General features: G+C 71.6%; 52 protein-coding genes, 3 tRNA genes, 2 pseudogenes and 1 riboswitch. Of the genes and pseudogenes, 18 read left to right on the top strand and 39 right to left on the bottom strand.

The window, feature by feature from the left end; genetic code table 11:
* The first annotated feature begins 79 nt into the window (after nt 1-79).
* The 3 genes and pseudogenes from ACFWB8_RS01175 (at nt 80) to ACFWB8_RS01165 (ending at nt 1,202) form a co-directional block, all read left to right on the top strand.
* Entirely contained in the window at nt 80-427 is a 348-nt protein-coding gene (locus tag ACFWB8_RS01175; RefSeq protein WP_385220621.1) for a hypothetical protein, read from the top strand.
* A 119-nt stretch (nt 428-546) separates the two neighbouring features.
* A pseudogene (locus ACFWB8_RS01170) lies at nt 547-1,138 on the top strand (bifunctional DNA primase/polymerase).
* Nucleotides 1,129-1,202, top strand: a tRNA-Lys gene (locus tag ACFWB8_RS01165). Before ACFWB8_RS01170 ends, ACFWB8_RS01165 begins: the two are co-directional and overlap by 10 nt.
* Nucleotides 1,203-1,245: 43 nt before the next feature.
* Here the strand turns inward: ACFWB8_RS01165 and ACFWB8_RS01160 are convergent.
* Complete coding sequence (locus tag ACFWB8_RS01160; protein ID WP_385220618.1) at nt 1,246-2,481, bottom strand: M6 family metalloprotease domain-containing protein; 1,236 nt, start codon at nt 2,479-2,481, stop codon at nt 1,246-1,248.
* A 353-nt stretch (nt 2,482-2,834) separates the two neighbouring features.
* Between ACFWB8_RS01160 and ACFWB8_RS01155 the strand changes: the two genes are divergently transcribed.
* On the top strand, nt 2,835-4,667 hold the full coding sequence (locus ACFWB8_RS01155) for a putative bifunctional diguanylate cyclase/phosphodiesterase (protein ID WP_385220615.1): 1,833 nt from the start codon (nt 2,835-2,837) through the stop codon (nt 4,665-4,667).
* Between the two features lie 112 nt (nt 4,668-4,779).
* On the opposite strand, the gene ACFWB8_RS01150 is transcribed toward ACFWB8_RS01155, so the two are convergent.
* Both ACFWB8_RS01150 and ACFWB8_RS01145 read right to left on the bottom strand, forming a co-directional pair.
* A complete protein-coding gene (locus ACFWB8_RS01150; protein WP_385220612.1) occupies nt 4,780-6,474 on the bottom strand; it encodes a glycosyl hydrolase family 18 protein in 1,695 nt (564 codons plus the stop codon).
* 254 nt (nt 6,475-6,728) lie between these two features.
* Nucleotides 6,729-7,865 carry an LLM class flavin-dependent oxidoreductase gene (locus ACFWB8_RS01145; protein ID WP_385220609.1) on the bottom strand — a complete coding sequence of 379 codons (1,137 nt, stop codon included), beginning with the start codon at nt 7,863-7,865 and terminating at the stop codon, nt 6,729-6,731.
* A gap of 250 nt (nt 7,866-8,115) precedes the next feature.
* Between ACFWB8_RS01145 and ACFWB8_RS01140 the strand changes: the two genes are divergently transcribed.
* Nucleotides 8,116-8,874 carry an IclR family transcriptional regulator gene (locus tag ACFWB8_RS01140; protein WP_385220606.1) on the top strand — a complete coding sequence of 253 codons (759 nt, stop codon included), beginning with the start codon at nt 8,116-8,118 and terminating at the stop codon, nt 8,872-8,874.
* Between the two features lie 101 nt (nt 8,875-8,975).
* On the opposite strand, the gene ACFWB8_RS01135 is transcribed toward ACFWB8_RS01140, so the two are convergent.
* The 5 genes from ACFWB8_RS01135 to ACFWB8_RS01115 all read right to left on the bottom strand — a co-directional run bounded on the left by ACFWB8_RS01135 (nt 8,976) and on the right by ACFWB8_RS01115 (nt 14,890).
* Nucleotides 8,976-9,049: transfer RNA gene (locus ACFWB8_RS01135), tRNA-Lys, on the bottom strand.
* A 45-nt stretch (nt 9,050-9,094) separates the two neighbouring features.
* Entirely contained in the window at nt 9,095-10,771 is a 1,677-nt protein-coding gene (locus ACFWB8_RS01130; RefSeq protein WP_385220603.1) for an AMP-binding protein, read from the bottom strand.
* Between the two features lie 26 nt (nt 10,772-10,797).
* Nucleotides 10,798-11,439: a lytic polysaccharide monooxygenase gene (locus ACFWB8_RS01125; protein WP_385220600.1), complete on the bottom strand. Its 642-nt coding sequence runs from the start codon at nt 11,437-11,439 to the stop codon at nt 10,798-10,800.
* Between the two features lie 194 nt (nt 11,440-11,633).
* Entirely contained in the window at nt 11,634-13,493 is a 1,860-nt protein-coding gene (locus tag ACFWB8_RS01120) for an SPFH domain-containing protein (protein WP_385220597.1), read from the bottom strand.
* A gap of 11 nt (nt 13,494-13,504) precedes the next feature.
* Nucleotides 13,505-14,890 carry a peptidoglycan-binding protein gene (locus tag ACFWB8_RS01115; RefSeq protein WP_385220883.1) on the bottom strand — a complete coding sequence of 462 codons (1,386 nt, stop codon included), beginning with the start codon at nt 14,888-14,890 and terminating at the stop codon, nt 13,505-13,507.
* Nucleotides 14,891-15,152: 262 nt separating this feature from the next.
* On the opposite strand from ACFWB8_RS01115, the gene ACFWB8_RS01110 reads away from it, so the two are divergent.
* Nucleotides 15,153-15,226 (top strand) — tRNA-Lys (locus ACFWB8_RS01110).
* An 81-nt stretch (nt 15,227-15,307) separates the two neighbouring features.
* On the opposite strand, the gene ACFWB8_RS01105 is transcribed toward ACFWB8_RS01110, so the two are convergent.
* The 13 genes from ACFWB8_RS01105 to ACFWB8_RS01045 all read right to left on the bottom strand — a co-directional run bounded on the left by ACFWB8_RS01105 (nt 15,308) and on the right by ACFWB8_RS01045 (nt 28,000).
* Nucleotides 15,308-15,967 (bottom strand): class F sortase, encoded by a 660-nt coding sequence (locus ACFWB8_RS01105; protein WP_385220594.1) that lies wholly within the window; start codon nt 15,965-15,967, stop codon nt 15,308-15,310.
* On the bottom strand, nt 15,964-16,620 hold the full coding sequence (locus tag ACFWB8_RS01100; protein ID WP_385220592.1) for a hypothetical protein: 657 nt from the start codon (nt 16,618-16,620) through the stop codon (nt 15,964-15,966). Before ACFWB8_RS01100 ends, ACFWB8_RS01105 begins: the two co-directional genes overlap by 4 nt.
* Nucleotides 16,621-16,712: 92 nt before the next feature.
* On the bottom strand, nt 16,713-17,492 hold the full coding sequence (locus tag ACFWB8_RS01095; protein WP_385220591.1) for an HAD-IIA family hydrolase: 780 nt from the start codon (nt 17,490-17,492) through the stop codon (nt 16,713-16,715).
* 107 nt (nt 17,493-17,599) lie between these two features.
* Nucleotides 17,600-19,147 (bottom strand): alkaline phosphatase family protein, encoded by a 1,548-nt coding sequence (locus ACFWB8_RS01090; RefSeq protein ID WP_385220587.1) that lies wholly within the window; start codon nt 19,145-19,147, stop codon nt 17,600-17,602.
* A gap of 55 nt (nt 19,148-19,202) precedes the next feature.
* Nucleotides 19,203-20,279: a 2-aminoethylphosphonate ABC transporter substrate-binding protein gene (locus ACFWB8_RS01085; RefSeq protein WP_385220584.1), complete on the bottom strand. Its 1,077-nt coding sequence runs from the start codon at nt 20,277-20,279 to the stop codon at nt 19,203-19,205.
* Between the two features lie 65 nt (nt 20,280-20,344).
* Entirely contained in the window at nt 20,345-21,142 is a 798-nt protein-coding gene (locus ACFWB8_RS01080) for an ABC transporter permease (protein WP_385220581.1), read from the bottom strand.
* Nucleotides 21,129-22,118 carry a 2-aminoethylphosphonate ABC transporter permease subunit gene (locus ACFWB8_RS01075; RefSeq protein WP_385220578.1) on the bottom strand — a complete coding sequence of 330 codons (990 nt, stop codon included), beginning with the start codon at nt 22,116-22,118 and terminating at the stop codon, nt 21,129-21,131. Before ACFWB8_RS01075 ends, ACFWB8_RS01080 begins: the two co-directional genes overlap by 14 nt.
* The gene (locus ACFWB8_RS01070) at nt 22,111-23,160 is read right to left on the bottom strand and encodes an ABC transporter ATP-binding protein (protein ID WP_385220575.1); all 1,050 of its coding nucleotides are present in this window, start codon (nt 23,158-23,160) and stop codon (nt 22,111-22,113) included. The genes ACFWB8_RS01075 and ACFWB8_RS01070 overlap by 8 nt, the downstream gene beginning before the upstream one ends.
* Nucleotides 23,157-23,864, bottom strand: coding sequence for a phosphonatase-like hydrolase (locus ACFWB8_RS01065; protein WP_385220572.1), 708 nt, complete (start codon nt 23,862-23,864; stop codon nt 23,157-23,159). Before ACFWB8_RS01065 ends, ACFWB8_RS01070 begins: the two co-directional genes overlap by 4 nt.
* 5 nt (nt 23,865-23,869) lie before the next feature.
* A complete protein-coding gene (locus tag ACFWB8_RS01060; RefSeq protein ID WP_385220569.1) occupies nt 23,870-24,991 on the bottom strand; it encodes a TIGR03364 family FAD-dependent oxidoreductase in 1,122 nt (373 codons plus the stop codon).
* Between the two features lie 159 nt (nt 24,992-25,150).
* The gene (locus ACFWB8_RS01055) at nt 25,151-25,921 is read right to left on the bottom strand and encodes a GntR family transcriptional regulator (protein ID WP_385220566.1); all 771 of its coding nucleotides are present in this window, start codon (nt 25,919-25,921) and stop codon (nt 25,151-25,153) included.
* Between the two features lie 72 nt (nt 25,922-25,993).
* Nucleotides 25,994-26,734 (bottom strand): hypothetical protein, encoded by a 741-nt coding sequence (locus ACFWB8_RS01050; RefSeq protein ID WP_385220563.1) that lies wholly within the window; start codon nt 26,732-26,734, stop codon nt 25,994-25,996.
* Between the two features lie 183 nt (nt 26,735-26,917).
* Nucleotides 26,918-28,000 carry an ROK family protein gene (locus ACFWB8_RS01045; RefSeq protein WP_385220561.1) on the bottom strand — a complete coding sequence of 361 codons (1,083 nt, stop codon included), beginning with the start codon at nt 27,998-28,000 and terminating at the stop codon, nt 26,918-26,920.
* Nucleotides 28,001-28,055: 55 nt separating this feature from the next.
* Between ACFWB8_RS01045 and ACFWB8_RS01040 the strand changes: the two genes are divergently transcribed.
* Together ACFWB8_RS01040 and ACFWB8_RS01035 are read left to right on the top strand one after the other, a co-directional pair.
* The gene (locus ACFWB8_RS01040; RefSeq protein ID WP_385220558.1) at nt 28,056-29,141 is read left to right on the top strand and encodes a Gfo/Idh/MocA family oxidoreductase; all 1,086 of its coding nucleotides are present in this window, start codon (nt 28,056-28,058) and stop codon (nt 29,139-29,141) included.
* A gap of 111 nt (nt 29,142-29,252) precedes the next feature.
* Nucleotides 29,253-30,482 carry an LPXTG cell wall anchor domain-containing protein gene (locus ACFWB8_RS01035; RefSeq protein ID WP_385220555.1) on the top strand — a complete coding sequence of 410 codons (1,230 nt, stop codon included), beginning with the start codon at nt 29,253-29,255 and terminating at the stop codon, nt 30,480-30,482.
* A gap of 72 nt (nt 30,483-30,554) precedes the next feature.
* Here the strand turns inward: ACFWB8_RS01035 and ACFWB8_RS01030 are convergent, their stop codons facing one another.
* The 6 genes from ACFWB8_RS01030 to ACFWB8_RS01005 all read right to left on the bottom strand — a co-directional run bounded on the left by ACFWB8_RS01030 (nt 30,555) and on the right by ACFWB8_RS01005 (nt 35,388).
* Nucleotides 30,555-31,412, bottom strand: a complete 858-nt coding sequence (locus tag ACFWB8_RS01030; RefSeq protein ID WP_385220552.1) for a fumarylacetoacetate hydrolase family protein — start codon at nt 31,410-31,412, stop codon at nt 30,555-30,557.
* A gap of 121 nt (nt 31,413-31,533) precedes the next feature.
* A complete protein-coding gene (locus ACFWB8_RS01025; protein WP_385220549.1) occupies nt 31,534-32,286 on the bottom strand; it encodes a YidC/Oxa1 family membrane protein insertase in 753 nt (250 codons plus the stop codon).
* Nucleotides 32,287-32,401: 115 nt separating this feature from the next.
* Nucleotides 32,402-32,719 carry a DUF6412 domain-containing protein gene (locus ACFWB8_RS01020; protein WP_385220547.1) on the bottom strand — a complete coding sequence of 106 codons (318 nt, stop codon included), beginning with the start codon at nt 32,717-32,719 and terminating at the stop codon, nt 32,402-32,404.
* A 64-nt stretch (nt 32,720-32,783) separates the two neighbouring features.
* The gene (locus tag ACFWB8_RS01015; RefSeq protein ID WP_385220880.1) at nt 32,784-34,295 is read right to left on the bottom strand and encodes a sodium:solute symporter; all 1,512 of its coding nucleotides are present in this window, start codon (nt 34,293-34,295) and stop codon (nt 32,784-32,786) included.
* 38 nt (nt 34,296-34,333) lie between these two features.
* Nucleotides 34,334-34,519, bottom strand: coding sequence for a DUF3311 domain-containing protein (locus ACFWB8_RS01010; RefSeq protein WP_385220544.1), 186 nt, complete (start codon nt 34,517-34,519; stop codon nt 34,334-34,336).
* Nucleotides 34,520-34,578: 59 nt separating this feature from the next.
* Entirely contained in the window at nt 34,579-35,388 is an 810-nt protein-coding gene (locus ACFWB8_RS01005) for a class E sortase (protein WP_385220541.1), read from the bottom strand.
* 56 nt (nt 35,389-35,444) lie between these two features.
* On the opposite strand from ACFWB8_RS01005, the gene ACFWB8_RS01000 reads away from it, so the two are divergent.
* Nucleotides 35,445-36,449, top strand: coding sequence for a tetratricopeptide repeat protein (locus tag ACFWB8_RS01000; RefSeq protein ID WP_385220539.1), 1,005 nt, complete (start codon nt 35,445-35,447; stop codon nt 36,447-36,449).
* Nucleotides 36,450-36,634: 185 nt separating this feature from the next.
* Here the strand turns inward: ACFWB8_RS01000 and ACFWB8_RS00995 are convergent, their stop codons facing one another.
* A complete protein-coding gene (locus ACFWB8_RS00995) occupies nt 36,635-36,940 on the bottom strand; it encodes a hypothetical protein (RefSeq protein ID WP_385220536.1) in 306 nt (101 codons plus the stop codon).
* Nucleotides 36,941-37,762: 822 nt separating this feature from the next.
* Here ACFWB8_RS00995 and ACFWB8_RS00990 point away from each other — a divergent pair.
* From ACFWB8_RS00990 to ACFWB8_RS00975, 4 genes and pseudogenes are all read left to right on the top strand, one after another.
* Entirely contained in the window at nt 37,763-38,452 is a 690-nt protein-coding gene (locus ACFWB8_RS00990; protein ID WP_385220534.1) for a hypothetical protein, read from the top strand.
* Nucleotides 38,453-38,482: 30 nt separating this feature from the next.
* Nucleotides 38,483-39,907 carry a hypothetical protein gene (locus ACFWB8_RS00985; protein ID WP_385220532.1) on the top strand — a complete coding sequence of 475 codons (1,425 nt, stop codon included), beginning with the start codon at nt 38,483-38,485 and terminating at the stop codon, nt 39,905-39,907.
* Nucleotides 39,904-41,496: pseudogene (locus ACFWB8_RS00980) on the top strand (DEAD/DEAH box helicase); the annotation flags it as partial. The gene ACFWB8_RS00985 and the pseudogene ACFWB8_RS00980, both read left to right, overlap by 4 nt.
* Before the next feature lie 364 nt (nt 41,497-41,860).
* Complete coding sequence (locus tag ACFWB8_RS00975; protein WP_385220530.1) at nt 41,861-43,150, top strand: DNA cytosine methyltransferase; 1,290 nt, start codon at nt 41,861-41,863, stop codon at nt 43,148-43,150.
* Between the two features lie 39 nt (nt 43,151-43,189).
* Here ACFWB8_RS00975 and ACFWB8_RS00970 read toward each other — a convergent pair whose 3' ends face one another.
* Complete coding sequence (locus tag ACFWB8_RS00970) at nt 43,190-43,657, bottom strand: very short patch repair endonuclease (RefSeq protein WP_385220528.1); 468 nt, start codon at nt 43,655-43,657, stop codon at nt 43,190-43,192.
* Nucleotides 43,658-43,694: 37 nt separating this feature from the next.
* Entirely contained in the window at nt 43,695-44,288 is a 594-nt protein-coding gene (locus ACFWB8_RS00965) for a hypothetical protein (protein ID WP_385220525.1), read from the bottom strand.
* On the opposite strand from ACFWB8_RS00965, the gene ACFWB8_RS00960 reads away from it, so the two are divergent.
* Complete coding sequence (locus ACFWB8_RS00960) at nt 44,278-44,556, top strand: hypothetical protein (protein ID WP_385220522.1); 279 nt, start codon at nt 44,278-44,280, stop codon at nt 44,554-44,556. The two genes, ACFWB8_RS00965 and ACFWB8_RS00960, sit on opposite strands and share 11 nt — an antisense overlap.
* 265 nt (nt 44,557-44,821) lie before the next feature.
* On the opposite strand, the gene ACFWB8_RS00955 is transcribed toward ACFWB8_RS00960, so the two are convergent.
* Nucleotides 44,822-45,358, bottom strand: a complete 537-nt coding sequence (locus ACFWB8_RS00955) for a GNAT family N-acetyltransferase (protein ID WP_385220520.1) — start codon at nt 45,356-45,358, stop codon at nt 44,822-44,824.
* Between the two features lie 176 nt (nt 45,359-45,534).
* Here ACFWB8_RS00955 and ACFWB8_RS00950 point away from each other — a divergent pair, with 176 nt between their 5' ends.
* Nucleotides 45,535-45,711 (top strand): hypothetical protein, encoded by a 177-nt coding sequence (locus ACFWB8_RS00950; protein ID WP_385220517.1) that lies wholly within the window; start codon nt 45,535-45,537, stop codon nt 45,709-45,711.
* Between the two features lie 34 nt (nt 45,712-45,745).
* The gene (locus tag ACFWB8_RS00945; protein ID WP_385220514.1) at nt 45,746-46,045 is read left to right on the top strand and encodes a hypothetical protein; all 300 of its coding nucleotides are present in this window, start codon (nt 45,746-45,748) and stop codon (nt 46,043-46,045) included.
* A gap of 80 nt (nt 46,046-46,125) precedes the next feature.
* On the opposite strand, the gene ACFWB8_RS00940 is transcribed toward ACFWB8_RS00945, so the two are convergent.
* The 5 genes from ACFWB8_RS00940 to ACFWB8_RS00920 form a co-directional block, all read right to left on the bottom strand.
* On the bottom strand, nt 46,126-47,340 hold the full coding sequence (locus ACFWB8_RS00940) for a DUF445 domain-containing protein (protein WP_385220877.1): 1,215 nt from the start codon (nt 47,338-47,340) through the stop codon (nt 46,126-46,128).
* A 301-nt stretch (nt 47,341-47,641) separates the two neighbouring features.
* On the bottom strand, nt 47,642-48,328 hold the full coding sequence (locus tag ACFWB8_RS00935; RefSeq protein WP_385220511.1) for a DUF1707 domain-containing protein: 687 nt from the start codon (nt 48,326-48,328) through the stop codon (nt 47,642-47,644).
* A 138-nt stretch (nt 48,329-48,466) separates the two neighbouring features.
* Nucleotides 48,467-49,435 (bottom strand): ATP-binding cassette domain-containing protein, encoded by a 969-nt coding sequence (locus tag ACFWB8_RS00930; RefSeq protein ID WP_385220508.1) that lies wholly within the window; start codon nt 49,433-49,435, stop codon nt 48,467-48,469.
* Between the two features lie 3 nt (nt 49,436-49,438).
* On the bottom strand, nt 49,439-50,209 hold the full coding sequence (locus ACFWB8_RS00925; RefSeq protein ID WP_385220874.1) for an ABC transporter permease: 771 nt from the start codon (nt 50,207-50,209) through the stop codon (nt 49,439-49,441).
* Nucleotides 50,210-50,345: 136 nt separating this feature from the next.
* Nucleotides 50,346-51,161, bottom strand: coding sequence for an ABC transporter permease (locus ACFWB8_RS00920; protein ID WP_385220506.1), 816 nt, complete (start codon nt 51,159-51,161; stop codon nt 50,346-50,348).
* Nucleotides 51,162-51,335: 174 nt separating this feature from the next.
* On the opposite strand from ACFWB8_RS00920, the gene ACFWB8_RS00915 reads away from it, so the two are divergent.
* Nucleotides 51,336-53,795, top strand: coding sequence for a transglycosylase domain-containing protein (locus ACFWB8_RS00915; RefSeq protein WP_385220504.1), 2,460 nt, complete (start codon nt 51,336-51,338; stop codon nt 53,793-53,795).
* Nucleotides 53,796-53,803: 8 nt separating this feature from the next.
* Here the strand turns inward: ACFWB8_RS00915 and ACFWB8_RS00910 are convergent, their stop codons facing one another.
* The 3 genes from ACFWB8_RS00910 to ACFWB8_RS00900 form a co-directional block, all read right to left on the bottom strand.
* On the bottom strand, nt 53,804-54,124 hold the full coding sequence (locus tag ACFWB8_RS00910) for a DMT family transporter (RefSeq protein ID WP_385220501.1): 321 nt from the start codon (nt 54,122-54,124) through the stop codon (nt 53,804-53,806).
* Nucleotides 54,125-54,154: 30 nt separating this feature from the next.
* Nucleotides 54,155-54,233: riboswitch (guanidine-III (ykkC-III) riboswitch) on the bottom strand.
* A 55-nt stretch (nt 54,234-54,288) separates the two neighbouring features.
* A complete protein-coding gene (locus ACFWB8_RS00905; protein WP_048475576.1) occupies nt 54,289-54,591 on the bottom strand; it encodes a co-chaperone GroES in 303 nt (100 codons plus the stop codon).
* A gap of 62 nt (nt 54,592-54,653) precedes the next feature.
* On the bottom strand, nt 54,654-54,971 hold the full coding sequence (locus tag ACFWB8_RS00900) for a DUF3618 domain-containing protein (protein WP_385220871.1): 318 nt from the start codon (nt 54,969-54,971) through the stop codon (nt 54,654-54,656).
* Between the two features lie 104 nt (nt 54,972-55,075).
* Between ACFWB8_RS00900 and bcp the strand changes: the two genes are divergently transcribed.
* The gene (gene bcp, locus ACFWB8_RS00895; protein WP_385220499.1) at nt 55,076-55,543 is read left to right on the top strand and encodes a thioredoxin-dependent thiol peroxidase; all 468 of its coding nucleotides are present in this window, start codon (nt 55,076-55,078) and stop codon (nt 55,541-55,543) included.
* Nucleotides 55,544-55,602: the final 59 nt, after the last annotated feature.

The raw sequence follows: 55,602 nt of genomic DNA, 5'->3' as shown, positions 1-55,602 counted from the left end.
GACGGTGGCCCGCATGGCCCGCATGGCCCGCATCGATTTCCAGACGCACGCAGACGCGCACCGCAGCAGGAGGACACGCATGGCAGAGCCCGAGCGGACCGAGCGGAGGCTGCGGCCCGCGCCGCTGCTCTTCGAGCCCTCGGAGGCCGTCACGGATCCGGAGCACTTCTTCGACCTGGAGTCGATCGAGGACCCGCGCGAGCTGCTGGCCCGCGCGACCGAGCTGACGGTCGCCTTCCGGGCGGCCCAGGACCGGGCGGTGGAGTTCCAGGCCCTGGCCGCGGCCCAGCTGGCCGACCCGAGCCGGTTCGACCGGCTGGACCCGGCCGCCATCGCGGAGCAGGCGCAGTGGACCGAGGACTACGCACGCAAGATGATCGAGTTCGGCGAGTCGCTCCAGCGGGGCGGCGACGCGGACGACTCCTGACCGCGGGCGCACGTCACACCTGGCATATGCGGGGCGCAACATACCCCAACCCGCCCCCTCCTGTACCGGTTTCCGGTAACTCCCGGAAACCGGACCGCTACGGCGGGTACATCTGGCATATGACGACCCTGACCGGCTGCCCCGCCCTCGACGTACGCACCGCCGCGCCCGCCGCCGCCCACGTCACCCCGCCGGGCGCCGCCTGGCTCGCCTCCGCCTCGGCCGACCCGGCCGGCACCCTCGCCGTCTGGCAGGGCCGCCCCACCGCGCCCGCCGTGCTGCCCTGCGGAACCGCCTTCGACGTCGTCAACGTCCCGGTCGTCCTCGGGCGCCGCATGCTCGACCTGCTCTGGAGCGAGGGCCCCGGCTCCGGGCCGGCCGCCGTGCACCGCGGCCGGATGCTGCTCTTCTCCGCCCCCGGCACCGCCCACCGCCTGCCGGCCCTGCTGGCCTGGGAGGAGTGGGGCACTCCGGTCCCCGCGCCGCTGTGCCACGGTCACGGCGACGCCATCACGGTGCCCCCGCTCGCCGCCACGCCGGGGCCGTCGCGGTGGCTCGTGGTCCCCGACGCACGGCGGCCCTGGCTGCCCGGGCCCGAGGCGCTCCTCTGGTCGCTGGTGCGCGCCGCCCGAGCCGCCCGAGCTGCGGATATCGATTTTTCGGATCGCGGATCCGCCTGCTAATGTCTACGACGTCAGCAGGCGCCGCTAGCTCAGTTGGTTAGAGCAGCTGACTCTTAATCAGCGGGTCCGGGGTTCGAGTCCCTGGCGGCGCACAGACAGGGAAAGGCCCCCACGCGAGTGGGGGCCTTTCTTCGTTCACGTCGTGATCTTCACCGTGTACGCGCCCGACTGGGTCCGGTCCGCCACCTCGATCGTGATCCGCTCGCCCGGCACCGTGAACCGCTCCCCGACCTCCAGCGGCGCGTCCGCCAGCGGCGGGTACACCGACCGCTCCCAGCAGGCCTCCGTGTCCGGATGCGCGTCCATCACCTCGATCGGCCCGCCGCCCGACGCGGCCTCGTTGCGGACCCGGTAGACGAGGACGCCCTCGGTGCAGGTGTCCCCGTCGTTGCCGGTGGATCCCCGCGCCTCGATGGCGATGGCGCTGCCGGGGCTCGTACGGACCACCACCAGCCGGGTCCCGCCCGTGCCGCCCTGCCGCGGGGCCTGGGCCAGCGGCTGGAGGGTGTGCAGCGAGGAGCCGGAGCGCACGCAGTCCACCTGGGCGTCGTCCAGCCAGCCCAGCTTCCACTTGTGCCAGGCGAAGAGGTCCGGGGCCATCCCGAACTGGCTGCCCATGACGTCCCAGTCGCCGACGTACGTGTCCCAGTCGCCCTTGCCGTCGGTCGGCCGGTGGTAGAGGTCGGGCAGGTCGAAGACGTGCCCGGTCTCGTGCGCCAGCACGTTCCGGTCCGGCGGGTGCTTCTCGAACACCGTGACGATCCGGCGCAGCTGCGCGCCGTCCGCGACGATCGGCCGGTCGAAGTTGACGACCTTGGTGGCGTCGGAGTCCACGCCGGGCGCGTCCGGATCGGCGACGAAGTACACGACGTCGTACCGGTTGAAGTCCACCTCCGGGTCGGAGGCGGCCACCGCGTCCCGCAGGTAGGCCGCCCGGTTCTCGGGGGCCCAGTCGCGCTGTATCCCGTACGCGGTGGACGACTTGGGCATCCGGACCCAGTGTTTCTGCGGGTGCGGGACCAGACGGAAGCGCCCGTACGAGGCCCGCTCGAAGAAGTCGCTCGTCGCCGGGAAGTAGTCGCCGGTCAGCTGCTCCGTGGTGAGGGTGGTCCGGTGGTCGGGGAAGGAGAGGAAGACCATGACCGCGTTGAGCGTGCGCTCGGGCTTGGGGTAGGCGGCGTTCCAGGAGTCCAGACCCAGGGAGTGGTGCGCCGTCGTACGGGTCAGCGCGCAGGGTCCGGCCCCGGTGGCGGCCACCGCGGGCCCCGCGACGAGCGACATGGCGGCCAGCGCCGTCAGGGAAGTGAGCGCTGCCGCCGCGCTTCGCAAGCGGGAGCGTTCCACTCCCCCGGGTGTCTGCTGTCGCGCCACATCGACCTCCGGTGGTGGATTCGTACCTCTTCATCCACCTTGGGGTGATTGTCTTACTAACGCCCTGTTCCGCTGCCCCACACGAGTGAGCACTACGGCAAGTCGGTGACGCCTCACCTCGGGCACATGCCTACGGAACGTGATGGCCGATCACGGGAGATCAGCCACCGCCATCGGCGCTCAGGGCCGCGCAGAAACGATCACTCGCGGACAGGTCGGCGTTCCGTCAGCCTGGCGTCAGCCCGGGGAAGTGCCGTGCCCCACACGGCGACGCCGCTGGATAGGCCGTCCGGCTGCCTCTATGATCGGCACACTTTCCTGCACGGACACTCACAAGCACTGCGGGAGCCACGGTGAGCGGAACCCCAGAAGGAACCGGTTCGGCGGCCGACAGCATCCGACCGGCCATTACGGAGCGTCACACCGCAGTGTCGGCAACGGCAACTCCGGTCCGCTCCGAGTCCGAACTGCGCGATTACCGGGCCGCCTTCAACGCGGCCCACCTGGCCATGGCCGTCGTCGACCGGGACGGCCACGTCGTCGCCGCCAACCAGGCCCTGGCCGGCCTGCTCGGCACCGAGCCGCACGCGCTCGTCGACCGGTCCGCCGCCGACCTGGTGGACCTGGCCGCGGAGGCGCGCACCTGGCAGGCGTACCGCGAGGTCCTGCGCGGCCGCCAGGCCAGACTGCGCTGCACCCGCCGGCTCAAGCACCCCGACGGGCACTCGCTGTGGACCGAGGTGACGGTGGGCCCCGTTCCCGGGACCCGCGACGTCCTGATGTCCGTCGCCGACATCAGCGACCGGCGCGACCTCCAGGCCCGGCTGCGGCACCTCCAGATGCACGACCCCGTCACCCGGCTGCCCAACCGGGCGCTGTTCTTCGAGCGGCTCTCCGCCGCCCTGGAGGCCTCCTCGTACGAGCACGGCGGCACCGGCCGGATCGGCCTGTGCTACCTGGACCTCGACGGGTTCAAGGCCGTCAACGACACCCTCGGCCACCGCGTCGGGGACCGGCTGCTGACCGCCGTGGCGGCCCGGCTGACCCAGTGCGCGGACCAGTCCGGGTACGGGCGCACGGGCGGGCACCTGGTGGCCCGGCTCGGCGGCGACGAGTTCGCACTGCTGGTCGAGGAGTCCACCGGCACCGAGCAGCTCGCCGAACTGGCGCGCAGCGTACTGGCCGCCGTACAGGAGCCCTTCGACCTGGCGGGGCAGCGGCTGTCGGTCTCGGCCTCGATCGGGGTGGTGGAGCGGGCCGCGGCCGGGAACTCGGCGACCGGGCTGATGCAGGCCGCGGACACGACGCTGTACTGGGCGAAGGCGGACGGCAAGGCCCGCTGGACCCTCTTCGACCCGGAGCGCAACGCGCACCGCATGACGAGACAGGCGCTCTCCTCGACGCTGCGGCCGGCCGTGGAGCGGGGCGAGTTCGAGCTGGAGTACCAGCCGCTGGTGGATCTGGAGAGCGGAGCCGTGCGCGGGGTCGAGGCCCTGGTGCGCTGGAGCCACCCGCAGTTCGGCACGCTGACGCCGAATCGGTTCATCGGAATTGCGGAAGAGGACGGCTCCATCGTCCAGTTGGGCCGCTGGGTGCTGCAGACGGCCTGCCGGCAGGCCCGGCGCTGGCAGATCGAACAGCCCAGCGACTCCCCCGTCTTCGTGTCCGTCAACGTGGCGGTGCGCCAGGTGTGGGACTCCGACCTGGTCGGGGACGTCGCGGAGATCCTGGCCGACACCGGACTGGCGCCGCAGCTCCTGCAGCTGGAGCTGACGGAGTCGGCGGTGATGGGCTCGGCCGGGCGGCCGCTCCAGGCCCTCCAGGCCCTGAGCGACATGGGCGTACGGATCGCCATCGACGATTTCGGCACCGGGTACTCGAACCTCGCCTACCTCAGCCGGCTGCCGGTCTCGGTGCTGAAGCTGGACGGATCCTTCGTCCGGGGCTTCCGCTACGACGAGGGCGCCCACCCGAACCCGGCCGACGAAACCATCGTGGAGGCCCTGGTCCAACTCGCGCACCGGCTGGGCCTGACGGTGACGGCGGAGTGCGTGGAGACCGCCGGCCAGGCGGCCCGGCTGCGCCGCGTGGGCTGCGACACCGGGCAGGGCTGGCTGTACTCGCGCGCGGTGGCCCCGGAGCGGATCGCGGAGATGATCGGCGACCGGCCGGCAACCCTCCCGTAGCGGCGGGCGCTGCCGCGCCGGCGGGGCCCTCGCGCCCCCACGCACACGGCCGCCCCCGCCTCCCTGGCGAGGAGGTGGGGGCGGCCGGCGCTCGGCGCGGGGTGGGGGGAGATCAGCAGGCGCCGAGGTCCTTCCAGACACCCCATTCACCGGTGGTGCCGGGCACCTCGTTCTGCGTCCACCACTGGGCCTTCCACTTGTGGCCGTGGTACGAGACCTCGCTGCCGCCGGTGTAGACGGTGCCCGCGACGTAGGCCGCGGCGGTGCAGCCCGAGGTGGGCGGCGTCGTCGGCGGGGTCGTCGGAGGCGTGGTCGGCGGGGTGGTCGGAGGCGTCGTGGGCGGGGTGGTGGGCGGCTGAGTGGTCCCGCCGAGGGCGTCCGAGATCTGGTTCAGCAGCGTGGTGTTGGCGTCCAGGCCGAGCAGGGAGTACATCATCGCGCCGGCCAGGCCGCGCTGCTTGCCGTAGTCGACACGGGCCTGGATGGACCGCTGGTTCAGGCCGGTGAAGAACTCGCCGTCCTTGAAGAAGTACGAGGCCTTGGCCTGGTCGTCCCAGAAGGTGTTCGCCGGGCTGTCGACGATCCCGCCGAGCTCCTTGTAGAGCGCGATGCCGGCCTGCTGGCTGGTCGGCCGGGCCGCGGAGGCCTGGGAGGCGGGCTGGGCGAGGCCGCCCGTGGCGCCGGCCTGCACGCCCTTCCAGCCGCGGTAGTAGAACTCGTAGCCCAGCGTCAGCTTGTTGGCGGGGAAGCCGCCCGCGATCCCGTAGGCCGCGTTGCCGTCGAGCCAGGAGTCGATGGCGTTCTTGATGCTGTACTTCTCGCTGCCCGGGGCGATCGGGTCGGTCGGGTCGGCCGACGAGGGCAGCAGCGGGGACTGGTGGTAGGTCGGCCCGTCGGCGTCCCAGGCCCCGTGCATGTCGTAGGTCATGATGTTCGCGTAGTCGAGGTACGCGCCGATCTTGTCCGTCTCGATGTTCTTGATCTTGTCCTGGCCGGCCGGGAGCGCGGAGGTCAGCAGGTACTTCTTGCCGCCGTTGGCCGCGCCGTAGGCGTCGAGCTGGGTGCGGAACTCCTTGAGCAGGAGCGTGAAGTTCTGCTTGTCCTCGGGGGCGTAGTGGTTGCCGAGGTGGCCGCCCGCCGAGCCCGGGTACTCCCAGTCGACGTCGATGCCGTCGAAGATGCCGGCCGCGCTGCCCGCGCCGCCGTAGCCGCCCTCGACCGGCAGGTTGCCCTTGATGTACTGGTCGATGCAGGAGGAGACGAGCTTCTTGCGGGAGGCGTCGGTCTTGGCCGCGTCGCTGAAGTACTTCGAGTACGACCAGCCGCCCAGCGAAATGTTGATCTTCAGGTTGGGGTGCTTGGCCTTCAGCTGCTTGAACTGGTTGAAGACACCGACGATCGGCTGGTCCCACTTGTCGGCGACCCCGCTGACGCTGTCCGCGGCGCTGAAGGACTTCTGGTAGTCGGCGTACGAGTCGCCCGCGCCGTCACCGGCGTTGGGGTTGTTGTCGTCGCCCGCCGCCTTGTTCGCCTCGAAACAGGTGAGGTCGGTGGGGTGGATGTTGCCGAACGAGTAGTTGATGACGTCCAGCTTGCCCGCTATGCCGCGGGTGTCGAGGTGCTTGGGATAGAAGGCGTTCCCGTACACGCTCCACTGGTCGTAGTAAGCGATCTTGACGCTGCCGGCCGCGGCGGTGGCCGAGGCGTCGGCGGCCGCCGCGGTACCGAGCCCCGCGAAGGTGGCCAGCGCTCCGGCTGCCAGCGCGGCCGTGGCGGCGGCCGCGATGAGGGGTTTACGGATGTGCATGAACTGCCTCCGGGGGGTGGGAGGGGAGAGCAAAAGGTTCAGGTGGGAGAAGTGATAGCGATCACCCGAGCCTCGCGTCAATGGTTTGGACCAAAGAAGGACTAGACCACTCGCGGCCCAGATCCCCACGTCAGAGACTTGAGGGCACGTCAAAAACCGCTCGCCACCCCGGGTGACGAGCGGTTTAAGGTTGCCTTCAGGCATCCCCCCGCAAGGTTTCGGCAACAAACCAGCCGAACTGCGTTCGCATACGGTCAACCGGCCGCGGGAGCCTGCACCGGCATCCCGTACGCATCTGCGACGAGCCCGTACGAGCGCAGCCGGGCGGCCCCGCTGTGGGCGTTCGCGGTCAGCATCAGCTCGTCGGCGCCGGTCCGCTTCGCCAGGTCGTCGAGTCCGGAGCGGACCTCGTCGGGAGTGCCGTGGACGATGTTGGCGAGCCAGCCGTCGACGAACTCCCGCTCCGCCGGGGCGAAGGGGTACGCGGCCGCCTCCTCGGGCGTCGGGACCAGCCCGGGCCGCCCGGTGCGCAGCCGCAGCATCGACAGCGCGCCCGTCAGCACCTGGGCGCGGGCCTCCCCGGCGGTGTCGGCGGCGAGCGCGGCGACCCCGATCACGGCGTACGGGGCGTCCAGCACGGCCGAGGGGCGGAAGCTCTGCCGGTAGAGGTCGAGTGCGGGCAGGGTGCCGGCGGCCGAGAAGTGGTGGGCGTACGCGAAGGGCAGCCCCAGCTCGCCGGCGAGCCGGGCACTGAACCCGGAGGAGCCCAGCAGCCACAGGGGCGGGCGCCCGGCCGGTCCCTGCACCGGGCCCGGTACGGCGTGCACGCGGGCGTAGGGGTGCCCGTCGGGGAAGTCGTCGTCCAGGAAGCGCGTGAGCTCCGCGAGCTGGCGGGGGAACTCGTCGGCGGACTCGTCCAGGCGCCCGCCGCGCAGCGCGGCCGCCGTGCGCCCGTCGGTACCCGGCGCACGCCCGAGCCCGAGGTCGATCCGCCCCGGGGCGAGGGCCTCCAGGGTGCCGAACTGCTCGGCGATGGCGAGCGGGGCGTGGTTGGGCAGCATGACCCCGCCCGAGCCGAGCCGGATCCGGGAGGTGTGCGCGGCGAGGTGGGCCAGGATCACGGCCGGGGAGGAGCTGGCGACCCCGGGCATGGAGTGGTGCTCGGCCACCCAGTGGCGGTGGTAGCCGCGGGACTCGGCGAGCCGGGCGATCTCCACGCTGGTGCGCAGGGAGGCGTGGGCGGTGCTGCCCGCGCCGACGGTGACGAGGTCGAGGACGGACAGGGGCACCGGGGCCCGCCCGAGGGCCGTGCCCCGGATCCCGTCGCGGTCGCCGTCCGGCCGGTTCCCCGTACGGCTCCCCTGCTCCTGCGCGTCCCCGGTGTCATTCATCGTCGCTCCCGCCTCGCATTGCCGTTCGTACGACATTCGTACGTCTCTGTACGAAGATTTCGAACTCTCGACGGCGACCAGGCATTCCCGGCACGCCGGGACAGCGCGCATGCCTGTGGCATATGCCAGGCGGGTAGATCCAGGCAGGGGGACATGATTGAGCCATCAATCTCCTCAACAGGCGCTCCACGTGGGCCTCTTGATGGCTATCGTGGTAGGGCAAGCGGTAACAACCTGCTAGGGGGAAACCGTGGCGCTGAAGCCCGAGCCGACCGCGCCGTTCCACTCGGTGCAGTACGCCCTGCGCGTACTCGAAACGGTCGCCCGCCATACCGGCGGCGTGACCGACGTACAGATCGCGCGTGAGACCGGCCTGCCCGCGGTCCATCTCGCGCCGATGCTCCTCATGCTGCGCCGAGAGGGGTACGTGCTCCAGGTGTCGGACGGCGCCTACTCCATAGGCGACTCCCTGGTGCTCCTCGGCTCGGGCGTGGACCGGAAGGCGGCCCTGCAGAGCAAGCTCCAGGAGACCCTGGACCGGCTGCGGGACTCGGTCGGCGCGGCCGTCTACATCAGCCGGTACGTGGACGGCGAGGTCCGGATCACGCAGTTCGCGGACAGCCCCCGCACGCCGAAGGTGCACGAGTGGGTCGACTTCCGCTCGGCGGCGCACGCCAGCGCGGTCGGCAAGTGCCTGCTGACCCAGCTCGACCTGAACGGCAGGCGCGACCACCTCTCCCGGCACAAGATCGCCCGGCTCACCTCGAAGACGATCGTGAACGAGCGGATCCTCTTCTCGAAGCTGGACAGTCAGCCGGCCACCGTCCCGATGCTCGACCTCCAGGAGTACGCCGTGGGCACGGTCTGCGCGGCCGTCCCGATCACCGCCGGGGCCTCGGTGGGCTGCCTGGCGCTCTCGCTCCCCGTGGAGCACGCGCACCGGCTGCGGGCCGCCGCGGACGTGCTGAACCGGAAGGCCGCGCCGCTTCTGCTGTCGCTCACGCTGTGAGGCGGCGGCCCCGGCCGACGGACTGACCGCCGGGTGGCCGAAAAGCATCGGAAAACACTTCGGGCGGTTCCCGGTGAACCGGAAACCGCCCGAAGTACAGGTGCGCCGCCAGGGACTCGAACCCCGGACCCGCTGATTAAGAGTCAGCTGCTCTAACCAACTGAGCTAGCGGCGCCTGACAGAGAAAATACTACCTGGTCGTCCGGGGTGCTCAAAGCCATTACCCGCGCTCCAGGAGAGCCAGGCGGTCCTGGGCCCGGTAGGCCGCCAGGAGCCCGGCCAGCGCGGCCTCGTCCAGGGGCCGGTAGCCCCCTTCGCCCGCCGGGCGCCACCAGACCGGGTCGGGGCACAGGAACCCCGTGCTCCGCAAGGCCGCGCGGTGCACCTTGTTCGTCGCGGTCACCGGCATCCGCGGGACCACCCGGACGTAGCGCGGGGACATCTTGGTCCCCAGGTCCGGCTGGGCGGCCAGGAAGGCCGCGAACGCCTCCGGGGAGAAGCCCGCCCCCTCCCGCGGGGCCACGGCCGCCATCACCTGGTCGCCCGCGACCTCGTCCGGGACCGCGTACACGGCGACCGCCGCCGCGTCGGACCAGCGGGCCAGGATGTTCTCGATCACCGCCGCCGCCAGGTTCTCGCTGTCGACCCTCAGGCGGTCGTCCGTACGGCCCGCGAAGTAGAGGAAGCCACGGTCGTCGCGGAAGAAGAGGTCACCGGTCCAGTACCAGCCCTCGCGGGTCCGGGCCGCCTCCGCGTCCGGGTTGCGCCAGTAGCCCTCGAAGAGGCTGCGGCCCTTGTTGACCAGCTCGCCTATCGCCTCGGCGCCGTTCAGCAGGCGCCCCCGCGGGTCGAGGACGGCCGCCGGGCACTCCAGGCCGCTCTCCGGGTCGATCACCGCCAGGTCGTCCCCCGCCCCCGCGCGGCCCAGCGCGCCCGGCGGGGTGTCCGGCGTGCGCTGCACGGAGGCGCCGCCCTCCGTGGCCCCGTACCCCTCGACCAGCCGGACCCCGAAGCGCTCGGCGAAGCGCGCCGCGTCCACCGCGCCCGCCTCGGTGCCGAAGCCCAGGCGCAGCGAGTGCGCGCGGTCCTCCGGGCGGGGCGGGGTGGCCAGCAGGTACTGGATGGAGCGGCCGACGTAGGTGAAGTACGTCGCCCCGTACGCCCGCACGTCGTCCAGGAACGCGGACGCCGAGAAGCGGCGCCGCAGCGCCACCGAGGCCCCGCCGGCCAGGGCGGGCAGCCAGTCGGCGATGACGGCGTTGCCGTGGAAGAGCGGCATGCAGATGTAGTGGACGTCGTCCGGGGTCACCGAGAAGTGCCGCGCGAGGGAGGCCCCGGCGCCGGCGAGCCGGCCCTGGGTGCAGATGGCGGCCTTGGGGGCGCCGGTGGAACCCGAGGTGAAGTAGAGGAGCAGCCGGTCCGCCGGCCCGGGCGGGCGGCCGGCCACCGTCGCCTCGCCGGGCTTGGCGGCCGCGTACGGGGCGAGCAGGGCCGCGTACTCCTCGGTGTCGGTCACCAGGATCCGTACGCCGGGCAGCGCGAGCCCGTCGAGCAGCGGCAGGTGGGCGCGCTCGGTCACCAGGATCCGGCACTCGGTGTGCAGGATGTCGCGGGCCAGCTCCGGGCCGCGCCGGGTGGGGTTGATCCCGGCGACGGCGGCCCCCGCGAGGGCCGCCGCGCCGAGCCAGAACGGGAACTCGGGGGTGTTGTCGAGCAGCACCCCGATGTGCGGCTCCGCCCGCGGCGGCAGCAGGTCGACGAGCAGCGCGGCGCGCGCGGCGGCCTCCTGGGCGGTCCGGTGGTGGCTGAGGACGGTCTCCTCGCATGCCAGTCCTGGCCGGTGGTCGCCCCATTGGCGCGCCATGAGCTCCGCGACGGTTCCGGGTGTCGTCCGCATGCCGCCGGAGCGTAGCTGACGTACCGTCAGAACTGAACGTCGGAGCAGGCGTAGAAGGCGTTCGCCGTGTCGTTGATCGTCCAGACGGCCAGGATCAGGTGCCGGCCGGACTTGCCGCCCGGCATCGCACCCTGGTGGACGGTGGTCATGGCGGGGCGGGCCCCGTTGTAGGCCACGGTGAGGAAGGGCTGGGGGTCGAGGGAGGCGCGGGTGAGGGGCTTGGCGGGGTCCCAGCCGTTCTTGGTGACGTAGTACTTGAAGTCGGTGGTGGAGTGGTTGGCGGTGAACTGCCACCGGAAGGAGTAGCTCTGCCCGCTGGTCACCTTGGTGGTGGGCCAGGCGCCGCCTCGGGGGTTGTCGAGCTCCGCGAACTGCGGGAGGCCGGCCGAACATATCCTGCCGTCTGCGGGGCCGGCGGCCGGGAACCCCTTGGGGCCCTCGACGCTCTGCGGCTCCCACTGGATGGCACCGCAGTCGGCGACCGTCTTGTTGGCGCAGAGCTTCTGGCGGCTGATGGGGGTGTCGGTGTAGCCGTGGCTGCTCGCGGTGGGGGCCGTGAGGAGCGTGAGTGCGGTCACGACGCCGAGGCCGACCGCCGCGGCGCCGGCCTTCCTGGCCTGGCCGGATCTGCCGGTTCTGCCGGATCCGGGCATGCGGATGTTACGCATGATGCTCCTTGAACGTGGGGGGGAGTTCGGGGAGAGCGTGCGCTCGCGCGGGGATTCTTCAGGTCTAGACCAAGTCCCAGATTATTGACGGGAGTTGGCCGTGTCCATACCAACGGAAGAACGGGTGGCCCGGTCCTTTCCGGCTCCACCCGTTCTCCTGGCCCCAGGCCCCCGGCCCGGGCCTCCGTCCCGGCCTACTCCGCGCGTCCCGTGTAGAAGGCGACCGTGAGGTCCTTCACCAGGGCCTTGCGCTCGTAGTCGTCCAGCTCCACGAGCCCGCGCGAGGTGAGGCGGTGGACGGTGTCGTCGACCGCGTCCACCACCGAGGTCAGCACGGTGTCCCGGTGCTTGGCGTCGATCGCCGCGACCCGGCGGCGCCGCATGGCTTCGGCGACCTCGGGGGCGTACTCGATCCGGGTCGGCTGGGCCGAGTACACCTCCACTCCCACGGCCTCGGTCTCGGCCGCCAGCATCCGGGTCAGCGCGTCACCGACGGCCTCGGCGTCGCGCAGGGTCGGGGCGTCCTCGTGGAAGGCGTCGGCCGGGAGCTGGGACAGCACCCGGGCCATGGCCGACTCCACCTGCTCGGCCAGGTACTCGGTGTGGTCGGCCACGGCGAGCGTGGCGCGGGCGGTGTCCTTGACCTGCCAGACCACCTGGACCACGACCTGGAGGGCGAGGCCGCCCGAGTCCACGGCGGGCATCGGGTCGCTGCGCCAGTGCCGCAGCCGTACGTCGACCCTGCGGCGCAGCAGCAGCGGACTGACCCAGGTCAGGCCGGTGCGGCGGACCGTGCCGCGGTAGCGGCCGAAGAGGGTGAGCACCCAGGCGTGCCCGGTCCGGGCGCGGCCCAGCCCGCCGAGGGCGAGGAGCGCGACGATGCCGAGGAAGGCGAGCGGCGGCCAGTGCGCCGCCCGGAGCCCCTGGTAGGCGCGGGGGGTCGCGCCGAAGGCGGCCACGATTTCGGCCGGGACGGCCCCGGCACGCCAGAGCACCGCCGCGCAGCCGGTCAGGGCGATCGCGCCGACGGCGACGCCGATCCAGCCGGGAACGACCGGGCCGTGGTGCTCGCGGAGCCGGTCGTCCCCGCGGGGCACCCGGCGTCCGGGAGCGGGCCGCGGGACGACGGGCGGCCTGACCGGGACGGGCGGGACGGCCCGGGCGGGGGCCGCGGCCGCGCGGAAGGGCAGGTGCACGGGCACCTCGGTCACCGCCGTGCCGCGGACCGGGCCGACCGCCGGCAGGTCCTGCGCGTCGCCCTCCTCCTCCATCACCCGCGCCACGGCCCGCGCGACGATGTCCGCCACCGCGGGCCCCGGCACACCGGCCGGCTCGGGCGTCCGGTCCAGCTGCACCGCCGGGGCCGTCGTCGGCGGGGGCGTGTGAGCGGGCTCGTCCGCCGGGGCGGGCTCCGCCGCGACCGGCTCGGGCGCCGGAGCGGGCCGGTCCCGTACGTAGGAGACGACCGGATCCGCGACCGGATCCGCGACCGGGTCCACGACCGGATCCGTGACCGGGTCCACGACCGGATCCGGCGCCACGGCCACTGCCTCCGGCTCCGGCGACGGCTCCCGGTGCGGCCACGGTTGCGGGCCCTCCGCCGCCGCCGTCGGCTCGGGCTCGGGCTTGGGCTTGGGCTTGGGCGCCGGCGCCTCGGGGACGTACAGCGCGGCCTCGTCCCCGGCGCGGTGGTGCTGCTCCGTGCCGGCGCGGACCACCGCGGGCCAGGGGTGCCGCTGCCCGTACGCGGGCTCGGCGGTGAGGACGGATTCGGGGGCGCGCAGGCGCTGGGTGGCCACGTCGGCGTGGGCCGCCTCGTCGTGGGGGTGCGGGATGGGGTGCGGGATGGGGTGCGGAATGTCCGCGCCCGGGGCCTGCGGCGCGTGAACCGGCTCGGCCTCGCTCTCCACCCGCGCCGCCGGTACGTCACAGGCCGGCTGCTCCGGGGTCCGGGCCGCGGCGGGTTCCGGCTCGGCCGGGAAGGCGGCGGGTTCCGGCAGGGCCGGGGGCACCTGGAGGATGCCCGTGGTCGATGTGGTGCGCGTGGGGTACATCGTTGCCTCCGTCATGCGAACAGCCGGCGCCAGGTTTCCGGGCCCGGGATGCCGTCGGCCGAAGCGCCGCGCCAGCCCTGGGCGCGCTGGAAGGCCTCGACGTTGCGGCGGTCGGTCTCGCCCCAGCGAGGACCCGGGCCGGATGTGTAGTTCTTGCCGAAGCCCTTCTTCACCAGCTGGCGGCCAAGGGCGGTGATGGACGGGTGGGACGACCCGGGCCGGAAGACCGACCGGCCCGGATGGGCGGGGACGCCCGACGGGCCCGGCGCGGCGGCCGCACTGCCCGGCGTCGGCAGGATGTCCTTGCCCTGGTGCAGGGCCAGCAGCCGCCAGGTGTGCTCGCCCGGAATGCCGTCGGCCTCCGAGCCCGTCCAGCCCTGGGCGCGCTGGAAGGCCTGGGTGGCCAGCCGGTCGGAGTCCGTCCACAGCTTGGACGCGCCCTTGGGGTAGAAACGGGCACCGCCGCGCTCGATCAGCATCCCGCCGAGCTGGGCGACGTACTCGTTGTCGGCCCCGGGGCCGAACTTCGACGCGCCCGGGTAGGTCGCCGGGACCACCGGCTTGGCTCCCGGCGCGGGCGCCTCGGCGACCGGCGGCACGGCGACCGGCGGCACGGCGACCGGCGGCTCGGGGACGATCCCGCCCGTGACCCCGTTGAACCGGTAGGGGATGTACTTCACCGAGTTGTTCCAGTAGCCGTACGGCGTGGCCTGCTTCCGCGTGATCGGCCGGGTCTGCTCGTAAGCGACGTAGTGGGTGCGCGTCTCGTCCACCCAGCCGCCGAAGAGCACGACGTGCGAGCCCTTGTTGGGGTCCGCCGGGTTGTGGAAGAGCAGCATGTCCCCCGGCAGCAGCTCATCCTTGGTGATCTTCGTGGCGAAGGTGTCGAGGCTGCCGGTCCACTCGTTGGAACCGAGGTTCCAGGCCATCGAGACGTAGCCCGAGCAGTCCTGCCGGTAGCCGTCCGCCCAGTACTCGGTCATGCTGTACGGGACCTCCGCGTCCAGCCACAGCTTCGCCCGCTTGATGATCGTCGTGCGGTCGATCCGCTTCACGGCGGGCGGCGCGCCGGGGCGCCCGGGCGTGCCGACCGGCCCCGGCCTCGCCGGCCGGCCGTGCAGCGGGGACTTCGCCCCCTGCGGCGAACCGGGGTCGTCCAGCGAGACGGCCTCGGGGCCCGGAGCCGTCACCGCCACCGCGGCCCCGCCGCCACCGCCCAGGACCACTCCCGCTGCGGTGGCCAGGACGAGCGCCCGGCGGGCCCCGCGGACGGCGGGGTGACCTCCGTCGCGCAGCGGTATGGCCCGGCCGCGGGCGAGGGTGCGGCGGCGCTGCGCGCAGCCCCGGCACGCGCAGTCGCCGGCGGGCTCGTACTCCTCGAAAACTGGCATCGGCATCCGCATCGCCGCCGGGGTCGGCGTCGGCGGCGTCGTCGTCTGTGCACACACGTGCGTCGGGGGCTGCATCGTCATGCGGTTCCGTCCACTCCCCTGCTCGTCCGCTGGTCGGCCGGGCGCCACATCTGGCGGGGCGTCAGATGTGGCAGGACCCAGACATATCGTGCACGATAAACACCCCAAACATGGGTTAATCGGACAACGCGGGCGCGGCTGGTCACGAGCACGTCCGGAAGTGCTGTAAAGTTTTCTTTGTCAGCAAGCGCCGCTAGCTCAGTTGGTTAGAGCAGCTGACTCTTAATCAGCGGGTCCGGGGTTCGAGTCCCTGGCGGCGCACAGACGGAGGAAGCCCCTCGCAGCGAGAGCTGCGAGGGGCTTCTTCGTCGTGCCGTACGGCCCTACGGTGGCGGGCGGGCCTCACGCCGCCGTGCCGGGCCGGACCGTGACGCCCGTCAGATAGGCCGACACGACCACGTTCGCCGTGTACTGCTTGATCGTCTTGTCGTAGGTGCCGCCGCAGGTCACCAGCCGCAGCTCGGCCCGGCCCTTGACCCGCTGGCCGTACGCCTTGTCCGGGTCGAAGCCCGCGCGCTCGTGGACCCGTACGTCCTCGATCGTGAACTCCGCGACCGAGCCGTCCGCCCGCACCACGCGCACCTTGTCGCCCGACCGCGCCGAGCTCAGGCCGTAGAACACCGCCGGCTTGGACTTCGTGTCCACGTGGCCGACCATCAGCGCCGTCCCGGCCGCGCCCGGCTGGGGGCCGCCGCGCCACCAGCCCACCGATCCCGGCTGCTCGTACGGCGGCGGGTCGATCGCGCCCTGGGGGTCCAGGTCCCGGGCCATCACCGGGGCCTGGATGCCCATGGACGGTACGTCGACCCGTGCGGGCGCGGCCGCCGCCAGCGGGGCGTGCGCGGCCGGCAGGCCCGCCGCCGCCGAACCGCCGGCCTGGCCGGTGAGCGGGCTCGGGACCCCGGTGATCTCGCGGCCCCAGAGCCACAGCCCGAGCACGAGTACCGACCAGGCGGCGAAGGTCAGCAGCCGGCCGCCGCCGGTCGCCCGGCCCTCGTTCACTCGCCGCTGCGGCGGCGGCGCAGGGTCAGCGCCCGGCCGGCGACCGCCAGGGTGGCCGCGGCGGCGAGGATGGCGCCGATCACCGTGTGCGGGAGGCCGGGACCGTCGCCCCCGTGGTTGTGCTTGGCGGCGGCGGCCAGTTCGGCCGCGTCGGCCTGCCGGCCCGCCGCCGGAGCCTCGGCGACCTTGGCCTTCTCGGCGAGCTCCGCGGCCATGCCGCCGCCGCCCGCGTGGACGGGCCAGATCGGCGTGTGGTGGGGGTCGGGGTGGTGCTCGCGGCGGCGGACGATCTCGATGGAGCCCCACTCGCGTTCGCCGCCGTGGCCGCCGCACTTCACCCGGATGTCGTGCCGGCCCGGCTCGGCCCAGGAGCGGATCACCGCGTCGCCCCACAGCGTGCGGCGGTCGTCGCCACGGCCGGAGGACAGCCGGACCTCCGACACGAACACGGAGGACTGGGCGATGGCCCAGTCGTCGTCGCAGCCGTGGACGCGCAGTTTGACCTGCGCCCCCGGTTCGGCCGGGTTGGGGTCGGCCGAGACGCTGCCGCGGTTCCCCTCGTTCGCGAGGGCGACGGGTGCGGTCACGGCGGTGAGGGCCGTCAGGGCGACGGCCACCCCGGCGGCACGGAGAACGATCGGATCGGTGCGCATGGTGAACCTCCTCAACAAGGAGATTCACGCGCGGCGCGCCGCTCCGCATCCGGAGCGGCGCCCTCTTGGCCCGTACGAGTCAGCCGAACGCCCTAAACCAGATCGACCAGGTCAGCGATGGAGTTCACCGTCTTGGTCGGGCGGTACGGGAACTTCTCGGTGTCCAGGGCGGAGGTCAGACCGGTCAGCACGAGGAAGGTCTGCATCCCCGCCTCCAGCCCGGCCAGTACGTCGGTGTCCATCCGGTCGCCGATCATCGCGCTGCTCTCGGAGTGCGCGCCGATGGCGTTCAGGCCCGTCCGCATCATCAGCGGGTTGGGCTTGCCGGCGAAGTACGGCTTCTTGCCGGTCGCCTTGGTGATCAGCGCGGCGACCGCGCCGGTGGCCGGGAGCGGACCCTCGGCGGAGGGGCCGGTCTCGTCCGGGTTGGTGCAGATGAAGCGGGCGCCGCCGTTGATCAGCCGGACGGCCTTGGTCATGGCCTCGAAGCTGTACGTACGGGTCTCGCCCAGGACCACGTAGTCGGGCTCGTGGTCGGTGAGGATGTAGCCGATGTCGTGCAGGGCGGTCGTCAGGCCGGCCTCGCCGATGACGTACGCCGTGCCGCCCGGCCGCTGGTCGTCGAGGAACTTCGCGGTGGCCAGCGCCGAGGTCCAGATGTTCTCGACGGGGACGTCCAGGCCCATGCGGCTGAGGCGGGCCTGGAGGTCGCGCGGGGTGTAGATGGAATTGTTGGTCAGCACCAGGAAGGGCTTGCCGGACTCGCGCAGCCGCTTGATGAAGGCATCGGCGCCGGGGATCGGGGTGCCCTCGTGGATGAGGACCCCGTCCATGTCGGTGAGCCAGGATTCGATCGGCTTGCGCTCTGCCACTGGACTGTTCTCCGCTCTCGGTGGCGTCTGACCTCTGTGACCTGTGGTCTCTACCACCCTATCCGGGCCGGGCCGCGGACGCGTTCGGCGTCCACGGCCCGGACGGATCAGCCGAGCCGGACGTCGTCCACGGTCCAATACCAGTTGTTGGCGCCGCTGTAGCGGAAGCGGACCTGGACGTCGGTGGCGCCGGACGGGACCTGGAGCGCGATCGACTCGGACCTGGCGACGGCGTCGGCGGTGTAGCTCTTGACCACGGTCGGGGCCGCGCCGTTGTAGGAGACGAGGACCTGGGCGCTCTGGCCCGCCTCGTGGCGGTAGTGCGTCTGGAAGGTCAGGTTCTTCGCGGCGCCGCCGGACACCGCCCACTTCGGGGTGATCAGCGTGGAGTCGAAGGCGCCCGTGTGGCTCTTGTCGTCCCACTCGTCGGAGTCGGCCACGGCGAACACGTCACGGGAGCGGACGTTCAGCTCGCGCCACTGGTCGCGCTGCGCCCGGCTCCAGAACTCGTCCGTCGCGAAGGCCCAGCCGGCCCATTCGGTGACACCGCCGGTGCCCATCCGGGAGTTGTCCACCGCCCAGCCGGCCGGCGGGGTGTGCGTGAAGCCCTTGGTGCCGGCCGGGATGCCCGTCTCGTCCACGCGTGCCTGGAGGCCGGGGCGCAGGGTGTCGAAGGGGTCTCTGTCCGGGGCGCCGAGCGCGAGTCCGTCGATGGCGGAGCCCGTGACACCGACGTGGTCGAGCGCGATCGCCGCCACGTCCACGAGCTTCACGTCATCGCGTACCGAACCGGCCGGGATCCCGGCGCCCTTGGCGATGACGAAGGTGCCGCGCTCCTGGAGGGTGGAGCCGCCGTGGCCGCCGGCGTCGGTGTGGCCGTGGTCGGTGGTGACCACGATCTTCCAGTTCTCCTGGCCGTACGTCGGGCGGGACTGCACCGCGGTGAGGAGCCGGCCGACCAGCTGGTCCACGCGGGCGATGGCGTCCAGGTACTCCTGGCCGGCGGCGCCGGAGGTGTGGCCCGCGTGGTCGATCTCGCCGAAGTAGACGAAGGCGGCGTCCGGGTTCTGGCCCTGCAGTTCGGCGGCGGCCGCGGCCGCGATCTTGGGGTCCTCGCTGCCGTATCCGTCGCGGTCGCCCTTGAGGTTCAGGCGCTTGTCGACCTTGGCCGAGAAGACCGGGCCGTTCTGGTCGGTGGAGGTGAGGGGCTCCCAGTCGGCGGCCGCGTACGTGTTGAGCGCCGGCTTCGCGTTCTCGATGCGGGTCAGGAAGTCGGGGTGCGCCGCGTAGTTCTTGCCGGTGAAGGAGTTGTCCTTCACCCCGTGCTTGTCGGGCCAGACACCGGTGGCGATGGTGGACCAGCCGGGGCCCGAGGAGGTGGCGGCCATCGGATTCGCGTACAGGGTGCTGCGGGCGGTCAGGCCCTGGGCCATCAGACCGTTCAGGTGGGGGGCGGCGGCGGCCTTGACGCGGTCCAGGACCGTGCCGTCGAGGCCGATGACCAGGACCTTGTCGGTGTTGGCGGCGGTCGGGGCGGTCGGGGCGCCGGTGGCGGCGTGCGCGCCGAGGGCGGTGAGGGCGCCGAGGGCGGCGGCGAGCAGGGCGGTCGCGGTCGCCGCGGCGCCGAGGGTCCGTCCGGACGGGACAGTGGGCACGTATTCCTCCGGGAGTCGTCGTGGTGAGGGCGCGGGGGCAAGGGACGGCGGCACGTCAGCTGCCGGTGGCCGACTTCCACGCGTCGACGTAGCCGGTGAGGTTCTCGTCGATGTCGGCCCAGTCCGGTTCGAAGACCTCGACCCCGGCCATGATCCTGGTGAGCTCGACGGCGTTGGCATCGGTGGGCTTCACGTCGCCGCGCGCCGGGAAGCCGCCGCCGACCCCGCTGACCAGCTTCTGGGCGTCCTCGCTGAGCAGGTGGTCGAGGAGCTTCCTGCCGTTCTCGGAGTGCGGGGCCTTGTCCACCAGGCCGGCCGCGTACGGGAGGGCGAAGGTCGTGGGCTTGGCGCCGTCCTTGGCCGGGAACCAGATGCCCAGGTTCGGCATGGACTTGGACTGTGCGAAGTTCATCTGGACGTCGCCGTTGGCGACGAGGAGCTCGCCCTTGTCGGTCTTGGGCGCGAGCTTGCTGGTGGAGGAGGACGGACCGACGTTGTTGGCCTGGAGCTTCTTCAGGTACTCCATCGCCGGCTCCTTGCCGCCGAAGTCGTGCATCGTCTTGATGAGCACGGCGGTGCCGTCGCCCGCGACGCCGGGAGTGGAGTACTGGAGCTTGCCCTTGTAGTCGCCGTCCAGCAGCTCCTCCCAGGTCTTGGGGGCGGAGCCGAGCTCCTTCTTGTTGTAGACGAAGCCGAAGTAGTTGTTCATGACCGAGGTCCACTTGCCGTCGGCGGCCTTGTCGGCGCCGTTGACCTTGTCGGAGCCCTGCGGCTCGTACGCCTGGAGCAGGCCCTTGCCGTCGGCCTGCTGGATGAACGGCGGCAGCGTGATCAGCACGTCGGCCTGCGTGTTGCTCCTCTCGCGAACGGCCCGCTGCACCATCTCGCCGGAGCCGCCTTCGACGTACTTGACCTCGATGCCGGTCTTCTTGGTGAAGTCGGCGAAGACCTTGTCGTACCAGCCGTCTCCCTTGTCGCTCTTGAGGCCGTCGGCGCTGTAGACGGTGACGATCTTCTCCCCGCCGCCCTTGGAGCCGGCGGAGGAGGTGCCGCCGCAGGCGGTGAGGGGGACGGCGAGGGCAAAGCTGCCGGTGACGGCGGCCGCGGCACGGAGCATGGGCTTGCTGGGCATGGAACTTCCTTACAGGGAAAGGGAGTCAGCGGAGAATACAGAAGGCGGCCGAGCGGCACGAGGCTTCAGCGGTACGAGGCTTTGGTGCGGATGCGCGAGACGGCCAGCAGCGCCAGCAGCGTGGTGGCCATCAGGACCACGGCGACGGCGGAGCCGCCGAAGAGCGAACCGCGGTCGGTGGCGGTGAAGATGCGGACGGGCAGGGGCAGCCAGTCCGGCGGGTAGAGCATCATCGTGGCGCTCAACTCGCCCATGGACAGTGCGAAGCAGAGCCCGGCGGCCGCCGTGAGGGACGGCAGCAGGAGGGGCAGTTTGACCCGCCACAGCACGTACGAGGGGCGGGCGCCCAGCGAGGCCGCCGCCTGCTCGTACGCGGGGTCGAGACGGACGAGGGCGGCCGAAACCGATTGGTAGGCGAACGCGGTGACGAGGATCGCGTGCGCCAGGATCACGATCGAGCCGGTGCCGTTGAGCAGCAGCGGGGGCTTGCTGAACGCGACGAGCACGGCGAGGCCGACGACCACCGACGGCACGGCCACCGGCAGCACGAACAGCGCGTCCACAACCCGCTTGCCGCGCCCCCGCAGCGTGCCCGCGGCGAGAGCCGCCCAGCCGCCGACGGTGAGGGCGAGCAGGCTGGCGGCCAGGGCGGTGACCAGCGAGGTGGTCAGCGCCTGGAGGGATTCGCCCTGGACGGCGGAGGCGTAGTTCTCGGTGGTCGGGCCGGAGGGGAAGGCGCCGGACCAGTGGGTGGCGAAGGAAGCCGCGACCACGACGAGCAGGGGCAGGGCGAAGAGGGGCAGGAAGAGGAGGCCGAAGAGGGCCCAGGCGGCCCAGCGGCCGGTCTTGCTATGCACCAGCACGCTTGCTCACCACCCGGTAGAGGCCGAACAGGCCGACGGAGATCGCGATGTTGACCACGGCGACCACACAGGCGGCCGGATAGTCGGATTCGAGGATCGCCTTGCCGTAGATGAGCATCGGGAGGGTGGTGACGTCCTTGGCTCCCGTGAAGAGGACGATCCCGAACTCGTTGAGGCACATGACGAGGACGAGGCTGCCGCCGGCGGCCAGGGCCGGGAGGGCCTCCGGAAGGATCACCCGCCGGACGATCCGGCCCGGCTTGGCGCCGAGCGAGGAGGCCACCTCCAGCTGGGCGGAGTCCAGTTGGGAGAAGGCGGCGAGCAGCGGGCGCATCACGAAGGGCGTGAAGTACGTGATCTCCGCGAGGAGGACGCCCCACGGCGTGGTCAGGAAGCGGAAGGGGCCGTCCGCGACTCCGAGCACGTCGGTCCACAGACCGTTGGCCATGCCGACGGTGCCGTAGAGGAAGAGGAGGGCGAGGGTGATGAGGAAGGAGGGGAAGGAGAGGAAGACGTCGATGAACCTCGCGACCGCGCGCGCCCCGGGGAACGGGACGAAGGCGATGACCAGAGCGAGTGCGAAGCCGAGGAGCAGGCAGCCGACGGTGGCGCCGACGGCCAGCCACACCGTGGTCCCGAGGGCCTCGCGGAAACCGTGCGAGGCGAAGACGGAGGCGTACGCGTCGAAGGCACCGCCGCCGTTCTCGGGAGTGAGGGACTGCCGGACCACCAGCGCGAGGGGGTAGAGGAAGACCGCCGCGAGCAGGGCCACGGGCGGCAGGGCCCACACCCACTGCGGCAGCCGAGCCCCCTGCGGGGCGGCAGCGGGTGCACCACCCAGCCCCGCCGGCGATCGAGGCGCGGGGTCCGGGGCAGAACCCCGAGCCTCCCCGGAGGGGGCCCCGGCCAGGCCGCCGGGCTCGGCGCGGGACGCCTGGGTCGCAGCGGCGGGGGTCTGCCGCGTGGTCTCAGCCATCGGACACCCCTGCGGCCAGCAGCACGGCGTCGCGCGGCTCGAAGTGCAGGGTCACGCGGTCGCCCAGGGCCGGGGTGTCGCGCAGTTCCGGGAGGTCCGCCTTGACGCGGTGGCCGTCGACGTCGACGTACAGCCGGTGCGTCGAACCGCGCCACTGCACCTCGGCGATGGTGCCGCTCAGGGCGTTGGGGCCGTCACCGAGGCCGAGCAGGTGCGGCCGTACGCACAGGGTGGCGCTCGCCCCGATGGCCGCCCGGCCCGGGTCCAGTTCGAGCGCGCGCCCGGCGAAGAGCGCGCCGCCGTCGGCCACGGTCACCGGCAGCAGGTTGGCGTTGCCGACGAAGGAGGCGGTGAACTCGGTGCGCGGCGCCCGGTACAGCTCCTGCGGCGTGCCGCAGTCCTGCAGCCGGGCCCGGTCCATGACGGCGATCCGGTCGGCCAGGGTCAGCGCCTCGACCTGGTCGTGGGTGACGTAGAGGATCGACACGTGGGGCAGTTCGCGGTGCAGCCTGGCCAGTTCCGCGAGCATCCCGGAGCGCAGCTGCGCGTCGAGCGCGGAGAGCGGCTCGTCCAGCAGCAGCACGCCGGGGCGGATGGCGAGCGCGCGGGCGATGGCCACGCGCTGCTGCTGCCCGCCGGAGAGCTCGCGGGGGTAGCGCCTGGCGTACGCCGCCATCCCGGTCATCTCCAGGGCCTCGGCGACCCGGCCCGGGATCCCGGACTTCGGGGCCTTTTGCGCCCTCAGCCCGAAGGCGACGTTGTCCTCGACCCGCATGTGCGGGAAGAGCGCGTACTGCTGGACGACCATGCCGATGCCGCGCTTGTGGGGCGGGAGCGCGGTGACGTCCCGGCCGCCGATCAGCACCCGGCCCGCGGCGGGCCGGACGAAGCCGGCGACCGCGCGCAGCGCCGTGGTCTTGCCCGAGCCGGAGGGGCCGAGCAGCGCCATGACCTCGCCCGGTTCGACGGTCAGATCGAGGCGGTCCAGGACGGTGTTGCCGCCGTAGGCGACGGAGACCGAGTCGAAACCGATGCCGCTCACGCGCCGGACCTGCGGGCCAGCAGCGCCGGGAGTTCGGCGATCGAACCGAGGACGTGGGTCGCGCCGTGCTCCTCCAGGGCCGGGCGGCCGTGCGCGCCGGTGAGGACACCGGCCACGATCCCGGCGCCGGCGCGGCTGCCGCTGAGCATGTCGTACGCCGTGTCGCCGACGACCACGGTCTGCCGTACGTCGGCCACGGCGCCGGTGCGCAGGAAGGCGGCCAGCACCATGTCGGGGTAGGGCCGGCCGCGGCCGCCCGCGTCGGCGGGGCACAGGGTGAGGTCGGCGAGGTCCTGCCAGCCGAGGGCGTCGAGGATGGCGTTCTGGGTGACGCGGGCGAAGCCGGTGGTCAGGACGACGGTGCGGCCGTCGGCGCGGAGCTCGTCCACGGCTTCGCGGGCTCCGGGGAGCGGGGCGACGAGGCCGCCGTCGACGAGCTCCCCGTAGGCCTCCTCGAAGGCGGAGTTGGCGCGCCGGGCGAGCTCCTGCGTACCGAAGAGGTGGCGGAAGACGGAGATCTTCGACTCGCCCATGGTGTCGCGGACGTACTGGAGCTTGGCGGTGTGGTCGGCGCTGCCGGGCTCGACGCCGAGGGTCTCGGCGGCCCGCTCGAAGGCGCGCTCGACGAGACCGCCGTCGGCGACGGTGGTGCCGGCCATGTCGAGGACGACCAGGTTCTTGTTGTCGGTGTGTCGGCTGCTCATCTGACTCACCAGCCCAGTTCGTTCGCGGTGGTCTCGGCTATGGCGGGCGAGCAGGTCATGCCGCGGCCGCCGGGTCCCGTCACCAGCCAGACGCCTTCGGCCACCTGCTGGCGGTGGACGACGCGGGTGGTGTCGGTGCACTGCGCGTACACGCCGGCCCAGCGCCGCGTGATCTTCGGCAGCGGTCGGCCCAGGAAGGCTTCGACGACCCCGGTGAGGTGCTCGTAGGGGTCTTCGAGGGTGTCGAAGGCGAAGGGGTGCTCGTACTCGTGGGTGTCTCCGATGGTCAGTCCGCCGCCCTGCCGCTGGACCATCAGGAGCTGCATCTTGTGGGCGGCGGCGATCGGGGCCTGCGGCTGGCCGGCGACCAGTGCGTCGAGGGCCTCGCCCCGGTACGCCGGGTAGTAGCGGAAGCTGTCGGCGTCCGCGACCGAGGTGGTCAGCGGCTCGCCGAGCGGGGCGGTCTGCATCATCTGCAGCCGGACCCGGCGCACGGGCAGGTCGGGGGCCAGCTCGCGGACCAGGCCGGACAGCCAGGCTCCGGTGGCGAGGACGACGGCGTCGCCCCGGTGGACGTCGCCGTGGTCGTCGCGGACGGCGGCCGCGCCGACGACCTCGCGGACCTCGCGGCCGGGGAGGAAGGCGTAGCGGCCGGTGGCCTTGAGCGCCTCGCGCAGGTGCGGCTGCGCGGTGCGCGGTTCGACGGCCGCGTCCCGCTCGCACCACAGGGCGGCTTCGAAGGCCCCGCGCAGGGCGGGGTTGATCTCCCGCGCCTCGGCGGCGGTGACCAGTTCGTAGCCGCGGGCGGCGGCGTCGGGGCGGGCGACGGCCGCCTCGGCGACCGCGTGCTCGCGGGAGTCGCGGACGGGGGTGAGGGAGCCGATCGCGCGGAAGCCCAGGCCGGGCACCTCCGCGCCGATGCGCTCCCAGAGCTCGCGGGCCCGCAGGGCGGTGTCGAGTTCCTCGCCCCCGGCCCGTCCGCTGACCCAGATCTGGCCGAAATTGCGCAGGGACGCGCCGCGGGCCTCGGCCTCTCGCTCGATCTGGACGACCTCGTGGCCGCGTTCGACTGCTTGCCAGGCGTGCATGGTGCCGACCACGCCGCCTCCGACGACTATGACTCTCACGTCGTTCACGGTGTCCGCGGCCCGTGGACCGGGAGGATCGGCCCGGCAACGGGCCGGTGAACAACCCCCGACGCTTGGACCAGACCCGTTACCGTCTCGTGACCACAGTGCGCGCCTTTCCGTCCCTTTCCTTCCCTTACGGGCGGGGTCGACCAGGGGCTATTCGGGCCGCAGCCGGGTCGTGAAGCTGAACCGGTCGCCACGGTAGAGCGAACGCACCCGCTCCAGCGGCCGGCCGTCCTGGTCCCGCGAGAAGCGGTGGATGAGCAGCATCGGCAGCGCGGGCGGGGTGCCGATCAGCAGTGCCTCGCGGGGGGTCGCGAGCACGGTCTCCAGCTTCTCGTCGGCGTCGCCGAAGGAGATCCCGAGGCTGTCGCGGAGGTATCCGTAGAAGGAGGAGTCCGGCTGGAAGTCGGCGTCGAGGCGGGGGGCGCGGGCGAGGCGGATGTAGGTGCTCTCCAGGCCGACGCGCTCATCGTCGGCGAGCAGTACGCGCTCCAAGTGCCAGACGGGCTCGCCCGGTTCGGCGCCGATGCCGGAGGCCAGGTCCGGCGGGCAGGGGAAGCGCTCCAGGCCGATGAGGTTGCGGCCGGGCCGGCGGCCCTGGCGGCGTACGCCCTCGGTGTAGCTGGCGAGGGAGAGCGGCTGCTCCAGCTTCGGGCCGGCGACGACGGTGCCGCGGCCGGAGCGGCGGAGCCGGCCCTCCAGCAGCAGTTCGCGCAGGGCCTGGCGCACGGTCTCGCGCGAGACCTCGTACCGCTCGGCGAGATCGCGCTCGGTGGGCAGCGAGCCGCCCTCGCCGAGCTCGTCGAGGAGCCCGGCGATACGGGCCCTGACGGCGTAGTACTTGGGGATGCGGCCGTGCTCCGGGATGCCGGAACGCACGGGCCGGCCGGGCCGGTGGGGCTGGTACCGGGTCTGTTCTTCCACCCTCGGACTGTACGTGGGCGAGGTGTACGGGCAGGTGTACGCGGATCAGCGGGCGCGGGGCAGGTGTACGGATCAGCGGGCGCGGGGCGGGGTGCGCAGTCGGCGGGCACCGAGCAGCAGTCCGCCGCCTGCGGCCAGCGCGGCCACCGCTCCGACGGCGTAGGCCGTCTCGCGCGGGCCGGTGCGCGCGAGCGAACCCGCCTCGTCGGTGTCCTGAGGCCCTTCCACGGTGAAGTGGTAGCCGCCGGCCTCGCCGACCCAGTCGCCGTCGTCGCCCTTGCGCTGGACGAGGGCCGCGTCGGCGACGGCCTCGCCGTGCGGGGCGTCGGAGGCGAAGGCGAGGCGGACCTTGACGGTCAGGGTGCCGCCGGCGCCGACGGTGAATCCGGAGAAGGCGTCGCCGCCGTCGAACACGGCGATGATCTCGTCGCGGTCGGTGTGCTCCAGGCTGACGGGGAAGGTGCCGCCCTGGGTGTCGAACTCCATCCGCAGGTGCGCGGGCCGCAGCGCGCGGGCCTTGTCCGTGAACACCACGACGGGGTGGATGGCGCTGCATTCGCCGGCGGTGGTGTTGGTGAGGTCGAGGTACCAGCTCTGCGGGTCCCCGCCCGTGCGGTACACGGCGGGGCCGCCGCGGATGCGGGCGCCGATGGGGAACTGCGGGGCCTTCGCGTCCCCGCAGGTGGCCTGTACGCGGGAGGGCAGCGCGGGCGCGGGGCGGGCCCCGCCGCCGGTGCCGATGTCCGCGGCCGCGGCGGATGCGGCGGCCGCGACCAGGACGGCGGCGAGGGCAAGGGCTTTGCGCAGTGGCATGGAAGACCTTCGCTACTCGCCGGACAGGACGATGGTCGGACCAGGCGACAATCACCCCGGCCCTGCCCGCACCTTCCCACGCCTCCGCAACCCCCCGGCCCCACCACGCCCGGTCCGTCCGGGTTTCCGCCCATTCGGCGGCGCACCCGGGCCCGGCGGGCGTGGGGGCGGGCGGGAGCGGGTTCAGGTGCGGCCGAAGAAGGGGGACAGGGCCAGTTCCGCCGCGCCCTGCGCGACGGTGGTGGGGGACAGGGAGACCTCCGGCGGGACCGGGGTCAGGGAGCGGGAGGCCAGTACCGCGCGGACTCCCGACACGAAGGCTTCGGGAGCGGCCGCCACCACGCGCCCGCCCAGCAGCACCCGGTCCACGTCCAGCAGAGCGACCAGGTTCGCCGCGGCCTCGCCCACGATCCGCGCCGCCCGCGCCGAATCCCCGCGGGCCACCGCCGCCAGGCAGAGCACCTCCGCGCAGCCCCGCGCCCCGCACCGGCACGGCGGCCCGTCCAGCGACAGCACCTGGTGGCCGAACTCCCCCGCGGCGGAACGCGCGCCGCGGTACACCTCGCCGCCCAGCCGCAGGCCCGCCCCCAGCCCGGTGCCGACGTGCACGTACACCGAGGACCCGTCGCCGAAGCCGGCGCCGGCCGCGGCCCCCGCGTTCGTGTCCTTGTCCAACCGCACCGGAGCCCCCAGCCGCCCCGCCAGCACCTCCCGCAGCGGGTACCCCTCCCACTGCGGGTACCCCGTCACCCGCCCCAGCACCCCGGCCCGCCAGTCCAGCGGCCCCGGCGCGGCCACCCCCACCCCGAGCGGGGGGCCGGCCGGGTCCGTCACCCGCCGGACCGCCCGTACGGCCGCCTCCACGACCGCGTCAGGACCGGCCCCGAAGTCCAGCGGCGCGTCCCACCGCTCCAGGACGCGGCCCGCCAGGTCCACCCGTACCGCCGTGAGCTCGTCGCGGTCCAGCTGCACCCCGAGCGCGTGCCGCGCCCCCGGCACCAGCCGCAGCAGGGTCCGCGGCTTGCCGCCCGTGGACGGCTCGCGACCGGCCTCCGCCACCAGCCCCTCGGCCCGCAGCCGCGCCGTGATCTTGCTGACCGCCTGCGGGGTGAGCCCCGTACGGTCGGCGAGCTCGCCGCGCCCCAGCCCCGCCGCGCCCGCGCCGCGCAGCAGGTCCAGCACCAGCGCGTCGTTGTGCCCGCGCAGCGCCGGCAGATTCACCCCGCCGCGCCCGCCGCGCGGACCGTCCTCATCGCCCCTGTTCACCCGCCCATTGTCCACCCTCCTTGCACTTCAGCAACACTGTTGCCAAAGTATGGCCATGAACGACACCGCCCCCGCCACCGCCCTCCGCGTCGGACTGATCGGCTACGGACTCGCCGGTTCCGTCTTCCACGCCCCCCTCGTGACCGCCACCGAGGGCCTGGTCCTCGACACCGTCGTCACCTCCGACCCGGACCGCCAGGGCCAGGTCCGCGAGGCCTACCCGGACGCCCGGATCGCCGGCTCCGCGGCCGAGCTCTGGGAGCGCACCCCCGCGCTCGACCTCGTCGTCATCGCCTCCCCCAACAAGACCCACGTCCCGCTCGCCACGGCCGCCCTCACCGCCGGCGTCCCGGTGGTCGTCGACAAGCCGCTGGCCGCGACCGCCGCCGAGGCCCGCGAGCTGGCCGACCTCGCCGACCGGACCGGCACCTTCCTCTCGGTCTTCCAGAACCGCCGCTGGGACAACGACTTCCTCACGCTGCGCCGCCTCCTCGCCGACGGGGAACTGGGCGAGATCCAGCGCTTCGAGTCCCGCTTCGAGCGTTGGCGTCCGCAACTGAAGGGCGGCTGGCGCGAGTCCGGCGCCCCGGAGGAGATCGGCGGCCTGCTGTACGACCTCGGCAGCCATGTCGTGGACCAGGCGCTGGTGCTCTTCGGCCCGGCGCTGCGGGTCTACGCGGAGACCGACGTGCGCCGCCCGGGCGCCGAGGCCGACGACGACACCTTCATCGCCCTCACGCACGCGAGCGGGGTCCGCTCGCACCTGTACGTCAGCGCGACCACCGCCCAGCTCGGCCCGCGCCTGCGCGTCCTGGGCTCGCGCGCCGGCTACGTGAAGTACGGCCTCGACCCGCAGGAGGCCGCCCTGCGGGAGGGGCTGCGGCCGGGCGGGGACGTCCTGTGGGGCGAGGAGCCCCCGCACCTGTGGGGCCGACTGGGCTCCGGCGAGTCCCCGCTGACCGGGGGCGGGGCGCCGGTTCCGACCGAGCACGGCGACTACCCGGCGTACTACGCGGCGGTGGCGGCCGCGCTGCGCGAGGGCGGCCCCAATCCGGTCACCGCGCACGAGGCGGCACAGTGCCTGGCCGTACTGGAGGCGGCGCGCACCTCGTCCCGGGACGGGGTGGCCGTCGAGCTCTGAGCAGCCTTGTGTGTGAGCCGAGTTGCACGGAAATGGGATCGCGGAAGCCGTAAAACGATCTATCCTGCACAGGTTACCGATCATCACACATGTGAAGAATGGAATTCCGCTTTGAAGCTTCCCCGGATCGCAACGGCCGTCGCCGCAGCGGCGATGGCGCCGGCCGTCCTGCTCTCCTCCCCGGCCTTCGCCGCTGACACCGCGTCGTCGTCCGCGCCTTCGGGTTCGACCGTGGCCGACCAGCACCCCGAGGGCGCAAAGCCCGAGCAGAAGCCGGCCGAGAAGCCGGCCGAGAAGCCCGCGGAGGACCCGCAGGCGGCGAAGGACCGGGCCGCGATCGAGGCGATCCTGAAGGACCCGGCGAGCGGTCCGGGCGTGCGCGAGGCGGCCGAGAAGGCCCTGAAGGGGACGGCCGCGGACATGCGGCGCTTCCTGGAGGTCGAGTGGGCCGCCGAGCAGTTCCAGGACGACCGGGTGCGGACCGCCCGGATCATCAGCGTCGGCGGCCCGGCAGTGCGCAAGGCGGGCATCGCCGCCCTGCGCACCGACACCCCGGCCTCCATCGGCGAGTTCCTCAAGAACGGCCAGCACGTGGCCCGCTTCGAGGACGACCGGGTCGAGCTGGCGCGGATGCTGAACGGAGCCGGCAAGGGCATCACCGAGGCGGTCAACCGCCTGCTGAGCAACGGAACGCGCGAGCAGGTCCGCGAGTTCGTGGCGACCGGGCAGCACAAGGTCCGGGCCGAGGACGACCGGGTCGCGGTGCTGCGGATGCTGAACGGAGCCGGGCCGGACCTGAAGAAGGGCATCATCCAGCTCCTCGAAGGCAACCCGAGCCCCGCCCAGCTGCGCGAGTTCGTGACGACCACGCAGCACAGGCTGCGCGACACGGACAACCGGGTGCTCATCTTCTCGATCCTGAACACGAACCCGGGTCCGGAGCTGAAGAAGGCCGCCGTCGCCGCCCTCGAGGGAACGCCCGAGGACCGCGCCACGTTCCTGAAGACCGGGCAGCACGAGGCGCGCGCCAAGGACAAGGCCGCCGAGGGCCAGACCGGCAAGCCGGCCACGGGCAACACGGGCAACGCGGGTGGCGACAAGGGCGGCACCAAGCCGGCCGTCGTCACCACCGGCACGGGCACCGGCACCGGCACCGGCACCGGCACCGGCACCGGCACCGGCACCGGCAACGTGGCCCCGGCGGGCGGCTCCGGCTCGCTCGCCAAGACCGGCGCCGGCGACGAGAACGCCTGGATCGTGGGCGGCAGCGCCGCCGCGCTCGCCGCGGGCGCGGGTCTGGTGGCCCTGGGCCGCCGTCGCCGCACCTCGGCCCAGGGCTGACGCGGAAGAACGGAGAACGACGGAGGGGGTGGTGCCGCCGACGGCGGTGCCACCCCTTCCGTCGTGCGCGCGCTACGCGCCCTTGAACTCCTGGCGCTGGCGGCCGAGGTTCCCGATCTCCAGCTCCACGACGTCACCGGCGCGCAGGTACGGCTTCGGCTGAGGATGCCCCATGGCCACACCGGCCGGGGTGCCGGTGACGATGACGTCGCCCGGGTACAGCGTCATGAACTGGCTCAGGTACCGCACGACCTCGCCGACCGGGAAGATCTGGTCCGCGGTGGTGCCGTCCTGCTTGAGCTCGCCGTTGACCCACAGCTTCACGTCCAGGACCTGCGGGTCCGGGATCTCGTCGGCGGTGACCAGCCAGGGGCCGAGCGGGGTGAAGGTCTCGCAGTTCTTGCCCTTGTCCCAGGTGCCGCCGCGCTCGGTCTGGAACTCGCGCTCCGAGACGTCGTTGACGAGTACGTACCCGCCGACGTGCGCGAGGCCCTCCGCGGCGGAGGCCAGGTAGCGGGCGGTCGCGCCGATGACGACGCCGAGCTCGGCCTCCCAGTCGGTCTTCACGCTGCCGCGCGGGATGAGCACGGTGTCGTCGGGGCCGGCCACGGTGTCCGCGGCCTTGAGGAACAGGATCGGCTCGGCCGGCGGCTCGGCGCCGACCTCGGCCGCGTGCCCGAAGTAGTTCAGGCCGATGCCCACGACCTTGCCGATGCGGCCGACGGGCGCGCCGATGCGCAGCCCCTCGGCGTCGAGGACCGCGAGCTCGCCCGATACCGCCGCGGCCCGTACCCGGGACAGCGCGGAGTCGTCCGCCAGGAGAGCGCCGTCCACATCCGTGATCAGGCCGGACAGGTCCCGCAGGATCCCGTCCTGGTCGAGCAGCGCGGGGCGCTCCGACCCGACCGGTCCGACGCGCAGCAGCTTCATGGGCATTCTCCCGTGGTCGTGGGTGGTCGGCCCAGGGGCGTGCCCGGGCCGGCCGATGGGTTGCGGCCATCGGAGGATTGGCTGATCCTCCAAGAAGTCCGACCAATCCGCAAGACCCTGTTCACAAGCTGGAACGCTCTGCTCCGGTGATCTCCGCCGCCGCGCGCTCGGTGCGGTCCTTGCGGTGCTGGAGCCACGCGCGCTCCGCCACCGACCAGGCGGTGGTCGTCACCAGGTACAGCCCGGCGGCCAGCGGCACGACGGCAGCGGTGATCAGCGTCCCGAACGACAGCAGGGGCAGTACGCCGCCCAGCTTGCGCACGAGCTCCTGCTGCTCGGCTGTCACTGCGGGGACGGCACCGGCACCGGCCTTCGCCGCGCCCGCGCCCTTCGCCGCACCGGCCTTCGCCGCGCCCGCACCCTTCGCGACGGCGGTCGCCGCCGCGGCAGCCGTCAGGGCCGCCGCCCGGCGCCCCCGCACCGCGCTCCACGCCGCCACCACCGCGATGACGGCGAACAGCCCCAGGAACACCAGCCCCTGCGCCCCGAACGGGCCGCCCTCCCCGAGGGCCTGCGTCCACCGGGCCCCCAGGGGCGCGGCGAACAACCGGTGGCCCAGCAGCTCGTTGGCGGCCCCGCCGATCCGGTCGGAGGAGAACGCGCGGTACATCACGAAGAACACCGGCAGCTGGAGCAGTACGGGCAGGCAGCCCGCCGCCGGAGTCGCCCCGCGAAACGCGGCACGGCTCAGCGGGTGCAGGGCGAGCCGTACGAGAACGGTGAACAGCACGATCGCGGCAGCGGTCGCGGATCCGGCCAGCGCCGGCTCCAGGAGCCGGCCCAGCTCGGCGACAAGATGAGTGAAAACGGACACGCGGGCCCTCCGAGGGGTCTCGTCGAACGTCGAAAGAAGGTGCATTTCGGCGTGACGACCCGCGCGGGGCGACAACAGTGATCAGTCAGCAGAAGGCGAGAAGTACTGCGCGCCCCTACGCGGCCGTCAGGACGTGACGGCCGGGAGCCCTGGGCCTCGACCGGCCCGAGGCGTCGGGATCGCGCTGCGGCAGGAACGCCGTGCGCTGCTCGCGATCACGGATCGCGGTGCGTATTCGGTGCGGCGGCACGGGCCGCACGAGGCGCGCGGCCAGCGCGGCGGCGCCCACGGCGACGGTGGCCGCGAGGGCGACCACGACGGCGCCCACTCCGACCAGCCCGCCCTCCCCGAGGCAGAGCCCGAGGAATCCGCCGACCAGGAGCAGGCACAGCGACAGGAACGACAGCGAGCGAGCGCTGCTGTGCCGAGCCATACGACCGCCCCCTCCCACTCCCGCGCACGAACTCCCGTACGAGAACCAACACTCGCTGCCGATCCTAACCGGGCCCACTGACAACCGGAACGGCCCCCGGCAGCGGATCGCGGGCCAGCACCTCCTCGTCCGGCCGCCCGTCACCCCTCTCGAGCGGCCCGAGCCAGGTCACCGCCAGCGCCACCGCGAGGTTCACGGCGAGCGCGACCGTGCCCGCGTTCACGCCCCACGCCGGGTCGTTGCCCGTGAAGACCAGCCCGCTGACCAGACCGACCCCCGCGACCAGCCCGCTCAGCGCCCCCACCATCGTCAGCCGCCGCCACACCAGTCCCAGCAGCAACATCGGAACCAGTTGCGCCATCCCCTCGTACGACACGAGCGACAACCGCACGAGCGTGTTGGGGGCGACGTACGTCATGACCAGCGCCACCGACCCGACGGCCACCACGACCACCTGCGAGGCGAGCTTCTGCCGCTCTCCCGAACTCCAGCGGGGCACGAGTGACAGCACACTGCGCCCCCACATCGTCCCGATCACCAGCATGAACACCGCCATCGGCACGATCGACGACAGCGCCGCCGCCACCCCGACCAGCCCGACCGCCCACGCCGGCAGCAGGTCCACGATCAGCTTGAACAGCGCGAGGTTGGAGTCCGCGCCCGCCAGCCCCGGCACCACGAACAGCGCGGCCATGCCCAGCAGCATCGGCACGAACAACAGCACGTTGTAGGCGGGCAACAGGATCGCGTTGCGGCGCAGCGCGTCGGCGCAGCGCGCGCCGAGGTACCCCGCCACGGTGGTCGGGAAGATGACGACGGTCAGCGCGTTCAGGACGGTGGTGGACGCGAACCACGCCACCCCCAGCTCCCCGCGCCCGCCCGCCCCCCGGGCGTCCGCCCCGTGGCTCCCGTGGCCGGGCAGGGTCAGCCACTGCGGCCGCTGCTCCACGAGCCGGTCGAAGAGCTCCCCGTACCCGCCGAAGTAGTGGATCGGCACGTAGACCGCCAGGAACCCCAGCGTGCCGATGACCAGCACGTCCTTGAGCACCGACACCCACGCGCTGCCGCGCAGCCCGCTGACCACGACGAAGCCGGTGGTCACGGCGAAGGCGATGAAGTAGGCCCACTCCAGCGACACGGCGCCGTACGTCACCGTGGAGACGACGACGCCCATCCCGGTGATCTGGAGTTGGATGTAGGGCAGCAGGAAGACGGTGGCGACCACCGCGACGGCCGCGCCCAGCCAGGGCCGCCGGTAGCGGTGGGAGACCATGTCGGTGATCCCGACGAGCCCGTGGCGCCGCGCGTAGTCCCACAGCATCGGCCCGACGACGTATCCGAGGGCGTATCCGCAGGACGTGTACGCGACCACGTACATGACCGGGGCGCCGTAGTTGTACCCCCAGCCGGCGGCGCCGAGGTAGCTGAAGCTGGTGTAGCCCTCCCCCGCCATCAGGACCCAGATGAACACGGTCCCCAGCGAACGCCCGCCCACCGACCACTCGGCGAGCCCGCCACCGTTCCGGCCGCCGCGGCCGCGCACCGCGAGGAGCCCGAGCGCGACGGTCACCACCATGAACACGGCGAAGACGGAGGTCGCCACGGCCGCCGCGCTCACCGGTGGTCACCGCGCCAGGCCTGCCAGACCGCGAGCGGGGTCACCAGGGTCGCCCCGACGCACCACGCGAGCAGGAACGGCACCCGCCCGAAGACCAGCGGCTCCACCCGGTTCACGAACGGCAGCGCCCCGCAGAACAGCACGAACGGCACGGCCAGCCACAGCAACTGAGGGCGTTTCACCCGTTTCCGACGCACCGCCCCACCCTAGAGGGTGCAAGGGTGGCCGGGCCGGGCCCGGCTCAGGACGTGAGGACCCCCCAGACCACCAGCCGGTACTTGGAGGTGTACTCCGGCGTGCAGGTGGTCAGCGTGATGTACGCGCCGGGCTCGCTGTAGCCGTACTCCGGCTTGACGACGCTGCGCGGCACGGGCGCGATGACCCCGGTGTCCCGCTCGGTCGTCTCGGGCAGCGTCCTGCCGACGACGTACGTGTACCGCTTGCCCCGGACATCGACGATCAGCTCGTCCCCGGCACGCAGCCGGTTGATGTGGCGGAACGGCTCCCCGTGGGTGTTGCGGTGCCCGGCGAGCGCGAAGTTCCCCTCCGCCCCGGGCTGCCCGCTCCCGGCGTAGTGCCCGGCGTACCCCTTGTCCAGCACGGCCCGCTTGTCGACCCCCTGGGCGATCGGCACGACGACGCCGAGGCGCGGGATGCGCAGCACACCGTACGCCGACTCCTGCGGCGGCGGCTTGCGGGCGGGGGAAGGCGCACCTTCGTCGGAAGGGGACGGGGCGCGGGACGGACCGGCGTCCGGATCCGGCACGGAACCCGGCTCCGGAGACGGATCGGGAGACGGGTCGTTCGCGGGAGGAGGAAGGGCGGGGAGGGCCGGAGGGCCGGTCCATTCCCGCTCCAGCTCCCGGACCTGCTCGTGCGCGCCCGCGAGGGCCTGCCGGTTGGTCCACCACACCTGGTGCACCACCAGCAACAACACCACCACGCCGACGGTGACGGTCAGCTCGGCGGCCCCCCACAGCAGCCCCGCGAGACCGGCCCGGCCCGCCCTGCGCCGCCGGCCCTGCACCACCACCGGAATGTGATCTCGCACGGCCCGCACCTTAAGTCCTCCCCCGTCAACTGACCAGCGGCAGTACGGTGTGAACCATGCGCCCCGACACGCCTTCCGAGCACATCGCCGAAGCCGAGCGCCTCATCCGCACGGCGACCCGCTACCCCGAGGACCAGGAGCCGCTGCTCCTCCAAGCCGCGGCCCACCTCGAGCTGGCCGACGCCCGGGACCGCGCCAGCGCGCTGTACGACCAGCTCCTCGCCGCTTCGCCCGACGACCCCCAGCTGATCAAGGCCCTCCAGGCGGCGAACCTCTGGGAGTACGGCCACGAGGCCGAGGCCCGCGCCCTCATCCAGGGCATCCGCGCCGCTGCCCCCGCGGACCCGGCCCCCTGGGAGGTGATCGCCGAAGCCCTCGAGGCCCACGACGAGTTGCAGGCCTCGCACGACTGCTTCACGGAGGCGGTGACCCTCCTCATCCCCGACAACACCCCCCTCACCCAGGCGACCACCGCGCTGCTCACGGGCCGCCACCGGGTCCGGCGCCTGCTCGGACTCCCGCACGACGAGTGGGACATGGTCGCCGACACCCGTCACATCGGGCCGATCCCCCTGGACGAGCTGCACGACCCGAAGCGCATCTGGGCCCTGGGCTCCGACGACCCGGCCGAACTCCGCGCCGAGATCGCCCGCCTGCGCGCCGAACTGGGCGACCGCCGCGCGGCCCTGTCCCGGCCCTTCCCGGTCGCGATCCTCCACTGGCCGCAGCGCGAACTGGCGGAGCTCCTGACCAGCTACCCCACCCTCGCCGTGGAGTACACCTCGCACGAGAGCCACCTCGCGCACATCGAGTCCTCCTTGCGCGCCCTGGCCGCCTCGGGCACGACGAACCTCGGCATCGTCACCGCGAGCGTCCCCTCGTACGAAGCCTTCGCCGCCTCGGAGAAGACCTCCCCGGCCTCCCCGTCCCTGCTGGCGGAGTACGCCACGACCCTCGCGGCCCGCGGCAAAGCCACCCCCTGGCCCCCCACCCCCACCTCCTCCTGCTGGTGCACCTCGGGCAAGCCGTACCCGGAGTGCCACGGCGCTGCCGCGGATTAGACGGCAGCCAGGGGCCGGTCGGGGTTAACGCCCCGCCGGCACTGCAGGCGCCGACTGACTGCATCCGCGGGCCAGGGCGGTCCTGGCATGCAGAGCCGCCCCTCCCGCAATTTCACCCAAAACCTGCGAATATTCACCGATTAGCCCCATCCAGGATGGGGGCACGCGGCATCTTGGATGCTCCACTATTCCGGCGCGCCGATTTCGACTGCCAAGCGCAGGATTGCATTGGCCTCCGCGGGCATCCCCCTGTCATGGAGCTCTAGGGCCATCTGGATCACAGTGCGCCCCGGACGTTCCCGAACGTACATCCGCCCTAGCGAGTCGGCCAGTTGGCCACGCCGGCCCCCCTCCAGTGTCACGTACGCCACGGCGGCCTCCACTGGCGTGAAGAACCCGACGGCGTCGGACAGCGCAGCGACGGCCTCGCTCACCCTGCCGCCCCGATCCAGTTCAGCCACGGTGGCGGCGAAGCTCTCAGCAGCACGCACATCAGAGTTTGCTCGCCGCCGGTCCCCCCTGCGAGGGGGGACCGGCGGCGATGCAGACACGCGGCGCGCAACCGGCACAGTCCCACGAGAGCCGGCTTCCGCAGCAGCTAGCGCCGTACCCAGCTCGGCCTTCTCTCCTTCCAAGCGCGCGCAATTCGAGCACTTGGCCTTCTTTCGCGACTCCACACGGTCTTGCGCATCGGCCACCTCTTGCCACGTCAGGCCGACAGCCTCCACCGATCCCGCCCGGGAAACCGCGAGATGGTACAGCCCTTCTACGAACCGCCGCGAAGGGTTCCGCGTACCACCCAAGTACCTGGAAAGTGCGCCCCGGTCTACGGGGCAGCCCGTAGCGGACAGCATCCGCACGACCTCGGCTTGAGAATCCGCAGCAACGGCCGCTACGAGCCGCCTCAGCACTCGGAGGAAGGCCTGCCGCCCTTCGGGCAGCCCCCCGCCCGCAATTTCTCCCCCACTGCCCATACCCGCCCCAATCCGCACACACTGCAACCGGGCCTGTGCCGCAAACGACAGCCGATCCACCGCCAACTACCCACCATAGCCGCGGCGCAGGGCGTACTCAGCTAGCACTTCGGAGGGATGCATTCCGAGCCTGTTGCCAGGTTATCGCGCAACATCCGAAACCTCTGGACTCCGGCAGCATCGTCCGCCATTAATTGGATGCACCGCACGGGATCAAACCCATCATGGAGTGTGACCGGTAACAACGTGGGATCCGTTTGCATTCCCCCTTCACCGCCACCTATTAATGACGTCGCTTCGTCTCTCGATTAAAGGGTGGCTATGGATCGGAGTAATGGCATGACGCTGCCTTCTTGGCAGAACACGGCGCTCGGCGCTAAGGTCCGCGCAGCCTTGTGGCTTGAGGCCGAAGTCCGAGTAGGCGGCATCTTCACCAAGGCGCGGCTGCGACAGGACTTCCCGGAGAACACTCAGATCGACAGGCGCGTCCGCGAGTTGCGTGACCACGGCTGGCGCATCGACACGAGCCGCGACGACCCGTCCCTGAAGCAGGACGAGCAGAAGTACGTAGCCAAGGGGGCCGAGATCTGGATCCCGGGCCAGTCCTCGCTCCCCAAGCACAAGAGCGGGCTCAGTCAGGCCCAGCGCTCGAAGGTGCTCAGCGATGACGACTTGCTCTGCCGCACGTGCGGCGTGGGTGTTGCCGAGAAGTACATCGACGGCCCGGGAACTTCGAAGCAACTGGGTGTAGCCCGGAGGGAGGTGGTCCTGCCGGACGGCACCGTCGAGTACCAGCTGGAGACGGCGTGCAGCCGGTGCATCGCCTCAACCTCAGAACCCTTCGACCTCGGCGGGACTCTCGCAGCGGTCAATGCGCTTTCGCCAGTGGAGAAGGGTGTTTTCGCCGGTTGGATCGCCGCGGACCGGCGCACCCGCGGATCGCTTGAAGTCCTGTGGGGGACGTACCGCACCCTGCCGGCAGCATCCCGGCAGGCGATCCGCGACGCAGTAGCCGACAACGACCAGTAGCAGTACCGCGCATTCAAAGGGGAGTGGCCCGTGTTTCGGGAATTTTCGGCACCGCCGCGTGCGGACGAGTTCAGCGAGCTCATCAAGGCAAAGCTGGAAGAGGTCAAGGAGTCAGGGGGGACCCGCGAGACCGTAACAGTCGACTGGAACTCCCAAACTGCGCACGTCGAAGTCATCGACTTGCCTCTGAACAGCCTGTTCTACAACCCCGGTACGCACCGCATCCGGGCCCAGCGCAGCCACGACCCCATGCGCGACAAGCAGTTGGAGCAGGCCCCCTGGGAGGCAGTCGGCCAGGGGTACCTCGGCTACCTCCTCCAGGCCGATCCGGCAAACCCGACGACGCGGGACGCGGCCTTCGACAAGCTCAAGGAGAGCCTGGACCAGTTCGGCCAGAACGACCCGGGATTGGTGACCCACCACGGGGTACTGGTGAACGGCAACACCAGGGCTGCCGCCCTCCGGGAGCTCGGCGTCCAGTCGATGCGTGTCGGCGTTCTGCCCGCCTCGTTCACCTGGGCCGACATCAATGCCGTGGAGTTGTCCTTGCAGCTCCGCAAGGACCACCGGCGCGACTACTCATATCTCAACCGGCTTCTCGCGATGGAGGAGCAGGCCCAGCTCGGCCGTACGCCGGAGCACATCGCGAAAGAATTCCGGGTCCAGACGAAGACGTACCACCAGGAGCGCTGGATCCTCACAACCATCAGGGAACTGATCGAGCGCAGCCGCACCGGCTCCGCTGTACTCTCCCTGCTGGCCTTCGAAGGAGACCAGGAGAAGCTCAAGGAGCTGGAGCGGCTCTACAAGAACCTCTCCGAGGTCGAGCGGGATGAGGCCGAGGTCATCCGGGAATGGCGCCTGGCGGCGATTCTCATGGGCTTCTCGAAGACGGATGTCCGCCACATTGACGAGAACTTCGCGAAATCCGACTACCTGGCGCGCAGCCTGCCGGAGGGCCTCGCTACCGGAGAGCCCGCCGCCCCGAACTCCGTCGTGGTGCCCGGGCTCGGCATCTCGGTCGCCGGAGACACCTCCCGGGTCTCCGCGGCCCGAGCCCTCAACGACCGGATCCTCCGGGCAAAGGCCGTCATCGATGCGCCCGGCGACTGCCCGGACAGCGAGAGGCAAGCCGCCCGCGAGACCTTCAACGCAGCCAAGGAGTCGTTTGACAAGGCTATCGATGACGCCGGCCGAGATGCCCGCGTCCGCAAGCGCAAGCAACTGGCACCCGCGCGCCTAGCAGATGCATGCGCTGATGTAGACCAGTGCGCTGTCGACCTCGTCGACGCACGGGCCTCCCGCACCCTCGACGTCCAGGCGTTCGACGATGCCCTGCTTCAGCTTCGGAAGAGTCTGACCAAGCTTGCTGATCAGGCGGAGCGGATCAGTCGGGCGCCCGGCGACGGTGTCTCTTGGCTGCTCTACGCAACCGCTGCAGGGGCCGACGAGTGACCCAGCCCACCTCGCAAACAGTCACCCTGCGCCTTGAGTTCGATGAAACACGTACCAAGGTCGTCTTCAGGGCAAGCGCTGGCTTTGCCGACGACCTCGTCCAACTGGCCGGTCGGTTTCGTGCTGGGAGCCACCTCGGCCCCGGCACAGCTGTCGCCGACCTCGACGATGTCCTCACCCGCGTGGACCAGCTCTCGTCCTGGCCTGACCAGGCCGGAGTCGAGTGGGCTGAGGACCTCAGAAACCTCGTCGTCAGCACCATCCAGGATGCTGCGAAGGTCGAGCAGCGCCTCAGCAACCCTGAAGCTGCGCTGTCTAGCGAGGTGCGTGCGGCCGACATCCCGGACCTGCTGGGTGACGAGTGGACAGCCGAACTCGGTGAGTTTCAGCGCAGGGACATTGCCAAACTGCTGTCTCTGCAGCACGGTGCCAACTTCAGCGTCCCCGGGGCCGGGAAGACCAGGGCGGCCCTCGGTGTCTACGCGGCTCAGAAAGCCCAGGGACTCGTCACGCGGCTGCTCGTCGTCTGCCCGAAGTCCGCATATGAGTCGTGGCAGTACGAGACTGCGTTCTGCTTCCGCCACTCACTGCGGCCCTACGTGCTCGACAAGGCGATGGACCAGTACGCGGAAGTGCTCATCGTCAACTACGAGCGGCTGGACCGGGCGCTTCCCGTACTGTGCGCGTGGCTGCAGAAGGAGCCCGCGATGCTCATCCTTGATGAAGCCCACCGGATGAAGCTCGGGGTGCGCGGAACCTACGGTGCTGCGTGTATGGCCCTGGGGCCGCTTGCCAAGCGCAGACTCATCCTGACGGGTACTCCCGCCCCCAACGGGAAGAAGGACCTGGAGAACCTGCTGGGCTTCGTGTGGCCGGGGCACGGTCAGCGCGCCGTGGAGAGGGCCGTCAGCGGAGGCAGTCTGGCCGATGCGAGCAAGGCTCTGAAGCCCTTGTTCACCAGGACCACCAAGCAGGAGCTAGGGCTTCCTCCGATGGAACCCCGCGTACGCTACGTGGACATGCCGCCGCTGCATTCTGAGATCTACGACGCTCTGGTGGGCAAGGAGGGGGCAGCAGCCGGCAAGGACGACCTCAGTGCCCTCGGGAAGACTGCGCTGCGCCTGCTCATGGCAGCTACAAGTCCTGCGCTGCTCCTTGAGGGCGGCAGCCGCTACGAGCCATTGAGCTACCAGCTTGATCCACTGGAGATCCCTCGCGGGCACTCGCTGTATGCACTGATGCAGAGGCTTCCGGATTACGAGCTGTCGCCGAAGTATGCGGAGACCGCGGCGATAGTCGCAAAGAACGCCGCAGCGGGACGAAAGACCCTCGTCTGGACCACTTTCGTCCGGAGCCTCACCACATTGGAGCGTCTCCTTTCGGAATTCTCTCCAGCAGTAGTGCATGGAGGAACACCTGATCGCGACGAGCAGATCCGCCGCTTCCGGGAGAGCGCCGACTGCCACGTGCTGATCTCAAACCCCGCCACCCTGGGTGAGGGGATCAGCCTCCACCAGGTATGCCACGACGCCGTGTATGTGGAGCGGGATTTCGTCGCAGGCCGCTACCTGCAGAGCCTCGACCGAATCCACCGCCTGGGACTCGCCCCCGACACCGAGACACGCGTCACCGTGCTCGCCACTCGGGACACGGTCGACGAGGTCGTGCAGGCGAGGCTCGACCAGAAGCTGGAGTTCATGGGCAAGATCTTGGATGACCCGTCGGTCCAACAGCTGGCCGACCTCGAAGAGGAGCCGTCGGTCGCCGCAGGACTGGGCGCGGACGACGTGGCCGCGCTGCTCGGGCACCTCAGGCGGCGCTAAGCACACCTGCATGCCGGCGCTGCGGCCCCCACGGGCGCACGGCGCCGGCATGCACCACAACTTCATGTGAGGATGGCATCTGGCGTACCCTGCCACACTTGCTGCTCGCGCCACACATGAGGAGAATCCGATGACCGCCCGGCGGACCCGCCCACAGTTCGACACGCCGCTCGCCTCTGTCGAGATCTGTGCCGGCGCAGGCGGGCAGGCATCCGGGCTCCACGAGGCCGGGTTCGACCATGAGGCTCTCGTCGAGTGGGATCCCCACGCCGTGGCGACTCTGAAAAAGAACATCGGGTCTTGGCCGGGCTGGACAAAGGAAAAGATCGACAGCCTCGAGCCGGGCGATGTGAGGAAATTCCTCGAATCTGCCGAATGCAAGGAAATCATCGCAAACGGCACGAGGATTGATCTGCTGGCCGGGGGTGTACCTTGCCCCCCGTTCTCCCTCGCAGGAAAGCAGCTCGGGCCGGACGATGAGCGCGATCTATTCCCCGACATGCTGGAAATCGTAGACAAGCTCCGCCCGCGGGCCATCATGATTGAAAATGTGCGCGGCATCCTGGAACCGCCCGAGGTTTTCATCGAATACCGTCGGAAGATCCTCGAGAGACTGGACGAGCTCGGGTACGACGTACCCAAGATCCGCAGTACCGACTCGCCGCGGAAGCAGGACCTTGCTATGCGGCGGGTCTGGCGACGCATGGACGCAAAGCAGTTCGGAGTACCCCAGCTGCGCCCCCGGGCAATCCTCGTGGCAATCCACCGGGACGTAGAGGCACGGCACAATTTCACCTGGCCGACGCGGGACGAGCTGGTTGGCGGGACGCTGCGCGAGACGCTGGATCTGTCGATGCGCGCACGCTACAAGGCCTACTGGACCACCAAGCCGGTTCCGGAATGCGACTTGACCGGCGAAGCCGCCTACAACAAGTGGGTCAAGGCGGCTTCAGAGGCCGAAGACCGCGGAATCAAGATTGCTCCGACGCTCGTTGGCGGCTCTCGTAAACACGGCGGAGCAGACCTAGGGCCCACCCGTGCGAAGCGGGCTTGGGCCCTCCTCGGCGTCGATGCAAATGGTGTCGCCAATGAGACAGACAAGTGCGATCCCGAGCGCGACCTGTTCCGCGAGAACGGCCCCATGCTCACTGTCCAGCAGGCGGCACTCGTCCAGGGGTTCCGCGACTGGAAGTTCTCAGGCGGCAAGACTGCTCAGTACAGGCAGGTAGGCAACGCGTTCCCGCCGCCAGTGGCAGAAGCAGTCGGTCGTGCCATCGCCGCGGTCCTTCGACCCGAACGTCGAGACGAGCTCCTCCAGGGCTATGACTTCAAGGGCGATAGCGCCACGGACTCGGACCGTATGCAGGTGTCGGGCTCCCTGTTCACTGAAGAGGAGTCCTCACTGGTGTCGGCCAGCTGACGGGTGCCCGGCTCTGATCCCGCGGTGAGCGATCAGCGTCTAGACGCTCCGAGCACGGCGCGCACTGACAGCATCCACCACCACCTCTGCGCAGTCAGCCGCGCCTTCGTGTTCCCAGAAGCGCAAGACCAGCCATCCCTCAGCAGCGAGCTTCCTATCAGTTTCCCGGTCCCGCCGGACGTTCCCGCCGATCTTGTCGCGCCAGTAGTCGGGGTTGGTCTTCGGGGGGACGAAATGCTCCGGACAGCCGTGCCAGAAGCAGCCGTCGACGAACACGGCCACCTTCACAGGCCGGAACACCAAGTCAGCGGTTCTCCGCATACCCGCGATCGGCTTGGCCGCCACTCGGTATCTCAGCCCTCTGGCGTGGAGCAGGGAGCGCAGCGCGCGCTCCGGCGAGGTGTCCCTGCTCCGATTGCCAAGCATGCTCCGGCGGTTCGCTGCGGATGAGGCCCAAGAGCCTGGTGGCGGAGTCCAGGGGGTGCCCTCTTGCGACTGATGGCTCATGGGAACCGGAGTGTATCCGTCATCTTGAATCCCCTTCCTAGCACCTGAACAGCGGGAGCTGTTGGTGGCCGCGGGCGCGGGCCGTGGGTGGGGCGGGGCGGGTGGTGGCCAGGGAGAGGAGGGTGCGGAGGGCCGCGAGGACTTCTTCCGGGGTGTCGCGGACCATCGACGGGGTCGCGCTGATCACGAGGATGCCGTGGGACTCCAGGCGGAGGCGGCGGCGGAGGGTGGCGTGCCAGGCGTCGCGGGTGTAGTGGTACTCCGCCGAGTCGATCTCCAGGGCCACGCCCTCGTCGGGCCAGTAGGCGTCCGGGCTGGCCAGGAAGGCGCCGTCCGGGGTGTGGAGGCGGGCGTTCCACAGCGGGGTCGGCAGGTCGGTCGCCGTCAGGGTGTCGCGGGCCCGGGCCTCGGCGACCGAGCGGACCCCGGCCAGCAGTTCCGCCGCGGCGGCGCGGATCGCGGGGCGGGTGAGGAGGCGGGCCGCGCGGAGTTCGGCGTGCAGGTCCTGCGGGTGGCACCAGCCCGCCTGGACCACGTGGGCCAGCGTCGGGCGGATGTGGTCCGGGTCCTGCGCGCGGGCCGCGAAATCGGCCGCCGCGCGGACCGGGCGGGTGCTCGGGATGCCGGACACCGCGATCGTGCGCGGCCAGCGGGAGGTCGGCAGCGGGGCGACCTCGGCGGTGCGGGCGAGCCGGCGCGGGGCGCGGATCAGGACGTCCGCGGGGACGTACGGGGCGTCGCGGATGCCGAGGAGGGCCAGGGCGGCGCCGCCGGTGAGGGCGGCCGTGTCGCCGGACAGGGGGGTCCGCGGCGGGCTCGGCGGCGTACAGGACGGCGGCGAGGGCGCGCTGGCGGTGGTCCGGGGGGCCGGTCTGGAGGAGGTGGACGCGCGGCAGTAAGCGCCGCCAGGGGCCTCCCGGGCGGGTACGGGAGGTGATGGTGCCGCCCGGGAGGCCGGCGGCCGTGGTGAGTTGGTGGCGTGTCGCCAGGTTGAGCTGGCGACGCGCGATGCGGGCCGTCTCGGTGGCCGTCTGTGTTGTCGCCCGCGGTGTCGGCTGCGTTGTGGGCTGCGTCGTCGTCGTCGGCTGCGTCGTCGGCTGGGGTGTTTGCGTCGTGATCATGCGCGGGTTATGCCCGGCGTGATCGGCGGGACACGCCCCCGCCCTACCGGTTCGGGTGGTGCGGGGAGAGGAAGACGACCACGCCCGTCTGCGTGCCCGGGAGGGCCGGGACCTCGTGCCAGCCCAGGCGGCGGTAGGTGGCCACCGTGTCCGCCGCCAGGCGGGAGGTCAGGAGCCAGGCGCGCTGGTCCGGGGCGTCGGCGGTGATCTCGGTGAGCAGGGTCCGGCCCGTGCCGTGGCCGCGCGCGTAGGGGCGTACGGCGAGCTCGTCTATCTCCAGCGCACCCGTCAGGAGCTCCTTGACCCGGGCCGGCCCGAGCTGCGCCGCGACCTGGGCGTACGCGCGGTTCTTGGGGAAGGCCGCCGGGGTGATCCAGCCCGTGGCGAAGCCGTCGATGCCCGCCGCGGACTGGGCCAGGGCCGTACGGAACCCGCGGCGCCGGGCGTCGGCCTGCAGGCGGGTCGCGAACTGGCGAATGGTTTCTTCATCCTCGTTCCACGGCGGGGCGGAGAAGACGTCGGCGTAGGCGTCGACCAGTTCGTCCGCGAGGTCGAGGACGGCCTGTCCGTAGCAGATCACGATGTCCGAGCTCCTGATGTCGATGTGCGAAGGGGGTGGTTTGCCCGTTTGGGTGGGGAGAGTGAATTTATGCCAGGCGGGTTCCAGGGGCTCACACCGCACGGATCCGGCGAGTGTGCGACAAATCCCCTCCCGGCCCTCCGTGTCGGGAAACCCGACGGGGCGTTGAGTAGCCCGTGGACAGACTGCTTCGGGCCGCCGGCCGGTGCGCGCTCGCCTTTCTTCTCGTCCTGGGCGTGGTGGCGCTGCTGCCCCGCGCCGTGCAGGAGTCGGTGCCGAACAGCGTGATCGGCGGGGCCGTGTTCGTCCTGGCGTGGCTGGGCGCCCGCCGGGTGGTCAAGCGGCCGCGTTAGCCTCGGACAAACGAAAAAGAACGAGGGAGTTGGCATGGCTCGGGTACCCAGTTCCGCAGTGGCGGCCGCCGGTCTGGTCGGCGGCTACGCCGTCGCCCGGTGGACCAAGAAGCGCCCGCTCGGTGGTGTCGTCCTCGGCGCCGCAGGCATCGCCGCGGGCCGCGAGTGGCACAAGCGCGGCGGGGCCCCCGCCGCGGCCGGGCTCGGCGCGCTGTACCTCGCCGGTTTCGCGGGCGCTCACCCGCTGGCCAAGAAGGTCGGCGCCTGGCCGGCCGTCCTCGGGGCCGCAGCGGTCGTGGCCGCCGCCGCCTGGGCCGTCGCCGACCGCGGCTGACCCGCCACCGCCGGGCCACGGCCGGCCACCGCCGGCCAGGTCCGGACGGGCCCGGCCCCACCGGACGGGGCCAGGGCCCACTACGCTCCCAACGCCCGCGACACCGTATAGATCATCAGGCCCGCCAGGGCGCCGACCACCGTGCCGTTGATCCGGATGAACTGCAGGTCCCGCCCGATGTGGGCCTCGATCTTCCGCGACGTGTGCTCGGCGTCCCAGCCCGCCACCGTGTCCGTGATCAGCGAGGTGATCTCGGTCCGGTAGGTGGTGACGACGTACACCACCGCGCCTTCGATCCAGCCCTCCACCTTGTCCTGGAGCCGCCCGTCGGTGGCCAGCCGCGCCCCCAGCGACATCAGCGAGGACCGCACGCGCAGCCGCAGCTCGCTCTGCTCGTCCTCCGCCGCCGAGATGATCATCGACCTGATCGCCGTCCACGCGGAGGCGATCACGTCCTGCACCTCGCCCCGCGCCAGGATCTCCGACTTGAGCCGCTCCACCTTGGCCCGCGTCTGCGTGTCCGACTGGAGATCGGCCGCGAAGTCGGCGAGGAAACGGTCCACCGCCCCGCGCGCCGGGTGCTCCGGCATGTCCCGCATCTCCTGCAGGAAGCGGAGCAGTTCCTTGTAGACGCGCTCGCCGACCTTGCGGTCCACGAACCGCGGGGTCCAGCCCGGCGCCCCGCCCTGCACCGCCGCCTCCACCGAGTCGGCATGCGTCACCAGCCAGTCGTGCGCCCGCGCGCACACCAGGTCCACCACCCGCCGGTGCCCGCCGTCGGCGACGACCCTCTCCAGGGTCTTGCCGAGCCCGGGCGCGATCTCGGCCGTCTCGGCCCGCCGCGTGATCGCCTCCCCCACGACGGCCTGCACATCGGAGTCGCGCAGTACGGTCAGGGCCCCGCGCAGCGCCGTGGCCAGCTCCGCCGTGACCCGGTCGGCGTGCGCGGGATCGGCCAGCCAGGCTCCTAGCCGGCCGCCGATGCCGAGCGCGTGCAGCCGCGTACGGACCACGTCCGCGGAGAGGAAGTTCTCCCCGACGAAGTCGCCGAGGGTGACCCCGAGCTGGTCCTTCTTGGTAGGGATGATCGCGGTGTGCGGAATGGGCAGGCCGAGCGGGCGCCGGAAGAGCGCGGTCACGGCGAACCAGTCCGCGAGCGCGCCGACCATGCCGGCCTCGGCGGCGGCCGCGACGTAGCCGGCCCAGGCCCCGGCGTCCCAGGCGTGCTGGGCGACCTTGGCCAGGACGTAGACCAGCGCCACCAGGAGCAGCAGACCGGTCGCGGTGGTCTTCATCCGGCGGACGCCGCGCTGGCGCTCCTCGTCGGCCGCGGTGAACACGAACCCGCCGCGTACGGGTGGCGGTGGCGGCTCGGGTGGCGGTGGCGGCGCCGGCTGCCCTGGCGGCGGTCCGGCCGTGCTGCGGTTCTCCACGTGCTCCTGCCTTCCCCCGGGGGCGCCGGTTTTGTGTGCATAGCATCCGACTCCCGGGAGCCCCGCAGAGTTCCCGGCACGCCGTGTCGCTCGCCACGAGCGGAACGGCGCACCGCTGTCAGGGACGGGCCCTACAGCTGTACGGCCCTACAGCTCTACGGTCCTACAGCTCCTTGCGCAGCGACGGCCCGCCGCCCTTCAGCCCCTTGCGCGACTTCGGCGGCTTGACCTTGACCTCCACCCCGCCCCAGAAGGCGAAGCCCGTCACGACCACCCTCGGGGCCCCCGGCTGCCGCGGCCCCGTGCCCTCGCTCTGGTCGAAGGCACCCATGACACCGATGCCCCGTAGATCGACCTCCACGCCCGGCGGCACCGTGATCTGGATGCCGCCCATGACCGCGACACAGGTGATCACGACCTCGGGCTCGGCGAAGTTCGCCTCGCGCAGGTCGAGCTCGCCGCCGCCCCAGAACGCCACCGCGTTGAAGCGGGCGGGCACCGTCCAGTTGCCCTTGCGCTGGAAGCCCGACATGACCGCGACGGCCGTGGCGGAGGTACCCGACCCGCCGATCCGGGCCGGCCAGGCGGAATCCGACCCGGCGTGACCCGCCACCGGGGACACCGGCGCGGCCCCGGTCCCGGCCGACGACGGCGCCGGCAGGTCCCGCGTCAGCGGCTCCAGTTCCGCGTACGTGCGGGACTTGTACGCCGCATCCAGCCGCTCCTCGAATTCCTCCATGTCGAGCCGGCCCTCGGCGACGGCGTCCCGCAGACGCTCCACCACCCGGTCCCGGTCGGCGTCCGACGCCCTCAGCTCCGGCAACGGCTTCTCCGGCCGCTCGTCACTCATGAGCACCAGCCTATGCAGTGATTCAGGGGAGTTGTATGACTTAGCCCTGACACCGACCCCCGGCTTATCCCTGATTTCCCCCCACCCGGACCCCCACCCGGCCCCCCGCCCAGCCCCCCGCCCGCCCGCCCGCCCGCCTCAGCTCCTCCCCGCGTACATCCGCGCGATCACGTCCTCGATGTCCGGCTCCCGTACCGACAGGTCCACCAGCGGGTACCGCGCCGCCACCGCCGCCACCAGCGGGGCCGCCGAAGCCTGCGCCGGGAAGGCCAGCCACTGCCTCGGCCCCTCCACCTTCACCACCCGGGCCCCCGCCACGCTGATCGGCGGCAGCTCCCGCTCCAGGTCCACCACCAGGGTCCGCTCGCTCTCCCCCGCCGCGCCCGCCGTGTGCAGCCCGCCCAGGGAACCGTCGTACATGAGGCGCCCGTGGTCGATCACCATCACCCGCTCGCACAGCTGCTCGATGTCCTGGAGGTCGTGCGTGGTCAGCAGCACCGTCGTGCCGAGCTCCTCGTTCAACTGCCGCAGGAAGCCCCGCACCTTCGCCTTGCTCACCACGTCGAGCCCGATCGTCGGCTCGTCCAGGTACAGCACGTCCGGATCGTGCAGCAGCGCCGCCGCGATGTCCCCGCGCATCCGCTGCCCGAGCGAGAGCTGCCGCACCGGTACGTCCAGCAGCTCGGCCAGGTCCAGCCGCTCCACGCAGCGCTCCAGGTTCTCCTTGAACCGCGCCGGCGGGACCCGGTACATCCGCCGCATCAGCCCGTACGAGTCCTTCAGCGGCAGGTCCCACCACAGCGTCGTGCGCTGCCCGAACACCACCCCGATCCGGTGCGCGAGCCGCATCCGCTCCCGCGCCGGGTCGATGCCCGCGACCCGCAGCCGGCCGCCGCTCGGCGTCAGGATCCCGGTGAGCATCTTGATCGTGGTCGACTTGTCGGCGCCGTTGGGCCCGATGTAGCCGACCACCTCGCCCCGCGCGACCTCGAAGCTGATCCCGTCCACGGCCCTGACCTGCCGTTTCTCCCTGCGCATCAGGCTCACCCGACGCCGTACGTCGAAGACCTTCTCGACCCCGTCCAGCTCGATCAACGCATCGGCCATCGCTCAGCTCCCCGTGCTTCGGTACGAACGAACTCCCGCGCGCCAAGCCAGCGACGCGGGCAGGAACACGACGAACGCCACCAGCGGGCTCGCGTACGCCACCCACCCCGGCAGCCCCAGCGGGTCCGGGCGCCCCAGAACGTGCAGCGCGGGCAGCCAGTTGACGAAGGCCAGCGGCACGACGAAGGTCACCCCGCGCAGCAGGTCCTTCGCGAACACCGTCGGCGGGTACTCCAGCATCGTGCAGCCCCCGTACGTGAAGGAGTTCACCACCTCCGCCGCATCCCCCGCGGCGAACTGGAACGCCGCGCCGGCCACCATCACCGCCCCGAAGATCCCCGCCCCGGCGATGACCATCACCGGCACCAGCAGCACCGTGGCGACCGTCCAGTCCACCTGCCCCGACAGCGCCCAGACCGACCAGCCCAGCACCCCCAGCCCCTGCCCGAGCCGGCCCAGCCGACGCAGCGCGAACCGGTCCGCCGCGACCTGCGCGAGCACGGGGACCGGGCGCACCAGCATGGTGTCGAGCGAGCCGTCGCGGATCCGGGCGCCGATCCGGGCGGTGTTGCCGAGCAGCAGGTCCGCCAGGCCCAGGGAGGCCGAGCAGGACCCGTACAGCAGGGCGATCTCGGGCAGCGTGAAGCCCCCGAGGACGTCCACGTGCGAGAACATGATGTAGATCGCGGCGAAGTCGAGGAGCGTGATCGCGGCGTTCCCGAAGGTCGACAGGAAGAAGGACGCCCGGTACGTCATGACCGACCGGATCCACATCGACACGATCAGCCCGTAGCCCCGCACCCCCTCCACGGCCCGGTTCCGCTGCCGCCCGCCGAGCGGGACGACGGCCGGGGCCGGCCGCTCCCGACCCGGATCCGGATCCGGATCCGGCTTCACGTCCACCGTCGCGTCAGCCACCCTGGACCACCACCTTCCGCGTCGCGGCCGACTGGACCAGCCGCCCCAGGCCCAGCAGTACGAGCGCCCACCCGGCCTGGAACCCCAGCGCCCGCAGCGCGCCCCCGGCCCCCGCGCCCATGCCGAGCAGCACGTCCAGCGGCACCTGGAGCATCGCCGCCCAGGGCAGGAGGCGTACGAACTCCCCGAAGCCGCCCGGGAACACGGTCAGCGGCAGCAGCATCCCGGAGAAGAAGATGGCGACGACGGTGGCCACCAGGTTGATCCCGGCACCGTCCATCAGCCAGAAGGCCGCGAGCCCCAACAGGTAGCGCACGGCGAAACTCACCACCAACGCCAGCACCACGGCCACCAGGAACAGCAGCCAGCGCACCGGATCCGCGGGCAGCGCCAGCCGGAACGCGAGCGCCCCGACCGCCATCGGGACCACCCCGCGGGCCACGAGCTGGAAGGCCGCCCGGCCCAAGTCGGTGGCGAGCCACCACGCCTGGAGGTCCACCGGCCGGTACAGGTCCACGGCGATGTCACCCGTCCGCACCCGTTCCTGGAACTCCTCCTGGAAACCGCCGCCGATCAGCGCGCCGGCGGCGAGCAGCGACTGGCTGACCCAGATGAAGGTCAGGGCCTGCGCCTGGTCGTAGCCGCCGAGCCCGGGGCGCTCGTCCCACAGCGCGATGAACGTGTAGGCGAGGATGAAACCGAAAGCGGTGTTGGTGAACACCCCCGCCGCGGTGGCCGTCCCGTATGTGGCGTACCGGCGGAACCCTCCGGCCGCGACGGCCAGGTGGAGACGCACTCTCTGGCGCACCGTATCCCTCCGTATCCCACGTCGTTCCTACGTCGGCCAAAGCGCGCGAGCTTAGTGCGGAGGGGCGAGCCACGGAAACGATTTACGCCCGTCCGGAGCGGAATCAGCGGCCATCGGGTAGACACCATGAGGTACAGATGTGGATAATTCGCACGGCGCCGAGGAGTCCCGGAGATGAGCGACCAGTCACCACCCCCCGGCTGGACCCCTCGTGACCCGGACACCCCCGAAGAACCCCGGCCCGAGAAGGCCGCGATGGCCGAGCAGCCCGAGAATCCCAAGCAGGCCGCGAAGGCCACGAAGGCCAAGCGCGAACGGACCGGCTGGCGCCGCGCCCTCCCCACCTGGCGCATGGTCGTCGGCGGACTCCTGCTGCTCGCCGTGCTGCTGGGCGGCGCCCTCGTCGCCGGCTACCTGCTGGTCGACATCCCGCCCGCCAATGCCGCCGCCACCGCGCAGTCCAACCTCTACCTCTACGCCGACGGCTCCCAGCTCGCCCGCGACGGCGAGGTGAACCGCGTCAACGTCCCGCTCTCGCAGATCCCGCGGACCGTCCAGGAGACCGTACTGGCCGCAGAGGACCGGGGCTTCTACTCCGAACGGGCGGTGGACCCCGCCGCGATGCTCCGCGCGGCCTGGAACACCGCGACCGGCAAGGGCACCCAGTCCGGCTCGACCATCACCCAGCAGTACGTCAAGAACTACTACTTGGGCCAGGAACAGACGATCAAACGCAAGGCCAAGGAGTTCTTCATCGCGATCAAACTGGGTCGCGAGAAGTCGAAGGACTACATCCTCGAGGGCTATCTGAACACCAGCTACTTCGGCCGCAACGCCTACGGCATCCAGGCCGCCGCACAGGCCTACTACGGCAAGGACGTCGGCAAACTCACCACAGCGGAAGGCGCGTACCTCGCCACCCTCCTCAACTCCCCCAGCGCCTTCGACGTCCTCTCCCACCCCCAGAGCCGCCCCCGCGCCCTCGCCCGCTGGAACTACGTACTCGACGGCATGGTCAAGAAGAACTGGATGACCGCCACCGAGCGCGCGGCCACCACCTTCCCCGAACCCGGCAAGGTCCGCGCCGCCGCAGGACTCTCCGGGCAGCGCGGTTACCTCGTCGAAGCCATCAAGGACTACATCGTCGAGAACAGGATCCTCGACGACAAAACCCTCGCCGAGGGCGGCTACCGCATCACCACGACCATCGACAAGCGCCGCCAGAACGCCATCGTCGACGCCGTCAACGACAAGGTGGTCAGCGAACTCGACCCCGAGAAGCGCAAGGCGGACCGCCTCGTGCGCACCGGCGCGGTCTCCATCGACCCGGCCACCGGCAAGGTCGTCGCCCTGTACGGCGGCATCGACTACACCAAACAGTTCGTCAACAACGCCACCCGGCACGACTACCAGGTGGCCTCCACCTTCAAACCCTTCGTCTTCGCGGCCGCCGTGCAGAACAACTCCCGCACCCAGGACGGCCGCACGATCACCCCGTACACGATCTACAACGGCGACAACAAGCGCCGCGTCGTCGGCACCCGTATTCCCTACGCACCGGAGAACGAGGGGCAGCTCAGCTACGGGAACATCACCGTCAACACCGCCACCGACCTCTCCGTCAACGCCGTCTTCGCGCAGATGGTCGTCGACGTCGGCACCGCGAAGGTCAAGAAGACCGCCATCGACCTCGGCGTCCCCGCCGACACCCCGAACTTCGACGCCGTCCCGGCCATGGCGCTCGGCACCATGCAGGCCAGCGTCCTCGACATGACCCAGGCGTACGCGACCCTCGCCGCGCACGGCCGGCACACCCCGCACACCTTCCTGGAGAAGATCACCAAGGAGGGCGACACCATCGCCCTCCCCGACCGGGGCGCGAACGAGGCCGTCAGCCGCGAAGCCGCCGACACGACCACGTCCATGCTGGTCAGCGTCGTGGACAACGGCACCGGTACGGCCGCACTCGCCGCCGGGCACCCCGCCGCCGGCAAGACGGGCACCGGGGAACTGGACCGCTCCGCCTGGTTCGCGGCGTACACCCCGGACCTGGTCACGGTCGTCGCGATGATGGGCCAGGACCCGGACACGGGCACCCTGGAGTCCCTGTACGGCGCGCTCGGCGAGGCCCGTATCGGGGGCGGCGGCTACCCGGCCCAGATCTGGGCGCAGTACACGAAGACGGCCCTGGAGGGCACGGACCCGGTGGACTTCGACCTGGAACTCATGCCCGGCGCGGACCGGCCCCCGCCGCCGGTGACCCCCAGCACCCCGCAGCAGACCCCGGACGACGACTCCTCGGCCCCGCCGGTACGGCCGAGCCCCCCGACCGGGGGCCAGACCCAGGGCGGGCAGAACAACGGAGGTCAGAACAACGGCGGCCAGACCCAAGGGGGCCAGAACAACGGCGGCCAGAACAACGGGGGCCAGACCCAGGGCGGCCAGAACAACGGGGGCCAGACCCAGGGCGGGCAGACGCAGGGCGGCCAAACGCAAGGCGGCCAGACAACCGTCGGTCAGACGACCGGAGGCCAGACGACCGGCGGTCAGAACAACGGCGGTGCCACGGCCGGAAACCCGGCCGGCACCACCGAAGGCCTGCGCCCCCGCCCCCCGGCGGACCTACTCGAATAGCCCGGCGCTCAGTGACCGGAGGTCGCCTTCAGCCCCACCACGGCGACCAGCAGCAGACAGATGAAGAAGATCCGGGAGGCGGTGACGGGCTCACCCATCACCGCCATGCCGAGCACCGCCGCCCCGGCCGCACCGATGCCGACCCACACCCCGTACGCCGTACCGATCGGCAGGGTTTTGACGGCGATCGAGAGCAGCACCATGCTGGCGACGATGCCGGCGCCCGTGAACACACTGGGCCAGAGCCGGGTGAAGCCTTCGGTGAATTTCATGCCGATCGACCAGCCGACTTCGATCAGACCGGCGACGATGAGAAGAACCCAGGCCATGACGGCCACCTCCGGGACGAGAGCGAACGGGGTGCGTCGTCTTTGCAGTCCAGCCACCCGGTACGGCGCGTCTCGTCGGGGTACCCCTCCACCCTAGCAAAGGGCGGGCAAAACGCACGAAAAGGGCCGGTGACGGTGGTCACCGACCCTTCTCACAGGTCACATCAGAGGTACAGCCCGGTGGAGTCCTTCGACCCCTCCAGCCGCTCCGCGGCCACGGCGTGCAGGTCCCGCTCGCGCATCAGCACGTACGTCGCCCCGCGCACCTCCACCTCGGCCCGGTCCTCGGGGTCGTACAGCACCCGGTCGCCCGGCTCCACGCTGCGCACGTTCTGCCCGACCGCGACCACCTCGGCCCAGGCGAGCCGCTTGCCCACCGCGGCCGTCGCCGGGATCAGGATGCCGCCGCCCGAGCGCCGCTCGCCCTCGGGCGAGTCGGACTTCACGAGCACCCGGTCGTGCAGCATGCGGATGGGGAGCTTGTCGTGCGTGGTGGTGGTGGTCTCGTCGCTCACGCCCCGAACCTACCTCAGCGCCTGCGCCGCGCCGACAGCACCAGCAGCCCGGCCACACCCACCGCGACCAGCGCGACAGGAACGATCCGCTCGACGCGCGGGGCCCCGTCATCGTGCCGCAGCCCGTTGCGCAGATCGGTCACCAGACGGTTCACGGCGACCACGGCCCGCCCGGCGGTGTGGTCCACGATGCCGACGGCCCTGGCCTTCGCGTCCCCGATGATCGTCTTCGGGTGCATGCGCACGCCGATCTCATCGAGGGTATCGGCGAGCTGCTCGCGCCTGCGGACGATGTCCGCCTCGATCTGTGCGGGGGTCCTGGCTTCCGACACCGCGCTGCCTCCGTCGTCGTGGTCTGTGGGGGCGTAGTCCGCCATGAACAGTCTGTCAGCTTAGTCTCGAGACATATCGATCCCCTCCCGAGGAGACTTCCGACATGAGCGAGCGACTTCAGCCGGGCGACACCGCCCCTGCCTTCACCCTGCCCGACGCGGACGGCAACAAGGTCTCGCTCGCCGAGCACAAGGGCCGCAAGGTGATCGTGTACTTCTACCCGACCGCCCTGACCCCGGGCTGCACCAAGCAGGCCTGCGATTTCACGGACAACCTGGACGTGCTGGCCACGGCCGGCTACGACGTCATCGGCGTCTCCCCGGACAAGCCGGAGAAGCTGGCGAAGTTCCGCGAGAAGGAGGCCCTGAAGGTCACGCTGGTCAGCGACCCGGAAAAGGAGACCCTGACCGCCTACGGCGCGTACGGCGAGAAGAAGCTGTACGGCAAGACGGTCACCGGCGTCATCCGCTCCACGGTGGTCGTGGACGAGGAGGGCAAGGTCGAGCACGCCTTCTACAACGTGAAGGCCACGGGCCACGTAGCCAAGATCATCAAGGACCTGGGAATCTGACCCGCCCCCTCCCGAACGGAGCGGCCCGCCCCCCAAACGGGGCGGCCCCACCCATTAAC

Origin of the sequence: Streptomyces sp. NPDC060031 (genome assembly GCF_042736805.1) — a bacterium.
Classification (GTDB): domain Bacteria; phylum Actinomycetota; class Actinomycetes; order Streptomycetales; family Streptomycetaceae; genus Streptomyces.
This window is presented reverse-complemented; position numbering and strand designations above follow the sequence as displayed.

Excerpts from the sequence above, each read along its gene's own strand:
- ACFWB8_RS00975 (WP_385220530.1), top strand. The coding sequence starts at position 41,861 with ATGACCGCCCGGCGGACCCGCCCACAGTTCGACACGCCGCTCGCCTCT.
- ACFWB8_RS00910 (WP_385220501.1), bottom strand. The coding sequence starts at position 54,124 with ATGGCCTGGGTTCTTCTCATCGTCGCCGGTCTGATCGAAGTCGGCTGG.
- ACFWB8_RS01040 (WP_385220558.1), top strand. The coding sequence starts at position 28,056 with ATGAACGACACCGCCCCCGCCACCGCCCTCCGCGTCGGACTGATCGGC.
- ACFWB8_RS00935 (WP_385220511.1), bottom strand. The coding sequence starts at position 48,328 with ATGAGTGACGAGCGGCCGGAGAAGCCGTTGCCGGAGCTGAGGGCGTCG.
- ACFWB8_RS01120 (WP_385220597.1), bottom strand. The coding sequence starts at position 13,493 with ATGTACCCCACGCGCACCACATCGACCACGGGCATCCTCCAGGTGCCC.
- ACFWB8_RS00940 (WP_385220877.1), bottom strand. The coding sequence starts at position 47,340 with ATGAAGACCACCGCGACCGGTCTGCTGCTCCTGGTGGCGCTGGTCTAC.
- ACFWB8_RS00945 (WP_385220514.1), top strand. The coding sequence starts at position 45,746 with ATGGCTCGGGTACCCAGTTCCGCAGTGGCGGCCGCCGGTCTGGTCGGC.
- ACFWB8_RS01020 (WP_385220547.1), bottom strand. The coding sequence starts at position 32,719 with ATGGCTCGGCACAGCAGCGCTCGCTCGCTGTCGTTCCTGTCGCTGTGC.
- ACFWB8_RS01000 (WP_385220539.1), top strand. The coding sequence starts at position 35,445 with ATGCGCCCCGACACGCCTTCCGAGCACATCGCCGAAGCCGAGCGCCTC.
- ACFWB8_RS01130 (WP_385220603.1), bottom strand. The coding sequence starts at position 10,771 with ATGCGGACGACACCCGGAACCGTCGCGGAGCTCATGGCGCGCCAATGG.
- ACFWB8_RS01150 (WP_385220612.1), bottom strand. The coding sequence starts at position 6,474 with ATGCACATCCGTAAACCCCTCATCGCGGCCGCCGCCACGGCCGCGCTG.
- ACFWB8_RS00930 (WP_385220508.1), bottom strand. The coding sequence starts at position 49,435 with ATGGCCGATGCGTTGATCGAGCTGGACGGGGTCGAGAAGGTCTTCGAC.
- ACFWB8_RS00970 (WP_385220528.1), bottom strand. The coding sequence starts at position 43,657 with ATGAGCCATCAGTCGCAAGAGGGCACCCCCTGGACTCCGCCACCAGGC.
- ACFWB8_RS00915 (WP_385220504.1), top strand. The coding sequence starts at position 51,336 with ATGAGCGACCAGTCACCACCCCCCGGCTGGACCCCTCGTGACCCGGAC.
- ACFWB8_RS01030 (WP_385220552.1), bottom strand. The coding sequence starts at position 31,412 with ATGAAGCTGCTGCGCGTCGGACCGGTCGGGTCGGAGCGCCCCGCGCTG.
- ACFWB8_RS01015 (WP_385220880.1), bottom strand. The coding sequence starts at position 34,295 with ATGGTGGTGACCGTCGCGCTCGGGCTCCTCGCGGTGCGCGGCCGCGGC.
- ACFWB8_RS01100 (WP_385220592.1), bottom strand. The coding sequence starts at position 16,620 with ATGCGCACCGATCCGATCGTTCTCCGTGCCGCCGGGGTGGCCGTCGCC.
- ACFWB8_RS01050 (WP_385220563.1), bottom strand. The coding sequence starts at position 26,734 with ATGCCACTGCGCAAAGCCCTTGCCCTCGCCGCCGTCCTGGTCGCGGCC.
- bcp (WP_385220499.1), top strand. The coding sequence starts at position 55,076 with ATGAGCGAGCGACTTCAGCCGGGCGACACCGCCCCTGCCTTCACCCTG.
- ACFWB8_RS01125 (WP_385220600.1), bottom strand. The coding sequence starts at position 11,439 with ATGCGTAACATCCGCATGCCCGGATCCGGCAGAACCGGCAGATCCGGC.
- ACFWB8_RS01115 (WP_385220883.1), bottom strand. The coding sequence starts at position 14,890 with ATGCCGATGCCAGTTTTCGAGGAGTACGAGCCCGCCGGCGACTGCGCG.
- ACFWB8_RS01175 (WP_385220621.1), top strand. The coding sequence starts at position 80 with ATGGCAGAGCCCGAGCGGACCGAGCGGAGGCTGCGGCCCGCGCCGCTG.
- ACFWB8_RS00925 (WP_385220874.1), bottom strand. The coding sequence starts at position 50,209 with ATGTGGATCCGGTCGGTCATGACGTACCGGGCGTCCTTCTTCCTGTCG.
- ACFWB8_RS00905 (WP_048475576.1), bottom strand. The coding sequence starts at position 54,591 with ATGCTGCACGACCGGGTGCTCGTGAAGTCCGACTCGCCCGAGGGCGAG.
- ACFWB8_RS00960 (WP_385220522.1), top strand. The coding sequence starts at position 44,278 with ATGCCGGACACCGCGATCGTGCGCGGCCAGCGGGAGGTCGGCAGCGGG.
- ACFWB8_RS01075 (WP_385220578.1), bottom strand. The coding sequence starts at position 22,118 with ATGGCTGAGACCACGCGGCAGACCCCCGCCGCTGCGACCCAGGCGTCC.
- ACFWB8_RS01065 (WP_385220572.1), bottom strand. The coding sequence starts at position 23,864 with ATGAGCAGCCGACACACCGACAACAAGAACCTGGTCGTCCTCGACATG.
- ACFWB8_RS00990 (WP_385220534.1), top strand. The coding sequence starts at position 37,763 with ATGACGCTGCCTTCTTGGCAGAACACGGCGCTCGGCGCTAAGGTCCGC.
- ACFWB8_RS01145 (WP_385220609.1), bottom strand. The coding sequence starts at position 7,865 with ATGAATGACACCGGGGACGCGCAGGAGCAGGGGAGCCGTACGGGGAAC.
- ACFWB8_RS01085 (WP_385220584.1), bottom strand. The coding sequence starts at position 20,279 with ATGCCCAGCAAGCCCATGCTCCGTGCCGCGGCCGCCGTCACCGGCAGC.